We start from the raw sequence: 56,128 nt of genomic DNA, 5'->3' as shown, positions 1-56,128 counted from the left end.
GAGGGCGAGCGCGACCCGGGTGCGCTGACCGCCGGAGAGCCCGCGGATGCGGGACTTCGGGTCCAGGTCGCCCTGTTCCACGATCCGGGCGGCGCGGGCGGCGTCCCAGCGGGCCGGGTTGAGCTCGGCGCCCATGCGCAGGGTCTCGGCGATGGTCAGCTGGGGGTACAGCGGCTTGTTCTGGGCGAGGTAGGCGACCCGGTCGCGGGCCTCGCCGGGCGCCCCGCCGAGGACGGTGAGCGTGCCGGCGGTGTGGTGCAGCAGGCCGGCGGCTGTCGCGAGGAGGGTGGACTTCCCGGCGCCGTTGGGGCCGACCAGCGCGCTGATGCGGCCGGTGGGCAGCCGGAAGGAGCAGCCGTCGAGGGCGGCGGACCGCCTGCCGTACCGCTTGCCCAGGCCGGACGCCTCCAGGGCGACGGCCGGGGTGGTGCTGGTGGAACTCACTGGTCCCCCTTCGGGAAGTGCTCATCGAGTACGGCGGTGAAGAACGCGTCGACGTCCTCGCGGCCGAGGCCCGCGGACCGGGCGCGCTTCGCCCAGTCGTCGAGTTCGGTGCGCAGGGGTGTGTCGGCCGTGTGGGTGCCGAGCGTCCTGCGGACGAAGGTGCCGAGGCCGCGGCGGGCCTCGACCAGGCCCTCGCGCTCAAGTTCGCGGTATGCCTTGAGCACGGTGTTCGGGTTGATGGCGGTGGCCTCCACGACCTCGCGGGCGGTGGGGAGCCTGTCGCCGGGTTCGAGGAGGCCCAGTCGTAGGGCCTGCTTGGTCTGCTGGACGATCTGCACGTAGGTGGCGACGCCGGAGCGCCGGTCGATGCGGTACTCGACCACGCGGACAACCACCCTTTCACTAATTGAGTAGTGAAAGGGTGGTGGAAGGTGATCGGGAAAGTCAAGCGTGGTTTTTTTATGGCCGGGTGAACCGATCGGCGGGGACCGTCCGATGGAGGGTCGTGAGGGAAACGAGAAGCGACGGGGATCTGCTGCGGGCCATCGCTGCGGACGGGGACCGGCGTGCCTTCGAAGAGCTGTACCGGCGGTACGCGCCCTGGCTGCTCGCGCGGCTGCGGGGGCGGTGTGCGGACGCGGCCCTGGTCGACGACGTCGTGCAGGAGACGTTCCTCGCGGTGTGGCGGGGGACCGCGCGTTACCGCGAGGAAGGCGATGTGGCCGGCTGGCTGTGGCGGATCGGCTCGCGCCGGCTGATCGACGCGCTGCGCGGTGAAGGGGCGCGGGGGCGGCTCAGGCAGGCCCTGTCCCGTCTGCGGCACCGGGACGAGGCGTCCGCGGAGGAACGCGTGCTCGCGGGGGTGGAGCACGGGGACCTCGCGGGTGCCCTCATCCGGCTGTCGCCGGAGCTGCGGGCGGTCCTCCAGGCCACGGTCATCGACGGCCTGACCACCCGCGAGGCCGCCGTCCTGCTGGGCATCCCACCCGGCACGGTCAAGACCCGCGCGATGCGGGCCCGCAAGCAGCTGAGGGAGGCACTGACGTGAGCACGCAGGAACGACCGGGGGCCGCCGCGTGGCGCCTGGGTCGGCGGATTGTTGCTGGGGCCGAAGTGCGGTGTCTGGGGCGGCGGACGGTGTCTGGGGCCGGAGTGCGGAGTTCGGGACAGCGGACGGTGTCTGGGGCCGGAGCGCTGGTTCCGGGACTGCGGACGGTGCCGCGGGGCGCTGCGCGGGATCTGGGGCGGCAGAGGATGCCTGAGGTCGCTGCGCGGGTCCTGGTACCGGGGTCGGTGCCTGGGACAGGAGTGCGGGTCCCCAGAACGCAGACGGTCCCGCGGGCCGCCGCGCGGGGTCTGGAGCGGCGGACGGTGTGTGGGGCCGAAACGCAGGGCCCGGGACCGCAGGCGATGACCAGGGCCGGAGTGCAAGGACCCGTGCAGGTGCGAGTCAAGGAGGTGGCGGCATGAGTTGGCATGTGGCCGAAGGTGATCTGCGGGCTTATGCCCAGGGCGAGTTGGCCGCCCCTCTGCTCTGGTCCGCCGACACCCACCTGGCGGCCTGCGCCGAGTGCCGGGGGCTGCTCGCCGACGTGAGCGACCCGGTCGCGCTGGACGCCGGGTGGGAGCGGCTGGACGCCGAGCTGGACGCGCCCCGGCCGGGATGGCTCGAGTCGCTGCTGACCCGGGCCGGGATCGCCGACCACACCGCGCGGCTGCTCGCGGCCACGCCGGTGCTCAGGCGCTCCTGGCTGGCGGCCGTCGTGTTCCTGCTGCTGACGACCGTCGGCGCGGTGCGCACGACCGAGTCTCCGACCCTGTTCCTCGCCCTCGCCCCGCTGCTGCCGCTGGCCGGCGTGGCCCTGTCCTACGGCCCGGTGCTCGACCCGACCTACGAGATGACGGTCGTCGCGCCCACCCACGGCTTCCGGCTGCTGATGATCCGCACGCTCGCCGTGCTGGTCGCGGGCCTCGGCCTCAACGGGCTCGCCACCCTCGCCCTGCCCGGCTACGGCCTGCGTGCCCTCGCCTGGCTGCTGCCCGCCCTCGCGCTCACCGCGACCGGCCTCGCGCTCACCCCACGGCTCGGCCCGGTGCTCGCGCCGTCCCTGGTGGGCGGCGCCTGGGTCGCCGTACTCCTCGCCGCGCAGGCCGCGCAGCAGACGGCCGCCGATCCGCTCGCGCCCTTCACCGCGGCCGGGCAGGGCGTGGCCGGGACCGTCGCCGCGCTCGCCGCCGGGCTGCTCTTCCTCCTCCGTGACCGCTTCGACCTCTTCAACGGGAGCGCCGAATGACCACCGCCGTCTCCGCCTCCGGGCTCCATCTCCGCTACGGCGGCACCCGCGCCCTCGACGACGTGTCGCTGCGGCTGACACCGGGCGTGACCGGGCTGCTCGGGCCCAACGGGGCCGGAAAGACCACCCTGTTGAGGGTGCTCGCCACCGCCGTGCCCGCCGACCGGGGCTCCTTCACCGTCCTCGGCCACGACCCCGGCACCTCGCGCGGCCGTCAGCAGGTCCGCCGCTCGCTCGGCTATCTGCCGCAGACCCCGGGGTTCCACCCGGACTTCAGCGCCTTCGAGTTCGTCGACTACGTGGCGATCCTCAAGGAACTCACCGACCGCACCGCACGCCACCGCGAGGTGCGGCGCGTGCTGGAGGAGGTCGACCTCGGGGACGTACGCGCGAAGCGCATCAAGAAGCTGTCTGGCGGGATGCGCCAGCGGGTCGCGCTGGCCGCCGCCCTGGTCGGCGACCCCGGCTTCCTCGTCCTCGACGAGCCGACCGTCGGCCTCGACCCCGAACAGCGCATGCGGTTCCGGGAGTTGATTGCCCAGGCCGGAGAGGGCCGGACCGTGCTGCTGTCCACCCACCAGACCGAGGACGTGGCGATGCTCTGCCACCGCGTCCTCGTCATGGCCCGCGGCCGCATCCTCTTCGAGGGCACCCCCGCCGACCTGACCGCCCGCGCCGCCGGCCGGGTGTGGAGCAGCACGGAACGCGCCCCGGACGCGAAGGCGGGCTGGCGCACCGGCACCGGCTCCTTCCGCAACGTAGGCGATCCGCCCGCCGGTGCCGACCTCCTCGAACCCACCCTGGAGGACGGTTACCTGCTCACCCTGGACGACGCGGGCACGGACACGGAGGTGGCGGCCGCATGAGCCTGGCGACCGAGACGGCGGCCGAGTCCGCCGCCGTGCACGAGGACGATCCGCGGCACTCCTGGGCGGCCGTGTTCGCCCTCGCCCGCTTCGAGGCACGCGACCTGCTGCGGTACATCCCGGTGCTGGCGACGCTGCTGCTGTACGTCGGCTACACCGCCTGGACGCTGTTCGACGAGAAGGAGGGCATGGACGCCTTCCCGGCCCTCCAGGACGCCGACCGCGCCACCCAGACCGGGCCCCTGCTGTTCGGGATCGCCCTGTTCGTGTGCGTCAACCGGTGCACGCTGCGCTCCCGCAGGCGCGGTACCGACCGGCAGTTCGACGTGCTGGTCATGGAACCGTGGCGGCGGACGGTCGCGCATGTGCTGTCGGTGGTGCCTTTCGCCGCCGTCACCGCGCTGGTCGTGCTGGGCGAGTTCACCCGGCAGGCCCTCAGGCCGGGCGCGGTGGGCCACGGCTCACTCGCCGAACTGGCCGTCGGCCCCCTGTACGTCCTGCTGTGCGGCGCGTTCGGAGTGCTGCTCGCGCGGCTGGTCCCCTCCAGGTTCGCGGCGCCGGTCGGCGTGGTCGGACTCTTCGTCTTCAGCGTGTTCATCTCCGCGGGCACCGGCGGCGCGGAGTGGTCGCGCTGGCTGTCCCCGATCGTCGGCGAGAACGGCGGCAACACGGTCCTGCCGTCGGACCTCATCGGCCGTCCCGCCGCCTGGCACGCCCTGTATCTGACCGGGCTGATCCTGCTCCTGGCCCTCTGCGCGGTCCTGGCGAGCGGCGGGCGCACGGCGTATCTGAAGGCCGGTGCGGTTGGCGCGCTCGCGCTGACGCTGGCCGGCGCGGTGGGCCAGTCCGGGGACGTGCCGGCGGAGTTGGCCGCCGCCCGCGAACGGGCCACGGTGTCCCCGCAGCGGGACCAGACCTGCGTGAAACAGGGCGGCTCGACGTACTGCGCGTTCCCCGAGTGGACCGGCCGCGCGGGCACCTGGGCGGGGGTCGTGGACCGCGTCCAGGCGCTGGCCGGCGGTACGGCCGCCCGGCAGCCCCTTCTCGTACGGCAGCGGGTCGAGGCCCGTTACGGACTGACCGGAGACGGGGCGATCGATCCGCTCACCGCGCCGGGCCAGGTGACCGTCGGCACGCGCTGGGGCGGCAACCGGGTCCCCGAGTTCGCGGTCGGCGTCGCCTATGTGCTGGTCGCCGGTGACGAGTCGAAGGGCGGTGAGCTGTGCGACGGGCGGGTGGTCACGACGATGTGGCTGGCGCTGGGCGGAGCCTCCCACCCGATGACCGACCTCGCGAACGTCCGCCTCGACGACAGTGTCACCGGGTCGGCGTACGTCCTCGGCCTGACCAGCGGGCTGTCGATGACGGCCGGACAGACCGCTGTCCTGCGGGAGTTGCTGGACCGACCGCGCGGTGAGGTGACGGCTTCCGTGAAGCAGCACTGGACGGAGCTGACCGCGCCCGGGGTCTCGACGGCCCAGGTGGCGCGGGTGCTGGGGACCGAGGTTCCGAAGGGGGCGAAGGACTGTGCGGAGGAGTGACGGGGGTGCCGGGCCGGGGAGCTCGGCGTTGGTCGTGGCCGTGGCGCGGACCGTGCCGTGGCGGGCGGTCGCTGCCGGGGCGGTCGTGGGGCTGCTGGTGGTCGGTCTGCCGCGGCTGCTGTCCGGGACGCTCGACGCGTGGCTCGGTCTCACCCTCCTCCGGGCGGCCGCGCTCGTCTTCGCCCTGGGGCTGACCTTCCTCCTGGACGATCCGGCCCGGGAGCTCACCACCCCCGTCCCCACCCGGCGTTGGGTCCGTACGGGACTGCGGGTCGCGCTGGTGGTGCCGGTCGCCGCGCTGTGGTGGACGGTCGCACTGAGCCTCCTGCCGGCACCTGCCCGCCCTCCGGTCGGCGCCATCACCCTGGAGGCCGCGGCGACGGCCGCCCTCGCCCTGGCCGTCGCGGCGGTCGCGGTCCGCTTCACCGAAGAGCCCCGCCCCGGCCCGTCGGTGGCAGCGGGCCTGCTGACCCTCGCCCTCCTCGCCCCCCACCTGCTCCCGGCCCGCTGGGACCTGTTCGTCCTGGTGGGAGACCCCGGCTGGGCGGCGGCGCACGTGCGGTGGGCCGCGGTGCTGGCGGGCGCGGTGCTGCTGGGCGCGGCCTGCGCAGTGGAGCCGCTGCGCGGCCTCAGATCACGCCGGGCGTCCTGACCGTACGGCGTCGCCGTACCGTCCACCGGGCAGCACCACGGCCCGCCCGCCGGGCCCGCCCAGACCGCGACCCCGCCCACCACGTCCACCCGGGCGGGCCGCCGGGTGCCGGGCACGACCAGCAGGCCCTCACGTCTCCGTGCGGTACATCAGGTCGGTCTCGTACGTCGTGAAGCCGAGCCGTTCGTAGACCGACACCGCCGCCTTGTTGTCGGCGTCGACGTACAGCATCGCCGTCGGCAGGCCCTGGGCGGCGAGGTGGCGCAGGCCGATCGTGGTGAGGGCCTTGCCGAGGCCGCCGCCCTGGGTGCCGGGGCGGACGCCGAGGACGTAGACCTCGCCGAGCCGTTCGGCCGCGTGCACCTTGGTCCAGTGGAAGCCGACCAGTTCGCCGTCGCGGAAGGCCAGGAAGAAGCCCTCGGGGTCGAACCAGGACTGGGCCTTGCGGTCGTCGAGGTCGCGCTGGGTCAGGGAGCCCTGTTCGGGGTGGTGGGCGAAGGCGGCCGCGTTCACCGCGAGCCAGGCGGCGTCGTCCTCGCCGGGGACGAAGGCACGGACCGTCACGTCCGCCGGGAGCACCGGGTCGGGCAGTTCCAGGCCGGTCAGGGGGCGCCGCATCTGTCGTAGCTCACGGAAGAGGGTGAGGCCCAGGACCTGGGCGAGGTGGCGGGCGGCGCTGTGGCCGCCGTGCGCCCACACCCGCAGCCGCTTGCCGGAGGCGGCGAGCAGGGCCGAGCCCAGGGCGCGGCCGTGGCCGTGGCCGCGGTGGGCCGGGTGGACGACCAGCTCCGCGGCCGGGGCCTCCACCGGATCGGTGTCCTCCAGCTGGGCGTAGCCGACCAGTTCGTCACCGACCTGCAGCAGCAGATGGGACACGCCCTCGCGGGCACCGCCCCGCAGCTGCAACCTGCCCTGTTCGGACACCGCCTGCTGGCCGTCGTCGTGCGCGGCCTCGGCGAGGAGCTCGAGGACCGCCTCGGTCTGTTCCGGCGAGAGCGCCGAAAGAGTCTCGATGGAACGGGAGATGCCGGGGCGTGCGATGTCGTCGCTGGTCATGGCTACGAGGGTAAGGGGAGGTCCGGGCAAAGCGGCGGCAAAGAAGCAACCAGGATGTAACCGCGAAACCACTGTCGCGCTACGCGCGTTGACCCTAGGCTGCGCCCGGACGGGGGCACTTCCTCATCCGGAATCACCGGAACCACCGGATTCAGCAGAAGCTCAGGGGGGCGTATGCCAGCCATATCCCAGTCGCACCAGTCGGACGCCGTTCGGCGCAGACGTCGTACGTACCGTCTGGTCGCCGCGGCCGCCGGTCTCGCCACCGTCGGCGCCCTCGCCGCCGCGCTGCCCGCGGGTGCGCACGACAACAAGCACGGCAAGCCGCTGCCGAGCCGCTACCAGGACGTCCAGCTGCTGTCCTTCAACGACCTGCACGGCAACCTGGAGCCGCCGTCCGGCTCCTCCGGCCGGGTCACCGAGTTGCAGGCCGACGGGACCACGAAGACGATCGACGCCGGTGGTGTCGAGTACCTCGCCACCCATCTGCGGGAGGCGCGCAAGGGGAACGCGTACTCCGTCACCGCCGCCGGTGGTGACATGGTCGGCGCGTCTCCGCTGATCTCGGGTCTCTTCCACGACGAGCCCACCATCGAGGCGCTGAACAAGCTCGACCTGGACGTCACGTCCGTCGGCAACCACGAGTTCGACGAGGGTGCCAAGGAACTGGCCCGTCTGCAGAACGGCGGTTGTCACCCCACCGCCGGCTGCTACACCGACAAGGAGTTCGAGGGCGCCGACTTCCCCTACCTCGCGGCCAACGTCCTGGACGAGAAGACCGGCAAGCCGATCCTCAAGCCGTACTGGGTGTGGAAGAAGAAGGACGTCAAGATCGGCTTCATCGGCGTCACCCTGGAGGACACCCCGGGTGTCGTCTCCGCCGAGGGCGTCAAGGGCCTGAAGTTCAAGGACGAGGTCGAGACGATCAACAAGTACGCCAAGGTGCTGCAGAAGCAGGGCGTCAAGTCGATCGTGGCCCTCATCCACGAGGGCGGGCAGCCGGCCTCGGGCTCGTACAACTACAACTGTGACTCCCCGGGCGCCGGCGACGGCATCTCCGGCCCGATCGTCGACATCGCCAAGAACATCTCGCCCTCGGTGGACGCCCTGGTCACCGGCCACACGCACGCCGCGTACGTGTGCACGATCCCCGACCCGTCGGGCAAGCCCCGCATGGTCACCTCGGCCGCCTCCTTCGGCCGGCTCTACACGGACACGACGCTGACGTACGACCGGTTCACCGGCGACATCGCCCGTACGGCCGTGAAGTCGGCGAACCACGTGGTCACCCGGACCGTCGCCAAGGCGCCCGACATGACCCAGCTGATCAGCAAGTGGAACACCCTCGCGGCGCCCGTCGGCGACCGCGCGGTCGGCTACATCTCCGCCGACGTCCCGAACACCGGCACCGAGTCGCCGATGGGTGACCTGATCGCCGACGCGCAACTCGCGTACGGCAAGGAACTCGACCCCGAAACCGACCTCGCGCTGATGAACCCGGGCGGGGTCCGGGCGGGCCTGACCTACGCGGCCAAGGGGGCCGAGGGCGACGGAGTGGTGACGTACGCCGAGGGCTTCACCGTGCAGCCCTTCTCCAACACCGTGAACCTCCAGGACTTCACCGGGACGCAGCTGATCAAGGTGCTCCAGGAGCAGGTGAGCGGGTCGAACGCGGCCTCGCCGAAGATCCTGCAGCCGTCGGCGAACCTCACCTACACGCTGGACCTGACGAAGACCGGCGTGGACCGGATCGTCGTCGGCTCGGTGAAGCTGAACGGCACGGCCGTCGACCCGGCGGCCACCTACCGCGTCGCCACCAACAGCTTCCTCGCGGGCGGCGGCGACGGCTTCACCACGCTGGGCCAGGGCACGGGCGACCTCGTCGGCGGCGACGACCTCGCCGCTCTCGTGGAGTACCTGACGGCCAACTCGTCGGCGAGCAGCCCGATCGCGCCGCCGACCGCGAACCGGATCACGGTCGTCCAGTAGATCGTGAGCTGAGTCGCACGGGCCGGAGCGGGTTGCGGGTGGGGGGTGTTCGCATGATCGGATGGATCGATGCCTTCCCCCCACCCCATACCCACGCATCCCCGCCCGTATGACGTCCCGCACGAAGAACCCCCGGCCCCGCCGACCACCCACCGCCGTACCGGGCGGAGGCGTCGGCGGGGCCGTTTCACGGGCCTGCCGTTCGCGCTGAAGACGGTCGCCTCGCTGCTGGTGCTTGCCGCGTTCCTCACGCTCGCGGACCGCTGGGCGGTCCTGTACGCCGAGCACCGGGCCGCGGACACCCTCAAGGACCGGCTGCGGCTGACCGCGGCGCCCGAGGTGGAGATCGACGGATTCCCCTTCCTGCCGCAACTCGTGGGCAGGCGCCTGGACTCCGTCAAGGTGACCGTCCCGGACGTGGCGGCCGACCGGGTCACGCTGGCCGCGGTGTCGGCGACGGCCCATGACATACGGCTCGACGGCGACGGGCCGACCTCCGTGCGCGGGGCGCGAGTTCCCCGGCTGGACGGTGACGTCCTGCTCTCCTTCGCCGACATGAACCGCGAACTCGGCGCGTCCCAGGTGACGTTCACGGGAGCGGGCCGGGACCGGGTCGCCGTGCGCGGCACTCTTCCGGTCGCCGGACACGATCTGCGGCTGCGGGCCGACGTGCGGGTGGCGCGCGACGGGGAGCGGGGCGTCGACACCCGGATCGGCGGGATGCGCCTGGACATCGGGGAGCTGGCGACCTACCGGCCGGGCACGCGCGCCTCGCAGGGCCTGCATCTGACCCGTGCGTCCGCGGCGGCCGTCGCCCGGGAGACACGTAGGGCGAGGGCCCTGCTGGCGGTCCCGTCCGTCGTGCGCGCGCTGGGCGTGCCCGATGCCACCGTGCGGGAGGCGCAGCGCTCCGACGCCGCGCTGTCCCGGCTGACCGGGCGCCCGGAGTTCGTACGGCAGGCCATGCGTCTGAACCTCCTCGACCTGGCCCTGGCCCACCCCGAGCTCCTGGACCGTCTGGGCCTGGACCCGGCGCTGCTCGACGCCCTCTCCCGGCTCACCCGCCCGGTCCTCGCCGACCGCCTCTCCCTCGGCTTCCGCCTGCCCGAGCCGCCGAGCGGGGAACTGCGCCTGCGGGACGTGCGCGTGGCGAAGGACGGCATCAGGGTGCGCGTCGAGGGTTCCGCACTGGCGGTCGGTCCGTAGATGTCCGCCCTTAAATTCTGTGTCAGCCTTTCGATTCTCAGGGAATGCACAACCAATCTTATTGAGGTCTAAGGCGGAATGGCTTTTTCGGCCGCAGGAATGCCGTAGTGTTTTCCATGTCGAAAGCGAACGACATAAACGAATTCGCCAAGTAAATCAAATTCATTCATAGGCAGAGAAGGATGCAGACATGAGCTTCCACAAGATCGCCCCCGTCAAGAAGGCCGCCAAGCCCGTTCCGGCCCCGAAGAAGAAGACCCCGAAGAAGCACGCGCCGAAGCGCCGCCCCATCGCCCACAAGGGCTGACGGAGCAGGCCGCGAGGCGGGGCCACCGGTCGGCGAGCGAGTCTCGCGCCGGGGGCCCCGCCTCGGCCGTCTCCGCCACCGCGACCGCCGCACACGAAAGGGAGTCGTCATGAGGGAAGTCCGCGAGGCCTTCCGCCGTTTCTGGCCGCTGACCCGCGGCGACCGCAGATGGCTGGCGGCGATCGTCGCGTGCGTGGTGGTCTCCGCGCTCGCCGAGACCGCCGCGATCCTGCTGTTCGCGGAACTCACCGACACCGCCCTGAAGGCCGGTTCGCTCGCCGCCTTCTGGGGCCCGGCCGGCGCCTGGCTCGGGGTTGCCGCGCTCGGCGCGCTCGTCGGCTACTTCGGCAATTCGCTCGCGACCTGGACCGCGGAGAGATTCGTGCTGCGCCTGCGCGCGAAGGTCTTCCGGCACATCCAGGACCTGCCCCCGCACTTCTTCCAGAAGCACCGCCAGGGCGATCTGGTCGAACGCCTCACTGGTGACGTCGAGGCCATCGAGCAGATGGTCGTGTCCGGCGTCGTCGGCACCGTCGCCGCCGCCTTCTCGGCCGTCTTCTACTCGGCCGCCGCCCTGTACCTGCGCTGGGACCTCGCCCTTGCCACCTTCGTCCTCGCGCCCCTGTTCCTGATCGCCGCCCGCCGCTTCTCCGGCCGCATCAAGGAGGCCTCGCAGGACGAGCGGGTCGCGGACGGCGCGATCACCTCCGTGGTGGAGGAGTCACTCGGCAATGTGGTCCTCACGCAGGCCTACAACCGCCGCCGCGACGAGGAGAGACGCCTCGACCGCGAGGCCCGCGCCTGGATGAAAGCCTCCGTGCGCGGGGCCCGGCTGAGTGAGATGTACGAGCAGTTCGTCGAGGTCGTCGAGACGCTGTGTGTGCTGGCCGTGATCGGTCTGGGCGTCTGGGAGATCTCGGCCGGCCGGATGACCCTGGGCCAGCTCCTCGCCTTCGCCGCCTTCATCGGCTACCTGTACCCGCCAATCCGCAACCTCGGCCAACTGGGTCTGACCCTCACGGCCGCCACCGCCGGCGCCCAGCGCCTGAACGAGATCCTGGACGCGCAACCGTCGGTCGGCGACCCGGCCGAACCCGTCCCGGTCTGGCCGGTCCGCGGCTGGGTCGGCTTCCACGGCGTCCACTTCCGCTACCCCACCGCCCGCCGCGACTCCCTCACCGACGTGTCCTTCTCGGCCGCGCCCGGCGAACTGGTGATCATCACGGGCCCGAGCGGCGCCGGCAAGTCCACCCTGTCCAAGCTCCTCACCCGCTTCTACGACCCCTCCGCGGGCGTGATCACCCTGGACGGCGTCCCGCTCACCCACATGGGCCTGGAGTTCCTGCGGGAGCAGGTCGCCCTGCTCCCGCAGGAGACCCTGATCCTCAACGGAACGATCCGCGAGAACATCGGGACGGGCCGGCCGGGCGCGAGCGACGAGGAGGTCGAGCAGGCGGCCCGGTCGGCGGCGGCCCACGACTTCATCTCCTCGCTCCCCGAGGGCTACGACACCCGGATCGCCCCCGGTACGGCGGCACTGTCCGGCGGCCAGCTCAAGCGGATCACCATCGCCCGCGCGATGCTCCGGGCCGCGCCCGTCCTGATCCTCGACGAACCCACCGCCGGCCTCGACTCGGTCGCCGCGCGCCAGGTCGTGCACCCCCTGCGCCGGCTGATGTCCGGCCGTACGACCATCATGATCACCCATGATCTGAGCCTGGCCCCGGACGCGGACCGGATCCTGGTGGTGGACGGCGGACGCCTGGTGGAAGCGGGCACGCACGCCGAACTGGTGGCCCGGCGAGGCGCCTACGCCCGTCTGCTGGGCCCGCTCCCCGAGGACACGATGGTCCTGCGGAAACTGCCGTACGCCACGATGCCCCTGCGCCGCTGACCGCACCCCGGTATCCATCGGCCCTGCCAGGACCCCGTGATCACCCCACCGATCACGAAGCCCCCCGCGGGGCCTTCGCCCGTGGGTCACGACGACCGGTGGGCCCGGCCCTCGACGGCGTCCCGCAGGCCGTCAGAACGGCTCCGCCGCCCCCACTATCCGGGCCGGCAGATACGGCGACCGCACCCTGATCTCCCAGCCCCGCCGCCGGGCGTGGCAGACGAGGGCCAGGATGTCGAGGCTGAGGGCGGCGTCGGGGTCGGTGGGGCGGTCGGCGACGGCGTAGTGGTCGCGGTGGGCCGTGAGAGCGTCCAGGAGGGCCAGGTTGAAGCTCTCCTCGTCGCCCTCGACGAGCTGGGAGAACAGCACCGCGGGCGGCGGCAGGACACCCTGGTCACGGGCCTTCCCGGCGTCCCGCAGCGCCAGGTCCGTGGCGGACTCGGGGTCCTCGCCGCGCAGATAGGCGTGCAGGGCCCGCCGGTAGGAGGCCGGCACCGAACGGTCGGGGCCGACGCGCTCCGGCCCCGCCAGGACCAGCGGCGCCAGATGCTCGCGCCGGCCCGTGATCAGCGCGAGGTGCACCGCCCGGTGCCAGGCCCCCGGCCCGGCGTCCTCGTCCCGGCAGGCGGGGAAGGTCACGGTCCTGCCGTCGATCGTCACCGGCACGTCGGTACCGGGCTCCGCCAGTGTCGTACGGAACAACGCGGCCCCCAGCTCCGCGGCCAGCCGCAGGTTCTCCAGCTGGGCGTCGCTCGCGTCGGGCGTGTGCGAGGCGCGTGTCCGGAAGAGGAGCTCCTGGTAGGTGACGGCGTAGGCCAGCTCGAAAGTGGTGAGCGACTTGCCGGGCATCGGGGTGATGGCGTCCCGGGTGTACCGCTCGAACTGCTCCTCACTGTCCGGGTCCAGCGGACGCGGCTCCAGAAGCCGCCCGAACTCCACCACCCCCGCGGCGAGTTCGGCCACCGCGTCCGGGCGGCGGTCCCGGCCGTAGGGCCCCACCCGCGGCGGCGTGGCCTTGAAGCCGGTGACCAGCGCGTCCGGCAGATAGTCGCTGTCGGCGGCCGGCGGCCAGCCCTCCTCGCGGTACGCCAGTGCCGTCAGGGCGATCGGGAGGAGGGGGAGAAGGCTGCCCGGACGCGCTCCGGGACCGGGGGTGCGGGTCAGCGGCTTCAGCAGTCGTACGACCGCCTCGTCGAACCCCTCCCGGTCACCCGCGGTCAGCGCGCGCAGCGCCCGCAGCCCGATGGCGTACGGCTGGTCGGCGAGGTGCTCGCCGGTCTCCGTCTCCCGTGCCCGGATCCGGTCGAGCGCCGCGTCGAGCGCGGTGAGCTTCTGCTTGCGGGAGGGCGGATAGGTGACGTCGTCGTCTCCGGTGTCGCCGATGACGCAGGCCATGAAGCCGTTGATCAGTTCGGCGTCGGGGTGGCCGGAGCGGCCCTGCTGGGGGGCCTCGCGCGCGAAGTGGAAGGCCTCGCTGTGCCATTGGGCCTTTTCGGCGAGGATCGCCAGGCAGAAGGCGTCCAGCCACTTGGCGGCCGTGACCGGTTCCGGAGTGCCGCCGGGCTCGCGGTCGTAGACCAGGCCCCAGTTCGGGTAGGTGAGGAAGACCTCGAAGTGGTCGCGGGGGAAGTACGCCGCGTACGCCACCGCGCCGGCGGCCGCCTCGGCGGCGTCCTCCAGGACCACCTTCGCCTCGGGGGTGTGCAGATCGGGGGTCTCCACGGAGAGCGCCCCGAGATACTCGACGAACTCCTTGGCGATCAGCCACCACTCCCACGCCGTCACCGGGCCGGCCTTGGACATGGAGTGGACCTGCGAACCGATCCTGTTCGCGAAGTCCTTCCGCACCGCCGAAACGGCCGCCTCGCCGACCCGATGCCTTTCGATACGTACCACTTTCCGCTCCCCCGTCCGACTTCCCGATCTACCGAACCACCCTAGATCGAGGGTCTGACACTGGACCGGAAAGCCGGTGAATCACCAGGTCAGGAGCTGCTCGGCGTCCAGTCGCCCAGCCAGTCGGCGACCTCCTGGCCGGTGGCCTGCGCGTCGGTCAGTTGCGGCCGGTCGCCGCTCGCCGCACCCGAGCCCGCGCCGGTGTTCTTGTACTCCGCGAACCGGTCGTCCTTCCAGGAGAAGCCGCTCATGTCGGTCCACGGCGTGGACTTGACCGCGGCGCTCAACGAGGTGTTGCGGACCGTGGTCTGCGGGTCGAGGCTCGCGTCACCGCCGGCGTGCCAGGGGCGGCCCAGGTAGAAGCTCGCGGAGGAGACGTCCCCGTTCACGGTCGAGTTGGCGACGAGGATGCCCTTGCGGCCGGCGGCGGTGCTGGGCGCGGTGACGTAACCGGCCGAGGTGCCGTTCCAGCGCTTCTTCAGCGTGATGACGGACTTGTCGATCACGGCGGTGGCGCGGCCGAAGATGAAGTCGACGTTGCCGACGACGTAGGAGTTGGTCATGTAGACCCGGCCCAGCTTCTCCTTGGCCGCGGTGTCCACGAGGAGCGTGTCCTGGTCGCCGCTGACGATGACCCCGTCGAGGAACACCTTGTCGGCGGCGGTGCGCAGGGCGACCGCCTGGTTTGCGATGTCCTGGTGACTGGCCTCGTCGAAGTCGTTGGAGATCGTCAGGTTGCGGGCCTGGAAGTCGTCGGCCTCGACGGCGACGGTGGCGCTGCCGCCGGTGCCGTAGGTGCCCGAGCCGTCGGGCTTGGGCGTGCCGGACGCGTTGTTGTAGACGATCACCGTGTCGCTACGGCTGCCGCCCGACCCCTGGATGGTGACGTGCGGCTTGTTGGACGGCACCTTGACCAGCTCACGGTAGGTCCCCGGCTTCACCGAGATCWCCACACGGGAGGGGTTGTTCGCCGGTACGGCGTTCACCGCGGCCTGCACGGTCGAGTACTGCCCGCTGCCGTCCTTGGCGACGGTGAGCGTCGTGGCCGCCGCCGCTTTGGTGGTGGTGGCCGTCGTACCGATGGAACCGCGCGGCCCCGCGCCGGACTTGAGCAGGGCGGGCACGTCGGCGGTCTTGTCGGGCGTGTAGGCGTAGTACGTCTTCGGATCGAAGGCGGTGCCCCCGCTCTCGTTCCGGCCGCTCGTCCCCACGAAGGTGTTGCCCTTCTGGACGATGCTCGCGGTGGCGTCCTTGATGACGGGGTTCTTGAAGCCCTGGAACCAGGAGTTCTCCAGAACCATCCTGGTCGCGCCGCGCGAGTAGTTGCCGTAGGAGGAGTTGATGTCCGTCCCGGCCACGTCCTCCAGGAAGTTGTTGTAGAGGTGCGCGTGGGCGGCGTTGTCCGTGGACGGGTTGCGCTGCTCGGTCTCGCGGATCCAGTTGTGGTGGATGGTGATGTCGGTGACGACGTTCTCCGTCCAGCCGATGCCGAACGCCTTGTTGTCCTGGCTGAGTTTGTTCCAGGAGACCGTCACATAGGTGCTGTCCTTGCGGACGTCGATGAGTCCGTCGGCCATGTGCCGCAGGTCGTTGTGGTCGATCCACACGTGGTGGGCGCCGTCCATCTGGATGGCGTCGAAGTCGTGTTCCTTGTCGTTCCACACGCCCTGGTAGGCGTCCCGGATGGTGAGGTTGCGGATGATCACGTTGTGCACGCCGGAACCGAGGAAGAAGCCACCGCCGACGATCTGCCCGGAGGTCCCGGACCCGACGATGGTCTTGTTGCTCTGGACCTTGATCTCTTTCCCGACCGGGTCCATGGTGATCGTCGCGGCGACGACGATGACGTACGGCTCGCTCGCCGTCGCGTACTTCTCCAGGTCGGCGAGCGTCTTCACGGTGACGATCTGACCGTCCCGGCCGCCGTACGTCCCGTTCTGGCCGAGCGCGTCGACGGAGGCGAAGCCGTCCGCGGTGGCGGTGGCCCAGGCGGGGGCGGCGGTCGTGGTGGCGGCGGAGGCCTGGGGCTGGGCGCCCGGGAGCAGACCGTAGGCCAGCCCTCCGGCGGTCGTCAGGATGAGCGGAACACCGAGGGCGAAGGCGGTTGTCCGGCGTCGGCGATGCAGGGCCATGGGGGGCATCCGTTCCGTGCGGGGGCAGGGACCGCAGAGCAGTCGCCGCCCCCGCACGGAAGGTTGCCGCGTGAACGCGCCTACTTGGCGCAGGACTTCGGGTCGAGGTTTTCCTGCCACTTGTCCTCACGGCCGTCGGGCTGGCCGTTGGGCAGGAGCTTGTCGGAGATGCCGTCGATGTAGTAGCCGTACGAGTAGATCGTCTTCCAACTCGCGTCCCGGCCGCGCCAGGTGTGCGTGGTGACGTCGCCGTCGCCCTTGTTCCACTGGTAGTCCTCGACGTAGAACACCGGGTTCACGCGGACCACCCGCTGGTACGGCGTCCAGGTGGTCGCCACCTGGGTGCACGGCGGTATGGACTTCTCGCTGCGCCGCTCGAAGGACGAGGTCTTCTCCCAGCCCCACTCGTAGCCGGCGCTGCCGCCCAGGGTGCCGGAGAAGATGCTCTTGGCCAGGGAGAGGCTGATGTTGGCGCCGACGCTCTTCTTGGCGAACGTCTTGGTGCTGTATCCGCTGACGAAGGTCACCTTGTCCTCGGTCGTGCCGTGGTTGCCGGTCCACTCGGAGGTGCGCACGGGCTCGCCCTTCACGGACCAGGTCGAGGCCTGCGCGTACCCGCACCAGCCGCGGAACAGCTCCCACGGCCCGGCGGGCACCCACAGCCCGACCACGTCCCGCAGGTACTCGTCCTGTGTCTTGAACTCGCCGGTGTCGACGTTGAGCGCGCCGTAGACGCCGGTCAGGCTGGTCTCCTGGCCGCACAGCCGGTCCAGCATGACGTCGGTGTTCCCGGGGTCCACGCCCCGGACGTTCTGGGCACCGCCGGGACCGGCGGCCTGAGCGGTCCCCGAGCCGGCCAGCAGCCCGGTGACGGCGAGGGCCGCGGACGCGGCGGCGAGGACGCTCTTCTTCAGAGTCGATGTACGGAACAGACGCATGGGGGGTTCTTCACTCCTGAGTGCTGAGGACAGATGCGTGGGGCACCTGTTCGACAACTCAGGAAGCTGGCAGAGAACCCGTGAGTAGGGTCGAGAACGCGTGAGGGTTGACAGGACATCGACAGCTTGGCGTTCACTGTACGGCGGCTGGCGTCTCCGGTGGCGGAATCGGCGCCCCCGGCAGTCGTACGGTCGCGATCGTGCCGCCGTCGCCGGCAGGGCCGAGGGTGACCTCGCCGCCGGCCTGCTGGACCGTGCGGGCCACGATGGAGAGGCCGAGACCGGAGCCGGGCAGGGCGCGGGCGTCCGGGGAGCGCCAGAAGCGGTCGAAGACATAGGGGAGTTCGTCGGCGGGGATGCCGGGGCCGTGGTCGCGGACGGTGAGGACTCCCTCCGTCAGCCGGACCTCGATCGTGCCGCCCTCGGGGCTGAACTTCACGGCGTTGTCGAGGATGTTGACCACGGCGCGTTCCAGCGCGGCGGGTTCGGCCCGGGTGTACCAGGGCTCCAGCGAGGCGTCGATGGTCAGCTCCGGGCCCCGCAGCCGTGCCCTGCGCAGGGCCGACTCGACGGTGTCCTCCAGCGAGACGACCTGTACCCGCTCACCGCGCTGGCCTTCCGAGCGCGACAGCTCCTGCAAGTCGCCTATCAGGGACGCCAGTTCGGTCATCTGCGCCTTCACGGACGCGAGCAGCGCCTTGCGGTCGGCCTCGGGGATCGGGCGGCCGGTCTCCTCGCTGCGGGTGAGGAGTTCGATGTTGGTGCGCAGGGAGGTGAGGGGAGTGCGCAGTTCGTGCCCCGCGTCGGCGATGAGCTGCTGCTGGAGCTCGCGGGAGCTGGCGAGCGAGCTCGTCATCGAGTTGAACGAGCGGGACAGACGGGCGACCTCGTCCTCGGCGTCCTCCTCGACGGGGATGCGGATGTTCAGGTCCTCGGTGCGTGCCACCCGCTCGACGGCCTCGGTGAGCTCGTCGACGGGACGGAGACCGGCCCGTGCCACGAAGAGGCCTGCGGCACCGGCGCCGAGGACTCCGATGCCGGAGACGAGGAGGAGGATGAGGGCGAGTTCGTTGAGGGTGGACTGCGTGGTCTTCAGAGGAACGGCGACGGTGAGTGCGGCCTCGCTGTACAGCTGGGGCCGTGAGCCCGGGCCCTGGCTGACGTACAAGGGTGTCGTCAGCACTCGTACGGGATTGCCGTCCGAGTCGGTGCCGTTGCGAAGGATCCCCCCCTTTCTTGTCGCGTCCTTGACCACGTTCTCGTCGGCACCGGTGGTCCTGACCCTGCCCAGCGAATTCGACGAGACGCAGGCCTTGCCGTCCGCCTGCACCAGCTGGAGGTAGACCTCGGCCCGGGTCCGGACATCGCCATAGGTCACCACCGGCGTCTGAGGGCACTCGGCGAGGGTGGCCACGACTGCCTGCACCTGCTGCGGCTGCGCAGCGTTCTGCAGATCCTCGTCGAGCTGGTCGTACAGCTTCCCCTGCACGATGAACCAGCAGGTCACCGACACCGCCGCCACCGCGAACGCCACCGCCGCCGCCACGAGCAGCGCCAGCCGTGACCGGATGGGCAGGGACCGATAACGCCGTACGACCCTCTTCACTCCGCGCCACCCTGCCGCAGCACATACCCCACGCCACGAACCGTGTGCACGAGCCGCGGCTCACCGCCCGCCTCCGTCTTGCGGCGCAGGTACATCACGTACACGTCCAGCGAGTTGGACGACGGCTCGAAGTCGAAGCCCCACACCGCCTTCAGGATCTGTTCCCTGGTCAGCACCTGGCGCGGGTGCGCCATGAACATCTCGAGCAGGGTGAACTCGGTACGGGTCAGCTCCACCGGCCGCCCCGCACGCGTGACCTCACGGGTCGCGAGATCCATCCGCAGGTCGGCGAAGGTGAGCGCCTCGTCGTCCTCGGCGGACCCCGCACCGGCCGCCGCGGCGTACGAACTGCGCCGCAGCAGCGCACGGACCCGGGCGAACAGCTCGTCCAGCTCGAACGGCTTGACCAGATAGTCGTCGGCGCCCGCGTCGAGCCCGGTGACCCGGTCCCCGACCGTGTCGCGGGCCGTGAGCATCAGGATGGGGGTCGTGTCGCCCGCGCCGCGGATGCGCCGGGCCGCGGTGAGCCCGTCCATGCGGGGCATCTGGATGTCGAGGACGACCAGGTCGGGCCGGTACGCGGTCGCCTTGTCCAACGCGTCCGCGCCGTCCACGGCGACCTCGGTGTCGTAGCCCTCGAAGGCGAGGCTGCGCTGGAGTGCTTCGCGCACCGCCGGCTCGTCGTCGACGATCAGGATGCGCTGGGGGTCACGGTCGCCTTCGGCGGGGCTCATGGCTGGGGATTCCTCGGGTGCGGTGGGACGGCAGGGGGCTGGGACAGTGAACGCTTTCAGCCTCGCATGGTTCCCGGCCGGCGCGTCATGGGCGGGGTTCAGCCGCGTGCGGGGCTGCGGCGGCGGCTGCGGGCGGCGCTCACCCCGCGGCGGGCCACCGCCACGGATGCCACCTCGGGCGCCCGCGTCACCGGCGGGTGCAACTCGTACGCCACGTCGAGGGCCAGGGCGAATGCGGCCGGCCCGGAGCCGGCCACCGGGTGCGAAACCTGCTGGATCATGACGTACTCCTCGCGGTCAGGTGATGTCAGTTGTCGGCGCCGCCGGCCCGCAGCGTGGCCAGGTCGGACTTGACGGTGTTGATCGGGATGGAGAAGCCGAGGCCCGCGCTACCGGCCGTCGAGGAGTCCGAACTGGCGGAGTACATCGCGGAGTTGATGCCGATGATGTTGCCGTTCATGTCGATGAGCGCGCCGCCGGAGTTGCCCGGGTTCAAGGACGCGTCCGTCTGGATCGCCTTGTACGTCGTCGTCGACGAACCGGTGTCGCCGTTGAACTGCCGGCCGCCGAACTCGAACGGCCACTGGCCGTTGCCGCCGCTCTGGCCCTGACCCTGGCCCTGGCTCTGGCCCTCCTCCGTCGCGACGGTCACGTCGCGGTTCAGGGCGGAGACGATGCCGCTGGTGACGGTGCCGGTGAGACCCTCGGGGGAGCCGATCGCCACGACCTGGTCGCCGACCTGGACGCCGGCGGAGTTGCCGAGGGTGGCCACGGTCAGACCGGAGGCGTTCTCCAGCTTGATGAGGGCGAGGTCCTTCTTGCTGTCGGTGCCGACGACCTTCGCGGTGTAGGTCTTGCCGTCGCTGGTGCTCACCTTGACAGAGGTGGCGCCGGAGACGACGTGGTTGTTGGTGATGATCTCACCGTCGCTGGTGATGATCACGCCGGAGCCGGTGGACTCACCGGCGTTCGAGGTGGCGTTGATCTCGACGATGCTCGGGCTGACCGCCTTCGCGACCCCGGAGACCGTGCCCTTGGCGGAGGACGGCACCACATTGGTGCTGGTGCTGCTGCTGGAGGCGACCGTGTCGTTGCCGGTCAGCTCCTGGATGCCATAGGCGGTGCCGCCTCCTATCGCCGCGGCGACGATCGCGACGGCGGCGAGGAGGGCGAGGGGGCCGCGGGTGCGCTTCCTCGGGGCGGGCGCCGCGGGCTCGGCCGGGGGCGCGCTGAGCAGAGCGGTCCCGCCGCCGTTGCCGTCACCGCCGTAGGAACCGGCGCCCTCGGAGGCGAAGGCGGCGGGCTGGTCCTGCCGGCCGCCCGGCCACACGGTCGTCGGCTCGACGACCGGCTGCTGAACCGGCGCCGCGGGCGGCTGGGTCGGCGGGGGCGGCCACTCGGGGTTCACGGGCGAGGAAGCGTGCTGCTGCTGGGCGCCCTGGTAGGGAGTGTCGTACTGCTCGTACTCGCCGTCGCGGCGGAAGCTCTCGGTCATGACACTGAGCTTGTCGCCCCACCATGAGAGCTCCCTGAGTGCTCCCTGAGAAGCCCGGCAGAACCTCGTATGCCCGATATAAAGCCGCCCCTGGCCTCCGGCGCCGCGTCCTCAGGCGCCGTTAAGGGAACTCACTCGCACCCGCAGGACCGCCGCACGACCAGCTTCGACGGGAACACCTTCAGCCGCTCCCGGCGGGAGCCCGCGACCCGGAGTCCGTCGTCCAGCACCAGATCCACCGCGGCCCGGGCCATCGCCGACCGGTCCGACCCCATCGTCGTCATCGGCGGATCCGCGAGCGCGGCTTCCTTGATGTCGTCGAACCCGATGACCCCCAGCTCGCCCGGCACGTCGATGCGCAGCTCGCGCGCGGCCCGCAGCAGACCGATCGCCTGGTCGTCGGTGGAGCAGAAGATCGCCGGGGGTCGATCGGGCCCCGAGAGCACCCCGAGCGCCACCTGATACGCGTCGTAGCGGTTGTACGGCGCCTCGAAGACCCGTCCCTCGGTGGGGAGCCCGGCCTCGTCCATGGCCTGTCGCCAGCCCTCGACGTGATCGGAGACCGGGTCGCCCACGGCGGGAGTGTCGGCGGTACCGCCCATACAGGCGACGTAGGGGTAGCCGTGCCCCAGCAGATGCTCGACGGCGGTCTTCGCGCCGGAGAGGTCGTCGAGGACGACGGCGACGTCGTCGATCGCCTCCGGCCGCTCGTGCAGCAGCACGACCCGGGCGTCCCACGCCTCGATCTCGGCGGCGGCGTTGTCGTTCAGCGCGTGGGAGACCAGGATCAGCCCGGACACCCGCATCCCGAGGAACGCCCGCAGATAGTGGGTCTCACGCTCGCCGATGTAGTCGGAGTTCCCGACGAGCACCATCTTCCCGCGCTCGGAAGCGGCCTGTTCGACCGCGTGCGCCATCTCCGCGAAGAACGGCTGGCGCGCGTCCGGCACGATCAGGCCTATGAGATCCGTACGCCGGGACGCCATCGCCTGGGCGACCCGGTCGGGCCGGTAGCCCAGTTCCTTGATCGCGGCGAGGACACGCTCGCGCGTGGCCGGGGCAACCGGCCGGGGTCCGTTGTTGATGACATAACTGACGACGGCAGTGGACGTCCCTGCCAGCCGCGCGACATCATCCCTGGTTACCTTGGCCACGCGCGGAGTCTACGCGGATGGACCCGCTCTGGGCAGGGCGTGAAGGAGGCACTGTGCCCCCGCAAAGGCCTACCGGGAAGTAGTCGGTGCGGGAGCCATGCCCAGGCGCAGAACCCGCTATGCCTCGGCCGGTACCTCGGAGGCGTCCAGGGCGGCGCTCTCGTCCGCATCCTCCGTGTTTGCCTGGCCGGGAGCACCGGTCACGGCGCCCTTGGCCTTGGCGTCGTCGCTCACGCCGACGCTGCCCTTCTCCGGAGTAACGAATCGATAACCGACGTTCCGGACGGTCCCGATCAGCGACTCGTGCTCGGGTCCGAGCTTCGCGCGCAGCCGTCGTACGTGGACATCGACCGTTCGGGTGCCGCCGAAGTAGTCGTAGCCCCAGACCTCCTGCAGCAGCTGCGCCCGCGTGAAGACGCGGCCGGGGTGCTGGGCGAGGTACTTGAGGAGCTCGAACTCCTTGAAGGTGAGGTCGAGGACCCGGCCCTTGAGCTTCGCGGAGTAGGTCGCCTCGTCGACCGACAGGTCGCCGTTGCGGATCTCCATCGGGGAGTCGTCGTTGACGATCTGCTGGCGGCCCATGGCCAGCCGCAGACGCGCCTCGACCTCCGCCGGTCCCGCGGTGTCGAGAAGGACGTCGTCGATGCCCCAGTCGGCGGTGACGGCGGCGAGGCCGCCCTCGGTCACGACGAGGATGAGCGGACAGCCGGGCCCGGTCGAGCGCAGGAGCTGGCACAGGCTGCGGACCTGCGGCAGATCACGGCGTCCGTCGATGAGGATGACGTCGGCGCCTGGGGTGTCGACGAGGGCGGGGCCTTCCGCCGGAGCCACACGCACGTTGTGCAGAAGCAGGCCGAGGGCAGGCAGCACCTCCGTCGATGGCTGGAGGGCATTGGTCAGGAGCAGCAGAGAACTCATATGTCTGGTTCCTCCTCGGTCCCGCGAGGTCATGGCCTTCGTATACAGGGGTATCCGAAAGCACAAAAGGACCCGGGGGCTGCGTTGCCCGAGTCCTCTTCCGACGAGAATAGCCCACATGAGCATTGATCCGGCAGGTCGTGTGGTGCGTTCCACGGGTAGTCCGCACTCTGAGACGCGCAGACATGTACCTATACGGACGTTTCTGCACACCGACGACGGTGTGACGATCGATTCCGTATACGATCCGCCCTCCCTCGTATACGACGCCTCCCGGCCACCTGCGCGTGACCTGGTGTTCGTGATCGCGCACGGCTTCACCGGCGATGTGGATCGTCCTCACGTTCGCCGGGTGGTGAACGTGTTCACGCGGTACGGCGCCGTGGTCACCTTCTCCTTCCGCGGCCACGGAGCCTCCGGCGGGCGCTCGACGGTCGGCGACCGCGAGGTGCTGGATCTGGCCGCCGCGGTGGCCTGGGCACGCGAACTCGGCCACGCGCGCGTGGTGACCGTCGGCTTCTCCATGGGCGGCTCGGTGGCCCTGCGGCACGCGGCGCTGTACCGGCCCGGCGGCGGTCCGGACGGGCCGGCACGTAAAGAACTCGCGGGGCTCACGGGGCGCGAGGGGCACCCGGACGCGTATCCGGACGCGGTGGTCTCGGTGAGTGCGCCCGCCCGCTGGTACTACCGCGGCACGGCCCCCATGCGAAGACTCCACTGGCTGGTGACCCGGCCCGAGGGCCGCCTGGTGAGCCGCTACGGATTCCGTACGAGGATCCATGACCGCGAGTGGGACCCCGTCCCGCTCTCCCCGGTCGAGGCCGTCCCGAAGATCGCCCCCACCCCGCTCCTGATCGTCCACGGCGACCGTGACGGCTACTTCCCCCTCGACCACCCGCGGATGCTGGCGCAGGCCGCCGGCGACCACGGCGAGCTGTGGATCGAGCCCATGGGTCACGCCGAGCACGCGGCCGACGACGAGCTGCTGGGCCGTATCGGGGACTGGGCTGTCACAGCGGGCGGCTAGCGTCTCTGGTCAGCATCGAAAAACCCCTGCCCGGCGGATCGTCGGGCACGGGATCTGCCCACTTCGGGGGAGTCGCATGGGCATGCAGGTGGAAGCCCGCGCCCAGTGCCGCTCCTCGTGGCCGATGGCTGAGGGCGGGGGTGCTGATCGCGTTCACGTCCTGGTTTCGGTGAGCCGCGCGCAGCGGCCGTATCCGATCCGTGTGAGCGTGTCCCTCCGGACGCCGACCCGCCGGACCCGTGAGGCCGGTGGGGGAGGGTGCCCTGCGTCGCCTGGGCGCGGGGCGTGTTGTCCTTCGGCGGGTGGGGCCGGTCTTGGAGCGGTCGTTCCGGTTGATCTGCCCGGTGGCCGTGGCCGGGGTGATGACGGCACGCACGTCGAGGCTGTCCACCACGCTGCGGATGGCCATGGTCCTTCTGGAACCGACCAGGACCGTCCTGGCCTGATGAGTGAGGCCACGCGCGGCGATGCGCCGCCAGGCGCCCTGGTCCCGGTCGCCCTGCCAACCACACTCGAAGTCGGGGCAGACCGCCCATTTCCACCCGGCCACCGTGGGCCGGTCGGGAGCCTTTCGATGCCGTAGGGGGGTGAGGCACTGGGGACAGCGCCGAGAGGTGCCGCGTGCCGGGACTGTGACGACGGCGATACCTGCCTCGGCGGCGAGGTGGCGCAAGCGGTCCACGATCTGTCCGCGCACCTGCTGGGAGAAGCGGGTGTTCATGGTGCGGCCCATGCCGGACGCTTCCATCGAGCGCAGATCCTCGATGTAGATCACGCTCGCTCCGGCAGCCACGGCCTGATCCACGGCCCAACGTGCGGCAGCCCAGGAGAGAGCGCTGTTGAGGTTCGAGCGACGGCTGGACACCTGCCCAATCTCATGGGAATGAGCCTCGAGTTTTGCCGCCAGAGGATGCGTCTCGTCTCCGCACGCCAGCTGTCGGTAGCGATCCGCCTTGGCGTGCAGATGTTCGGACAGGCGGCGCAACCGGTGCTGCTTGGCGAGGACGCCGGCGGCTCGGAACTGAGCTCCGGCTCCGGGGGCCGTGATGCGGCCGTCGTCGCACAGACGAGCCGCGCCCGCGCTGAGGAGAGTGTTGAGGCCCCAGTCCACGCCGAGGGCGATGGTGTGCCCGGAGCGGGCGGCCTTGGGGACCGCGTGAGTGTAGGCGAGATCCACTCGCACTCGGCCCTGGTGGATCCGCAGGGTGGGCAGGTGCAGTACGGCCGAGTCGGGGACGGTGGGCGGCAGAAGGACGGGGCAGGCCACCCAGACCCAGTCCCGGTGCGAGGACGGATCGGGGCGGGTAGGCAGTTGGAGGCGCAGTATTGCGTGTCCGGGCGAATCGGTGCGTTCGATGGTGGCCTGCTGCCCGTCACACGCGGACAGCAGCAGTGTGCGGGCCATTCGGGGTGGGGGCTCCAGTTCGAACACGTTGACCGGCATCCGGTGGTTCTTCCGGGCGAACGTGGTGATCTGCCGGGTGCGGGACTTGACCACATTGGACGGCAGGAGCTGGCCGTCGGCCACGGCCGCACGCATCGCGTCCCACTCTTGCGCGGTGCGCTTGCCCGGATCACCCGGCCAAGTCCTCAGGACAGCGGCGATCAGGTCGGCCCGCCACTTCGCCGAGCGAAGCGTGCGGCCGGACTGTTCCTGAGCCATGCGCACGATGCGGTCGTTGACGCGAACACCGTGCGGCGGCCCGGTGGTCCAGCCCAGACGACGCAGCGCCATCCACGCATTCGATGGGAGGGAACGGCCGCCGGCGTCCTGGCCCGATGCGAGTACGTCCACATCTACGTCGTTCCAATGCTCGGCGAGCAGCGCGGTGGCCATCCCCGACACCAGGTCGGCAGCCCAGCTCACTCGTTCTGTCAGTGCTGCCGGGGCCAGGACCTCCCCGCTCTTCTCAACCACTCCGGTGCGCAACAGGCCAGGGGCACAGGCGGTGCGCGGTGCCTGGGACTTGGCGAGCGGCAGTTTCCGGCCCACAGCCCCTCCCCGTTATTCGTCCGCGGTGCTGTCATCAGATCAACGACGCGAGGTCGCAGAGGTCACGGATTCGATCGACGCACGCATGCGCGACGCCTGTACTGCAGACTGCAGGGACCGCCGGGGCGGGGCGGCGGCTGGTGCATCGCTACCATTCCCGAGGGAAAGCGCGCGCCCGGCGTGCGTCAGCAACGCGGATTGAGGAAGCGGATGCCAAAGGTCACGGTGCGCTACTGGGCGGCCGCGAAGGCCGCGGCCGGGATCGCCGAGGAGCCCTTCGACGCGGGCACGCTCGCCGAGGCGCTGGACGCGGCGCGCGAGCGACACCCCGGTGAACTGGTGCGCGTCCTGCGGCGATGCTCGTTCCTCGTCGACGGTGACCCCGTGGGCACCCGCGGACATGAGACGGTACGGCTGGCCGACGGCGGCACGGTCGAGGTGCTCCCGCCGTTCGCAGGAGGGTGACGATGACGAACCAGCCGTACGAGGACTACGAGCAGTATCCGCAGCAGGGCTGGCCGGCCCAGCAGGGGTATGACGACGACGCCCAGGCAGCCCAGCAGCACACCCAGCAGTGGCAGGGCCAGACCTGGGACACCCAGGTGCACAGACCGGTCCGGTCCGCGCCGGAGACGGCGTATCGGCCGCAGCAGGACTACGAGGCCGAGCCTCAGGGCTACGGCCCCGGGCAGGGGGCTCCGGGGTCCGGCGCGTACGGCTCCGCAGCGGCTCCCGACCCGGCGTACGGGCCCCCACCGACTTCCGGCCCCCCGGCGTACGGCCCCGCGCCGACCTCTCCGGACCCCGCGGGTCGTGGCCATGCCGCGGCGGCTCCCGGTCCCGCCGGGTATGGCCCCGCGCCGACTTCTTCCGACCGTGCCGGTCATGGTCGTCATGCCGCGGCGGCTCCCGGTTCCGCGGCGTACGGTTCCACGCCGACCTCTCCGGACCCTGCGGGTCATGGCCATGCCGCGGCGGCTCCCGGTCCCGCCGTTCACGGGTCGGGCCCGATGGCCCCTGGTCCTGCCGGCCACGGAACCGCACCGACGGCTCCCGGCCACGCCGGTCACGCTCACGCCGCTGCCGCGCACGGGTCCGCGTCCGACCCCTCCGGCTACGGCCCCGCCACCGTCGCCGGCAATCCCCGCGTCACCGACGCCCAGCGGGCCCGTCTCGAAGGCCGCTCCCCGATCATCGAACCCGGCATCCAGCCCGCCGCCCTCACCGCACTGCTCGGCCTGCTGCTCTCCGGAACGGCGGCCGTCGGGTCGTACGCCCTCCTCGTGCCCCTCGTCGTCCTCCAGGCCGTCACCGCGGCCGGCTGGTTCCGGCTGAACGGCATGTGGCCCGCCCGGCAGGGCATCGCGCTGGCGTTCCTCGGGGCGCTGGTGGCGGACGCGGCACTCCTGACGGCCGGCCGGGAGAACGCGCCCGCCGCGATTCTCGGCACCCTCGGCGTCTGGGTCCTGCTCAGCCTGGTGATGCAGCTCCGCTCGCACGCCGACCCCGACGAGCGGATGTACGGCCTGATGGCGACCGTCGCCTCGGCGGCCCTGGCGATCGTGGCGACCGGCCACCTCGCGGCGGACCCCGACGCGGTGACCGTCGGCGCGGCCGCGGTGGCCGTCGCGGTCCTGGCCCGCGCGCTGCCCCTGCCCACCCCGGCCTCGGTGGTCGTCTCCGTGCTCGCCGCGGCGGGCGCGGGTATCGCGGTCGGTGGGATGACGGGGCTCGGCGCGAAGGGCGCGTTCCTCGGCGCGGGCGCCGCGGTGTGCGCGCTGATCGGCCACCGGGTCGCGAGCTACGACTACCCGTCCCGCTTCGTGCACTTCACGGCGGGCGTGGCCCTGCCGCTGGCCGCGGCGGCTCCGGCGGTGTACGTGCTGGGCCGGGCCATCGGCTAAAGCGTGTTGCAGAGGGTCGTGTTCGGGCAGGTCAAGCCGGGGCTTCTGCTGCTGTGATCATGCTGTCAAGGCGAGGTTGTGCATGTGGGCGACCGCCTGGACCGCATGGTGGAGACCGTCACCGCGCTGGCGGCAGTCACGCAGGATCTTGTAGTTCTTCATCCGGGCGAAGGCATGCTCGACGCGGGCACGGACCCGACGATGCTCGGCGTTGTCTTCCTCCTCACCCGCGAGGAGTGGCCGGCCGGGCCGTTTTCGGTGCGGGACGACCAGGCCTGTGTTGATGTAGGCGCCGTCGCCCAGCACCGTGACCCCGTCGCAGTGCCGGGCAAGACCGGAGTTCCGCCAGACCTGGGCATCGGCCCGGTTGCCCGGGGCCGGCCGGGCGGTGGCCACGACCAGCCTGGTGTCGGCATCGATGATGACCTGCACATTTGCCGAGAACCGGTAGTTGCGGCTCGAGGCACCGATCTTCCGGTCGCGGACCGGGACAAGCGTGCCGTCCACGATCCACAGCCGATCCGAAGTGTCGGCGGGCCGGGAAATCGGCTCAAGGGCGAGGAGGGGCCGCAGCCGCTGGATGACCCGGCACACCGTCGCCGGCGAGACGGCGAACAGCGGCGCGAGCTGTCGCATGGTCAGGTTGGTGCGGTAGTAGACCGCCACCAGCAGCACCCGATCTGCCAACGGCAGACACCACGGCCGCCCGCCGCCAGGACCGTTGCCGCCCCGCTCCCGCACCACCCGTAACAAGCCTTCGAACTGCCGCATCCGCAGGCCCGTGAACGTCTCGACCCACAACGGATCAGCCCTCAACACCCCAGCCATACAAGGGAAATGCCCTGATCACGGCCCTTTGGAACACGCTTTAGGGCCTGTTGCGAAAGTGGCCTCGTCGCCCGGAGGGCGGCCGCGCGGCGTTCGGTGCGTGCTCTCGGCGTGCCGCCCGGAGGCCCTCGTACTGGGCGTACTCGGGCTTTCGGGCGGTGCGGCGAGAGTGCGTGCCGGGCGTCGCGCGGCAGAGGCCACTTTCGCAACAGGCCCTAGGTCGCCGGAGGCGTCTCCGTCCACAGGCAGAAGGGGTGCCCGGACGGGTCGAACAGGACCCGGACGTCGTCCTGCGGCTGGTACTCGGCGAGCCGCGCCCCTTCCGCCACCGCTCGCGCGGTCTCGGCCGCCAAGGCGTCCGGGCCGCCGTCGACCTCGATGTCCAGGTGCAGCATCATCTGCTGCTCGCCCGGCTTGCGGGTGGGCCAGACGGGCGGGACGTATTCGGGTTCGGTCTGGAAGGCCAGGGACGTGCCCGCGGTGCCGGGCGGCGGCCCGGTGAGGACCCAGTCCGGTTCCTCGGCGCGCACCACGTACCCGAGGAGGCGCTGGTAGAAGGCGGCGAGTTCGTGGGCGTCATGCGCGTCGAGGACGACTGTGGACAGCGACAGTCTCGCGGAAGAAGACATGCGGGCCTTCCTACTGCCGCCGCTTCTTCCCGTCCAGCTCGTCCCACCACTCGTCGGACTTCGGGTCGCCGGAGGGGTCGTCCCACCAGCGGTCGTCGGGCCCGCGCCGGTTCGCGGCCACCGCGGCGAGCGGCGGGATCACCATCGCCACCACGCACATTCCCACGGCCACCGGTACCGACCAGAGCCGCACGACTCCCCATGCCAGGACGAACAGCCCGATGCACGTGCCCATCATGGCGAAATAGACATGCCGTCGTCGCGCCAACATACGTCCAGGGTAGGCCCGGAGAGGCCGGAGGGCCGTCCCCCTGGGGGACGGCCCTCCGGTGTCGGTCAGGTGCCTCAGACCGCGATCGCGACCTCGGCCAGCCCGCCCTGCTGGGCGACGACCGTGCGGTCGGCGGTGGCGCCGGGGACCAGGGCGCGGACGGTCCAGGTGCCCTCGGCCGCGTAGAAGCGGAACTGGCCCGTCGCGGAGGTCGGCACCTCCGCCGTGAACTCGCCGGTCGAGTCCAGGAGGCGGACGTAACCCACCACAGGCTCGCCGTCACGCGTCACCTGACCTTGGATCGTGGTCTCACCGGGCTTGATCGTCGAGGCGTCCGGGCCGCCGGCCTTCGCTCCACACATGTCTTTCTCCAAAGAGGGGTCTGACCGGAAGGAAGGCCGGTCGGGTTGGACGGGTGTCTTACTTGTTGGCGCCGAGCTCGATCGGAACGCCGACCAGGGAGCCGTACTCGGTCCAGGAGCCGTCGTAGTTCTTGACGTTCTCGACACCCAGCAGCTCGTGCAGCACGAACCAGGTCAGGGCCGAGCGCTCACCGATGCGGCAGTACGCGATGGTGTCCTTGGCGAGGTCGACCTGCTCCTCGGCGTAGAGCTCCTTGAGCTCCTCGTCCGACTTGAAGGTGCCGTCGTCGTTGGCGTTCTTCGACCACGGGATGTTGCGCGCGGACGGGACGTGGCCCGGACGCTGCGACTGCTCCTGCGGCAGGTGGGCCGGGGCGAGGAGCTTGCCGGAGAACTCGTCGGGGGAACGGACGTCGACCAGGTTCTGCGAACCGATGGCCGCCACCACGTCGTCGCGGAAGGCGCGGATGGACTTGTTCTGCGGCTTGGCCGTGTAGGTCGTCTCGGTCCGCTCCGGGACCTCCTCGACCAGCTCGCGGGCGTCCAGCTCCCACTTCTTGCGGCCGCCGTCGAGAAGCTTGACGTTGTCGTGGCCGTACAGCTTGAAGTACCAGTAGGCGTAGGACGCGAACCAGTTGTTGTTGCCGCCGTAGAGGATCACCAGGGTGTCGTTGGCGATGCCCTTCGCCGACAGGAGCTTCTCGAAGCCCTCCTGGTCGACGAAGTCGCGGCGGACCGGGTCCTGCAGGTCCTTGGTCCAGTCGATGCGGATCGCGTTGCGGATGTGGTTCTTCTCGTAGGCGGACGTGTCCTCGTCCACCTCCACGATCGCGATGTTCGGGTTGTCGAGGTTGGCCTCGACCCAGTCTGCATCGACCAGGACGTCGCTGCGGCTCATGCTCTTTCTCCTCCGGGGCAGTTGCGGCGGGGCGTGCGGAAGGGTGTGCGGGACGCACGGATGCCCTGGGACGCCAGGGCAAGGGGATGCGGAGGTCGATGCCGTCCGCTCAGAAGGGGCGACAGAGCATGGCGGCGACGCGGCACAGGTCTACTGCCCGCCGCTTCGTGAGATCCGCCTGTCGCTTCATAAGGCTCGATCGTAGGGACGGACATACCGGCATGTCACCGGTGTGTCGCATGCTGAGATGCGATCGTCCGGAATGTGGGACCAGAAAGCCGCCCGGGCCGTGGTCCCACGGTTCCCGGGCGGATGCGGTCGTCATCACATCTACGGTACGGACATCACCGTCTCGCCTGTCGGACGCGCGGCGTCCGGCTTGTCGTGTCCGGCCCGACGCTCGTCCTACCCGGCGAGCTTGACGTCCGAACCCTTCACCGCGATCTCCACACCGTCCGCACCCGCTTCGACCCTGTCGAGCTTGATACCGCCCGGCAGGCCCTCGATCTTCTGGTCGAAGTCGGCGATCGAACGGACGTCGGAGTCGGCGAGGGTGACGTTGCCGAAGCTCGGGATCGAGTCGGCGTGCACCCGCACAGTGTTCCCGTCCACGACGCTGACGGTGCTGAGCACGGAGACGGGCTGCTCCAGGGCGCTGACCTTGATGTCGACCTTGATCTTGCCGTTGCCGCCGTCGGAGAGGCCGACGACCTTGGCGGTGATGCCCAGCGGGAGCTGGGTCTCCTGCGACTTGGCCGCCTTCAGCAGCTGGTCGTAGGCGATCGTCGCCGTGCCGGCGGCCGTGGAGGCGGTGGCGGAGCTGTAGTCGCCGGAGAACGCGACGCCCTTCATGGCGGCGTTCAGGTCGTCGATGCGGACCGTGCCGCCGCTGGTCCCGGTGTCCGCGTCGTAGTCCTTCATCCCGACCTCGACGTCGTCGAGCTCACCGCCGGCCACCTGGGTCAGGAACGGGAACCCCTTGATGTCCACGCTCGGTGTCGTGGTCAGCCCCTCCTGCGTCTTCAGCCGGTCCGCCACCTCGCCCTCCGCGAAGTGGACCGCCAGACGATCGGCGGCGACGAACAGCCCGCCGAGAATCACGACGATGATCAGAAGTATTCGCAGGGCGCGCATGCGGTGGGTCCCCCCGGGGTGGCGGTCTTGTCGACGGACGGGTGGCCGTCGAGCGTGAGACTAACCCCGCCGGGTAAGGCGCCCGGCACATTGTCGATCACCTGTGACAGGGCGCCCGCGGTCCGGCTCGGTGTCCGCTCAGTAGACGAGCGCCTGCGTCCCGTCCGCGAGCGCCTCCTGGACGAACACCTGCGCCCCCGCGATGCGTACGCCCTCGATGACGTCCTTCTCCGAGATGTCCCGGCGGGCCGCGCACTGCGTGCACAGGGTGAGCCGCCCGCCCGCGAGGATCGAGTCCAGCAGGTCGGGCAGCGGGGCCGCGTGCGGCAGCTCGAACTCGGCGGCCCGCCCCGGCAGCGCGAACCACGCCGACTCCCCGGTCAGCCACAGCGAGACGTCCACCCCACTGGCCACGGCCACCGCCGCCACGGTGAACGCCTGCGAACAGCGCTCGGGGGCATCGGCCCCGGCGGTCACCTTGATCACGAGCTTCTTCGCCATGTCCAAATCGTAACCAGGGCGGCTGCAACTCCGGCCGCTGACCATGAGTCACCTGTGCGCGTGCATATGGCATGCGCGCTTCAGGGTCGGTAGGTGAGGGATGTCTTGCAAGTGCCCGAAGTAGCAGAAGAAACAGGGGAAGCGGTCCGTGCCGAGGGTCAGCCGGTAGAGCCGGCTGCCCCGGCCACGGAGCCCCCCTCGGCCGAGAACCGGTCGCCGCGCCGTCGTGGCCGGACCACGACACTGATCGCCGGCGCCGCCGTACTCGGTGTCGTCGCCGGTGCCTGCGCGGGATACCTGATCCAGGCCGACCGGGAGCCGACTCCGCTGCCGCCGCTGTCCCAGCCGGTGCTGCCGCAGGCGAAAGGGGACGGCCCCGAGCCGCTGTCGGCCGCGCAGGACCGCCGGGTGAAGACCGAGGGCGATCTGCGGAAGCTGCTGCTGAAGAAGCCGGCGGGGGCACGGAACGCCGAGTGGACGGCTGGGGACGGCTGGCTGGACATCGCCGAGTACGCGAACGACTTCACCGATCCGGCCGAGAAGTTCACCGACCTCGTCGGCGACGAGTTCCGCAGGGCGGCCGTCGTCGGCTGGAAGGTCGGCAGTTCGTACAGCGTGGAGATCCGGCTCGTCCAGTTCCGGCAGGAGGACTCCATGGCGGCTGTGGATTCCAGCCTCAACCACCAGGGCTGGGCCGAGGAGGAGAGCGGTACCGACAGCTGGGCGATCCCGGGCACCGGGGACGGCATGGCGTATGTGCACGCCCGGCCGGACACCGAGCCGGGGTATCTGCCGCAGTACTCGGCCGAGGCGCACGCGTGGCGCGGGGACGTCTCGATGGAGATCTGGGTGTACGGGTCCAAGCGGATCGCCAAGAAGACGATCATGGACCTGGCCGAGCGGCAGATGGAGCGGCTGTGACGGAACACGAGACACAGGAGACGGAACCGGCGACGGAACCGGCGACCGAACCGTCCACTGAACAGGTCGCACAGGTCGCACAGGTCCGCGGACCCGCGCGCCGGCGCCGCATCGCGGCCGTCGCCGGTTCGGTTCTGCTGGTCGCGGCGCTGGTGGCCGGGGTGGGCGGCACGGCAGTGACCGTGCGCGACGCCGACCGGGACGCGGGAGCTCCGACCTGGAAGTTCCCCAGCGCCACGGTCGAGGCGAAGAAGGCGGTGGCCCAGCGCGGGCTCGCCGGCATGCTCGTGCCGTACGGCACTGATGGCTGGGTCCGGGGTCCCGACCTGGCGGAGTTCGGCTCCGACGCGCAACTCAGCGGCGCCCAGGCCACGGCGCTGCGGAAGGAGGCGCTCAGAGGTCTGCCCCGAAGCCAGCGCAAGCAGTTGGAGCGGCAGATCGACCGGCAGCGCCTCTCGGGCATGGCGATGCGCAGCTACTTCAGCGGGGAGTCCTACGCCTCCTCCCAGAACAGCGGCATCTACTCGGTGAGCGTCGTGCTCGCCCAGATGGCGAACAGGACGGCGGTCCGCAACAGTTCCGAGGCACAGAACGAGTTCCTCGCGTCCCTGGACCTCTTCAAGGAGGGCCCGAAGATCAAGGGCCACGACGACGCCCGGTGCTTCCGGCTGTCCGGGAGTACCGACGAGGACCTCGACATGATGCTCTGCTCTGCCTACGTGGGGGACGTTCTGGTCTCCGTCACGGCGTACGGCGCCCGGCCACTCGACACCAAGGGGGTCGCGATGCTCCTGCGTACCCAGCTCGACCGCATCGCCGAGCCGGGGGAGGCGGTATGACCGAGTCACAGCAGGTCGTCGTACCGCCCCTGCCCGACGTACCGCCGCAACCCGTACCGGTCGAGGTGAGGAAGGACCGCCGGGTCCTGCGAGCCGTCCTGCGCTGGACCGCCGCCGCGGTCGTTCTCGCCACGGCCGGGACGGCGACGGCGTACGGGATCTCAGGGATGGAGCGCACGGACGTACCGGGGCTGGCCACCCGTTCCGACGGGCGCTGGGACTTCCCCCGGCTCACCAAGCCGCCGTTGCCGTCCGGCAGTCCCGGTCCCTTCGCCGCGGGCAACGCGGCCGAGGCCCACTACGCCGATCTGCGTGCCCTCCTCCTGCCCGCGCCCGAGGGGGCGAAGGAGGACAAGGCGTTGCGCGGCTCGGAAGGCTGGCTGGCGACGAAGGACTTCCTGGCGGAGTACGAGCTGAAGGAAGAACGGGAGGAGCTCGGGCAGAAGCTCGTCGACAGCGGCCTGCGCCACATCGCGGCCCGCGGCTGGATCACCCCCGACGGCACCCGGACCCGGGTCTACCTGCTCCAGTTCGGTACGGCGAACGTCGTCGAGGCCAAGCTGCAGAGTGACGTCCAGGCGTACACCAGCCCGACCTACCGGGTGCGCGGTGCCGCCGAGGCCGTCTACGACGAGGCCTTCCCGGAGCCGGCAGCCGTCGCGGGAATCTCCCGCACAGCCTTCACCGAGCCGAAGCCGTACGGTGCTGAGCAGGTTCGGCAGGGCTACCTCTCGGCGGGGGACGTCTTCGCGGTGATCCTCCAGTCCCGCAAGGGCGCCGCGAACCCCGTCCCCTTCCAGCAGACCGTGACCCTCCAGGCCCAGCTCCTCGGCTGAGGAGGCCGCCACGGTCCCCCGGGCCCCGGCCGCGTAAGCTGGGGTCCGGCCCGTGTACATGCACCGCACCACGCTCATCCGAGGAGCACCCCGTGGAGATCTTCTTCGAAGCCCTGCTGGTCCTGGTCTGCGTCGGCGTTCTCGCCTTCGCCGGGCTGACCGTGAAGAAGCTGTACCAGGGCCAGCGCTGACCCCCCTCTAGGAACCGCCACTCATGATCGAGATCCCGTCCGACCTCCACAAGGACCTCGTCCCGCTCGCCTTCCTGCTCGGCAACTGGGCGGGCGCGGGCGTGCACGACTTCCCGGGTTCGGAGAAGTGCAACTTCGGCCAGGAGGTGACCTTCGGCCATGACGGCCGGGACTTCCTGGAGTACGCGTCCCACACCTGGGTGCTGGACAACGACGGCAACAAGGTCCGCCCGCTGGAGTCCGAGCACGGCTTCTGGCGCATCGACGCCGACCGCAAGGTCGAGGTGACGATGGTCCGCGACGACGGCGTCGTCGAGATCTGGTACGGCGAGATGGCCGCCCAGAAGCCGCAGATCGACCTGGTGACCGATGCCGTCGCGCGTACGGCCGCCTCGGGGCCGTACAACGGCGGCAAGCGCCTGTACGGCTACGTCAAGAGCGACCTGATGTGGGTCGGCGAGAAGCAGACCCCCGAGGTCGAGCTGCGCCCCTACATGTCGGCTCACCTGAAGAAGGTCGTCACCCCGGAGGAGGTCGAGCGCTGGGCCAAGGCCCTGCCCGACGACCTTCCGGACGACGGGATCGCCTTCTTCAAGTAAGCCTTCCGCCGAGTGGTCATAGACTTTCCGGTGTGGTGAGCACCGATTGGAAGAGCGACCTCAGGCAGCGCGGCTACCGGCTGACCCCGCAGCGCCAGCTTGTCCTCGAAGCTGTGGACACCCTGGAGCACGCGACCCCCGACGACATCCTCACGGAAGTGAAGAAGACGGCGTCGGGGGTCAACATTTCCACGGTCTACCGGACCCTGGAGCTGCTGGAGGAGCTCGGTCTGGTCAGCCACGCCCATCTCGGGCACGGGGCGCCGACGTATCACCTCGCCGACCGCCACCACCACATCCACCTGGTCTGCCGCGACTGCCAGAACGTCATCGAGGCGGACATCAAGGTGGCCGCCGACTTCACCGCGAAGCTCCGGCAGGAGTTCGGCTTCGAGACGGACATGAAGCACTTCGCGATCTTCGGCCGTTGCAAGGACTGTTCTCTCAAGGCTTCAACTACCGAGTCGTAGGCTTAGTCATATGAAGAGCCCTCTGCTGTCCCTGCCCGGTGCCGTCCCCGCCGAGGGTGTGGACGAAGGTGTCGCGGCGCACTACGGCGACCTGTTCCGCGAGCAGCGCGCCCTCGCCGAAGGCACCGGATTCGTCGATCTCTCGCACCGCGGGGTCGTGTCCGTCACCGGCGAAGACCGCCTCAGCTGGCTGCACCTGCTGCTCACCCAGCACGTCAGCGACCTCCCGACGGGCGAGGCCACCGAGGCGCTCATCCTCTCCGCGCACGGACACATCGAGCACGCCCTGTACCTCGTCGACGACGGCACGACCGTCTGGGCGCACGTCGAACCCGGCACCCAGGAGGCGCTGATCGCCTACCTGGAGTCGATGAAGTTCTTCAACCGGGTCGAGGTCGCCGACCGCACGGACGAGTTCGCCGTCGTCCACCTTCCCGCCGGTTCCATCGCCGAGGTGCCGGAGGGTGTGGTCGTACGCGAGACGCCGTACGGCCGCGACCTGTTCCTGCCGCGCGCCGACCTGGAGTCGTACGCCGAGAAGTCCGGTCCCGCGGTCGGCCTGCTCGCCTACGAGGCGCTGCGGGTCGAGCACCACCGCCCGCGCCTCGGTTTCGAGACCGACCACCGCACCATCCCGCACGAGCTGGGCTGGATCGGTACGGCCGTGCATCTGCAGAAGGGCTGCTACCGCGGGCAGGAGACCGTCGCCCGGGTGCAGAACCTCGGCAAGCCCCCGCGGCGCCTGGTCTTCCTGCACCTGGACGGCAGCGAGGTGCACCTGCCGCCCGCCGGGACCGACATCCGGCTCGCGGACGAGGGGCCCGACGGCCGCAAGATCGGTTTCGTGACCACGTCCGTACGGCATCACGAGCTCGGCCCGGTCGCGCTCGCCCTGGTCAAGCGGAACGTCCCCCTGGACGCGCGCCTCCTCGCCGACACGACGGCCGCGGCCCAGGAAGTCGTCGTGGAGCCGTAGGACCGCTGCGAAGGGTCACATTTCCAGCAGGACCGTGAACGGGCCGTCGTTCGTCAGGGACACCCGCATCCGCGCACCGAAGCGGCCGGTGGCCACCGTCGCTCCCAGGGCGCGCAGCTGTGCGACGACCTCGTCGACGAGCGGCTCGGCGATGTCGCCGGGGGCGGCGGCGTTCCAGGTGGGGCGGCGGCCCTTGCGGGCGTCGCCGTATAGGGTGAACTGGCTGATCACGAGCAGCGGGGCGTCGATGTCGCTGCACGACTTCTCGTCGTGCAGCATGCGCACCGACCAGAGTTTGCGGGCGAGTTGGGCCGCCTTCTCCTTGGTGTCCTCGTGGGTGACCCCGACGAGGACGCACAGTCCCTCGCCGCTGATCTCCCCGACCGTCTCACCGTCGACGACGACGCTCGCGCCGTCCACCCTTTGCACCACTGCACGCATGTGCCCATCATGCCGGTCGCGCGGGAAGTACCCGTGTTCGGGTTTATTTTTGATCCTTAACCCCCCATCTGGGGCCGTTCGGGGGCACTCGGTCACATAGCGGCCACTTGGGGTGGCACGATGCTTCCACACGCCGGTCGAGGGGACGGTAGAGGCGCATGAGCACACCGAGTACCGGGCAGCAGGGGCTCGTCCGCGTTGCCCACAGGGCGGAGCCGGAGACACCCCGGCCGCCCGCGCAGCGTACGGACAGCCACCTGCTGCCCCCAGAGCCGATCGAACATGATCTCGCCACGCTGAGTCTGCCCGAACTGCGCACACTGCGCCGGGACGCCCAGCGGGACGAGGCCGACCTCAGTTATGTCCGACGGCTGCTGCAGGGCCGTATCGACATCCTCCGCGCGGAACTGCTGCGCCGGTCCCCGACAGGCGCGGGCTCGCTGCTCGAACGCCTCCCCGAGGCCTCGGTGGTCGACCGGCTCCCGGAGATCCTCACCGACGCCCCGGCCCGCCACCGGTCCTCGGCCCGCCATGTCACGCTGGGCACCCCGCACAGCGAGGAGTACCGGCTGCTGGCTGCCGAGACCCTCGCCGAGGTCGAACTGTCGGACCTCTCCGCGCGGACCGACCTGGAACTGAGCACCGCGATGGGCCGGCTCGTGCGGTACGAGCAGCAGGTGTCCGGGCGACGCCAGCGGTTGCAGCGGACGGCGGACGAGTGCAGCGGGGAGATCGCGCGCCGGTACCGGGAGGGCGAGGCGCGGGTGGCGGATCTGCTGACCTAGGGGACTTCGCGGCGGGCCCGGGTTGAATGACCCAGGGAAGGCCGCGGCGGACTGGGCAGGGAAATCGACGCGACACCTCATCCCCGCCCGCCTACCGTGGCCCCATGAGCGCCCCAGTCGACATAGACGTCCGTCCGGTCACCGAGGCCGAGTATCCCGAGTGGCTGCGTGCCGTGCATGCCGGGTTTCTGCGGGAGCCGGTCGTGTCGGAGGCTGAACTGGAGGCCCGCGAGCGCCAGTTCGAGCCGGGGCGGCTGCTCGGTGCCTTCGACGGGGACCGTTGCGTGGCCACCTTCCGGTCGTTCGCGCAGGAGGTGACGGCCGTCGGTGGCGAGTCCGTGGCCGCCGACGCGATCAGCGCCGTCACCGTGACCGCCACCCACCGCCGGCGCGGGCTCCTGACCCGCATGATGAGCCGGGACCTCGCCGCCGCGAAGGAGCGCGGAGACGTCCTGGCGACGCTGATCGCCGCCGAGTACCCGATCTACGGCCGCTACGGCTTCGGCCCCGCCACCTCGGCCGCCGAGTGGACGATCGACGTCCCGCGCGCCGGCCTCGACCTCCGTGGCCCCGATCTGGACGGCGGCCGTATCGACCTGGTGGAACCCGGCGACGTACGCAAGCTCGGTCCGGAACTGCACGACCGGATGCGCCGTGCCACGCCGGGGGCGATCAGCCGGGACGACTGGTTGTGGCAGCTCACGACGGGGGCCGTACGCACCGACCCGAAGTGGACCGAGCCGTTCTTCGCCGTGTACCGGGCGGCGGACGGCACGGTCGAGGGGCTGATGGCGTACGAGGTGGACGACAAGTGGGCCGACACCATGCAGCCGTTGAACACGGCGAGCGTGCGGAGTCTGATCGCCTCGACCCCGGCCGCCGAGCGTGCCCTGTGGCACTACCTGTGCTCGATCGACTGGGTCATGCGGATCAAGAGCGGCTGGCGGGCCCCCGACGACCTGCTCCCGCACCTCCTGCCCAACCCCCGGGCGGCCGGGATCACCACGCAGTCGGACTGGCTGTGGGTGCGGATCCTGGATGTCGTACGAGCCCTGGAGGCGCGGACGTACGAGGGTGAGGGCGCGCTGGTGCTGGAGGTCGTGGACGGGTCCGGGATGGCAGGCGGCCGGTACCTTCTGGAGGCATCGCCCGCCGGGGCCGGCTGTACGGCGACGACTCGGAGCGCCGATCTCACGCTGGACGTACGGGAGTTGGCGACGCTGTGGCTCGGTGACGAGTCGGTGGAGCGGCTCGTGGCGCTCGGGCGAGTGCGGGAAGAACAAGCGGGCGCCGGCCGGGGGGCCGACGCCCTGCTGCGTACATCCAGGCGTCCTTGGTGCCCGGACATGTTCTGACGTTCCCTTCTGGCGGGGACGGGTGGGCGGTTGCTTCGCATCCGTAGCGAGCTGTTCAGTTGTGGCTGTGCGGTCGTGCCCGTGTTCTGTTGTGACTGTTCTGTTGTGGCTGTGCGGTGTGTGCAACTGTCGCTGCTGTTCAGTTGTCAGTGTTCAGTTGTGACTGTGCAGACCGACCGGGCTCCCGGCTCCCCTCCGGAAGGGAGCCCGATCAGCCGGATCCTGGGCCCGGCGGGCGGGCGTCATCCGGACTGGGCGAGCAGCATCACGAGGATGACCGCTCCGATGCCACCGATCGCGAGGTTCTTGGACTTGACGCCGATGGTCAGCGCGACGAACGCCACGATGCCCATCGCACCCCACTTCCACTGCACGAGTGCTTCGAAGCCGACGGCGAGGGCGGCGATGGCGACTGCGATGAACGGCATGACGGGTCCCCCCTTCGGGACGGTGGCCCCTGTCGACCGCCGAGTTGGCCAACCCTGTGAAGCTTTGACCATGTTTCTCAAGATTGCTCAAGTTGGCGACCAACTTCACTGTACTTATCTCCGCTTGGATGCGGCTCATAACCACCTTCCAGTGAACTGCCCAAAGATGGCGGGAAGTTGTAGTGTTTGGTCGTGGACCCGAAACACGCCTCCGTCAATGGACGGAAGAGGTCACAGCGGCCACACACGTCACCTCGCGAGGTGGCCGACGAGCTCCGCGCCCGGATCCGGTCCGGCACGCTGCGGGCAGGTCAGCGCATGCCCACACAGGCGCGGCTGGCAGAGGAGTTCGGCGTCGAGCGCGGGGTCGTACGGCAGGCGCTGTACCTGCTGCAGACGGAACGCCTGCTCACCAACGTCTCCAAGGGAAGCCCGGCGACCGTCGCCCCCGACCTGGGGCTCAGCGCGGCGCTCACCGGCCCGGGAGCGGCCCCGCAGCCCACGATGGTCGCCCTCGGCCCCCGGATCGCCACCGCCTTCGAGGCCCCGCACGTCGAGGTGGACGCGCTGTGCCTGACGTCGGTGTCCCTCAACCTCGCCTTCGGCGAGGGGCTGCGCCAGATCCACGCCGGACGGCTGAATCCGGCCAAGATCGACGTACGCGTGCTGCTGCCGGGCCGGGACATCGACCTCGCCTTCCCGGTGTCCGTCGAGGACCGTGGCGACGACGACCCGGTCCACGAGCGCTGGCTGGCCCAGCGCAACGCGCAGGGGCAGGTCCTGCGGCACAACCTCCTGGCCCTGCGTGCCACGCACGGCATCGACGTCCACGTCTCCTTCCGTGCCCTGCCCTTCACGCCACCGGTGAAGCTGTACCTTCTCAACGGCATGGAGGCGCTGTTCGCGTACTACACGCTGACGCGCCGCAAGGAGGAGATCGACCACGAGCACCTGGAGCTCTACGACTCCGAGGGCACCCAGTCGATGCTGTTCGCCTTCGAACAGGGCGCCGGCCTGCGGGACACGGCCTTCGTGGAGCAGTCCCATCTGTGGTTCAACGCACTGTGGGAGACGATCAGTTCGGAGCTGGCGCTCACGGGCTGACGTCTCCCACAGTGGCGGAGCAGGGCGCGTTCGGATCATAGGGCGGGCCCCGCGACCAGCAGAGCGAGAACCACGGCCCCGGTCGAACTGATCGCGGGGTTCTTGGCCTTGATGCCGATGGTGAGCAGCAGCATCCCGATGATGCCGCTGGCGCCGTACTTCCACTGCAGGGTCTGCTCGACGCCGACGACGAAGACGGCGGAGAGGAGGGCGAGGGCCGGCATGTTGGTTCCCCCTTCGGACTTGCGGGCGGTGAGGCGGGCGGTGAGGCGGGCGAGGAGGTAAAACTTCCGCCAACTCATCCAAGTTGGCAACCAACTCTGACTATGTTGTCCCCACTTGGTTGGGGTTGATAAACAACTTTCAGACAACTCCCCTTAGATGGATCGGAGTTGTAACGTTTGGTCGTGACTCAGGAGAACGTGGCAGTGAACGGCAGCAGAAGGCTCTCGCCCCAGGAAATCGCCGACACCCTGCGGGAACGCATCCGCGGGGGCGACCTCAGGGCCGGCGACCGCCTCCCCACGCAGGCCGAACTCGCGGAGGAGTTCGGCGTGGAACGGGGCGCGGTCCGCCAGGCGCTGCGCGCACTGCAACAGGACGGGTTGCTCAGCAATGTGAGCAAGGGGAGTCCGCCGCGGATCGCGGAGCGGGTGCCCGGGCTGTCGGGGGAGCCGCAGCCGACCATGGTCGGCCTCGCCCCCCGCCTCACGGAGGCCTTCTCCGGTCCGCACGTCCGCATCGACGCGGCGTGCCTGACCTCGGAGACCCTGATGGTGGCCCTGAGCGAGCCGGTCCGCCTCATCCATGAGGGCCGGATACGCCCCGAGTCCATCGACGTCCGCATCCTGCTGCCGTCCCGGGACATCAACCTGGCCTTCCCGGTGCCGGTCGAGGCCCCTGAAGACGACAACCCGGTCCACCAGCGCTGGCTGGAGATGCGCAACGCCCAGGGTCACGTCCTGCGCCACAACCTCCGTTCCCTGCGCTCCTCCCACGGGATCGACGTCAAGGTCAGATTCCGCGCGCTGCCGTTCACCCCACCGGTGAAGCTGTACCTGCTCAACGAGTCGGAGGCGTTGATCGCCTACTACATGGTCGCGCGCCGGGAGGAGGCCACGGATGCCGGGATTCTCGACATGTACGACGTCCTCGGCACGGAGTCGCTGCTCTTCTCCTTCGCGAAGAACACCGGCGAGCGGGACGCGGCGTTCGTCGTCCAATCGCAGAAGTGGTTCGACGCCCTCTGGGAAACCATCACGACGGACCTGACACTCTCCTAGTGACTCCTGAGACGACGCACACTGAACCGGTGACAGCAGAGACAGCACGACTCGCATCACTGGTCGCCTCCGCTCGGTACGTGCTCTGGGACATGGACGGGCCGATGTGCCAGTTGTTCGCGGGGTATCCGGCGCATGAGATAGCCGGGCAACTGGTCGCCATGATCGACGGGTTGGGCATGGGCGCCCTCCTGACCGCGCAGGAACGATCCGGCGACGATCCCCACGTAGCGCTGCGTGGCGTCCATGAACGGCACCGCGGCAGCGATCTGGTTCTCGCGCTGGAGGAGTGGCTCACCCGGCGCGAACTGGAGGCCGTCTCGAAGGCGATGCCCACCCCGCATGCCGACCCGCTGATCAGGACGTGGTCGTCGCTCGGTGTCAAGTTCGCGATCACCACGAACAACGCCGCCCTCGCGGCAGCGGCATACGTCGAGAGCCGCGGACTGGCGGACTGCTTCCCTCACGTCTACGGCCGCACGGCGAACCTCGATCTGATGAAACCGGACCCGCATTGCCTGGAAGAGGCCATCAAGGCCATGGGCGCCGTTCCGTCCGCCACGCTGATGATCGGCGACACGGCGACGGACCTCCAGGCCGCCCAACGGGCCGGAGTGTCGTTTCTTGGCTACGCGCGTAATGCGGGCAAGGAGCAAGTCCTCAGGGATGCGGGTGCCGAGGTCGTGGTGGGCTCGTTGGAGCAGGTGCTGGACGTCCTGCGCAGCCCTTCCTGAGCTGTCGGGCGCACCCTCATCCGCGCGTAACCGGTCCGCCATGCCGTCCACCTCCCGTCCACTTTGATGAGACTGATCAATTGGCGGTCCAATTGGACTGGTTGCCTTGGGTTTGGTTGTGCCCTGACCGCTTGATCGACTAACCCGCTTGTAAATATTGGGCTGTTGACTGGGCCAAGTTGACTGCCTGTGGACTGAAAGCGGTTTGAGTGGCCGGTGAGGGAGGTACGGTCGCGGTGTGAGCGAAGAACGCGGCAAGGGGGCCACCATCCTGGCGACGCTGCGGTCGCGTATCTCCGGCGGCGAGTACCGGCCGGGTTACCACCTGCCCGCGCAGCGCGCTCTCGCCGAAGAGTTCGAGGTCTCGCGCGACACGATCCAGCGCGTCCTGGAGGAGCTGAAGACCGAGGGCTGGATCGAGTCCCGTCGGGGCAGTGGCTCGAAGGTTCGGGTGACGCTCCCCATCCACGTGACGACGCAGCCGAAGGCGTCTCCCGGTCGTATAGCGCTCGGACCCTTCGTCGCCCGTGTGTTCGCCCAGCCGGTTGTGGAGCTGGATGTCTTCACGTTCACGTCGGAGAGCCTTGACACCCAGGTGCGGGTGCAGGCCGATGCCATCCGCAATGGCCAGATCGCCGCCCCCGAGCGCATCGAGCTCCGGATACTGCTCCCTTCCGAGTCGATCGAGCTGCCCTATCCGCGGGCCAGAGGGGTGAAGGGCGCGGCCGGCGACGATGTGGAGGAATTGGACCGCATTCTGCAGGCCCGAACGCGGGAGCTCATTCGGCGCCATACCTCCTCGTTGCGTGATGCTCTGCGCAACCTCAAGACGGACAAGCTGGTACCCGACGTGGATGTGACAGTCCGTGAGGTGCCGCTCGTGCCCACGCACAAGCTGTATCTGCGGCGCGGTGTCGAAGGACTGCTCGGTCCGTACAAGATCGTGGAGCGCAGGATCCTGATGGACGACGACTCCGTGATCGATGCCTGGGATGTCCTGGGGCTGGGCTCGACCTTGATACGGCACGTCAAGGACGACGGTGACCCCAACGCGACCGGATCGGTGTTCATGCAGAGCTGGCAGGACTGGTTCGACTCGTGCTGGCACCGCTATGAACCGTCTTGACCGAGGTGGCTGTTCGTTACATTTCTCGAACGGTATGAAGCCCAGGAGTGAATCCTGTTTCGTCTGGGTAGCAAGTCCCGAATAAGCCCCGTCGGGGTCGCTTGGGCACTACAGTGTGGTCCCTCTCGTGCTGCGCATGAAAATCGGAGGCGCTGCATAGTTGCTCAGGAGTGCCCGTGGGTGTTCCATCCGGGCCTGCCACCGCGTTTGCGGGGCAGGCGGCCCGCGAGGCGCTCGGTGAGTTGGTCTCCCACGCCAGGTCCGCGGGGAGACTCACCCGCGGTCACCACAACCTGAACTACATTGTTCCGCCACCGCCCTCGCTTGATCAGCTGACGGATCACAAGTTCATCATGGTGCGTGAGCGCCAGCGCTCCGCGTTGCCGGTGGTGATCCGGACCTGGCAGGACGAAGCGGAGATCCTCAAGGCGATCGGCGGCGTTCTCCCCCATGTGCCGCGGTGCCTGTTGAAGTACGGCGACATCGCGGTCATGAGTTACGTGGACGGCGTCCCCCTGTCGAGCGTCTGCCCCAACGGCAAGCCGGTGGACCAGCATCTGGTCCGGGCTCTCGCCGAACTGCTGGCGGACATGACACAGGTCGGCAGGAAAGAGCTACCCCCCCTGCCACAGTCCTGGCCCCGGTCCAGCCGGGACAGCCGGGCCTTTCTGCGCACGCTGGCCCTGGCCACGGAGACGCAGGTCCGTCAGCGCAACTGGGACAGGTTCGGCGGTCTGTTCGCGATGCTCGGCATCCCCGAGGATGCCATGGTGCGGTTCGCTGAGCGCGTGCCCGCGATGATCAGTCGTCCTTTCAGCCTTCTCCACACGGACCTGCACCGCGACAACGTCATCGTGTCGTACGAGGCCGGTCCCCCATTGATCTGCGTGGACTGGGAGCTGTCGAGCTACGGCGACCCACTGCACGATCTGGCCACCCATCTGGTGCGCATGGGCTACCCCACGGAGCAGTGGGACGAGGCGGTCGACGCGTGGCGCTCGGCGATGGCGGTGCGGCGCCCCAAGGCCGTCAACGGCCTGGAGCGCGACCTGCGGCACTACGTCGCTTTCGAACACGCCCAGTCGGTCTATCCGGACGTGATGCGCGCGGCGACGTCCTTGGGGGAATCGTTTGACCAGAAGGACTTGGAGGCAGCGACCGAGGCGGTGTTCTGGGCGCTGCAAGCAGCCGAGGAGCCGCTCCGGCTGAAGAACGTCCCGGACGAGAAGGCCATCGAGCGCATTCTCTTCCGCTGGAACGTGTCCCACGGCAAGCGGCACAGCCGCGACCGAGCAGTGTCGTCGATCTCCTGGGTGCGTGACGAGAGGGTCCCGGTACGACCGAGGTTCCCTGAGGCGGCAGTGCAGGAAGCTCTCTTCGAGGAGGGGGCGGCCTCGGCCGACCGGGTTTTCAAGGGGACGGCCCACCTCAGTACGGCTGTGCGGGTGGATGGGGTGCCGTTTCCCGTGATGGTGCGGCGCAAGGTGGGAGCTGGAGAATCCCGGGAGCGCCGGTTCCTGAATGAGCACGCGGTGCTACGGGCGATCGAGGATTCGGGCGTGGCCGTGCGCGCGCCGCGCGTGCTGGCCCTGGGGACCAGCGAACTGGGTGACCAGTTCACCATCCATTCCTTCGAAGGACCGGAGGGGGAGCTCCGGTCTCCCGACCACCCTGAAGGTGGCCTCCTGCCGCATGAGGCGGACGATCTGGTGAACCAGCTCCATGCCCTCACACAGGTCGACTGCGCGAAGCTGACGAAGGACTCCGACAGGCCGGCCGCGGTGTTCCACGAGCAACTGTGCAAGGAACTGATCCGGATGGTGTCGGACCTGCCGAAGGAGACCCTTCAACTGGCGGGTCAACTCGGGCTGCCCACCACTGGTTTCCGTCTTGAGCAGATCCTCCGCCGACACAAGGTGACTTCTCGACGTGACGTGCTTCTGCACGGAGACCTCAATCCGTGGAACATGATCCGTCGCGAGGACGGCACGGGCCTGACCCTGATCGACTGGGAGATGGCGATGGTGGGTGACCCCCTCTACGACCTCGTTCGCCACATGCACCTGACGCCGACCCTCCCCGAGATCCGAGCACGGATGTTCGACCGCTGGTCACAGCTGTTGTCGGAGGACTGCACAAGGGGCTGGCGTCTCGACTGGCACGTGTACCGCTGGATCGAGACCGTTCGCTCCGCCTATGTGGACCTGGACCGGCTGGTGACCCGGGACAGCCTCGAAGCCCCCAATGTCAGCCGGGCGGTGGACACCTATGCCATGACCCTGACCGCGGCGACCGCGACGCTGGGCATCAGGGCGAAGTTGTCGACCAATCCCTACCTGGCGCTCGCTCTGCCGCATGTGGGGAGCGAGAAGGCGTCGGCAGGCGTGTGTTCAGGGGCGACTCCACGCTGATCGACTGGGCTGCGCAGGCGTGTCGTGCCGAAGGCGCCCGCCTCGCTCAGGGCGTCCTGACTCCTGGCCCCAGTGCGTAGGCTCACGGCCATGAATGACCTCGGCCTGCGCCAGCGCAAGAAGCAGCGGATGTACGAGACCCTGTCGGAGATCGCCATCCGGCTGTTTCTCGAGAAGGGCTTCGACGCCGTCTCCGTGGCCGAGATCGCCGCCGCCGCCGAGGTCTCCAAGCCCACCCTCTTCCGGTACTTCCCGGCCAAGGAGGACCTCGTCCTTCACCGGATCGCCGATCACGAGGACGAGGCGGCGCGGGTCGTGGCCGAGTCCGACGAGCCGCCCCTTGCCGCCCTGCGGCGGCATTTCCTCGAAGGGCTGGAGCGGGACGATCCCGTCACGGGGCTCAATGATCACCCCGCTGTTCTCGCCTTTCATTCGCTGCTCTACGGCACCCCCGCCCTCGTCGCCCGAGCCCACGGGCACCTGGAGCGGCAGGAGGCCGCGCTCGCCGAGGTGCTCGGAGGGGATCTCGACGCGCGGTTGGCCGCCGGGCAGATCATCGCCGTGCGGCGGATTCTCGCCCTGGAGAACTGGCGGCGGATCGCCAAGGGGGAGACGGTCGAGGACGTGCGCGGGGACGCCGTGGCCGCGGCCGAGCGGGCCTTCGGGGTGCTGGCGGACGGGCTGCCGTGGCTCAGCTGAGTAAGACCGGGTAAATAAATTAACCGAGTCTCATTTTCTCGCGTACGCTCGTCCCCATGACGTCAGCCGGCCCCTCTCCGCATCCCGCCCTGAAAGAGGCCCTCCACCGCGAGCGCATCCACCACGACCGTTGCCGCACCGCCCTCGCCGCCATGATCGATGGCGCTCAGGAGCAGGTCGTCGTCGGCGAGGACGTGTCCGCCTCCGGGGCCGACGCCGAAGTCCTCGGGTATCAGTTGCGCAGTCAGGCCAAGGAGATGCGGGAGCTGCCCGAAGGGCCTCTGTTCTTCGGGCAGCTGGATTTCGATCACGGCGACCATGCCGGGCAGGCGTATCACCTGGGCCGGCTGCGGATCACCGAGCATCCCGCCGCCCCGCCCCTCGTCGTCGACTGGCGCGCGCCCGTCTCCCGCGCCTTCTATCAGGCGAGCGCCCGCGACCCGCAGGGTGTCGCCGTGCGGCGGCGGTTCGGGTGGGCGCCGGGGAGCAAGGGGGAGTCCGCCGATCTCACCGGGCTGGAGGACGAGCACCTCCGGGACGGCGGGCCGCCGCAGGTCAGCGACATCGTCACCCGCGAGATCGAACGGCCCCGGGTCGGGCCCATGCGGGACATCGCGGCCACCATCCAGCCCGAGCAGGACGATCTCGTACGAGGGGACCTCGCCGTTTCCGTGTGTGTGCAGGGCGCCCCGGGAACCGGCAAGACCGCCGTCGGGCTGCACCGGGCCGCCTATCTCCTCTACACCCACCCGCAGCGGATGCGGCGCGGCGGGCTCCTCGTCCTCGGGCCCAACCGGACCTTCCTCTCCTACATCGCGCAGGTGCTGCCCGCGCTCGGCGAGACCGGCGTACGGCAGTCCACGCTCCAGGACGAGATCGCCCGCCACCCGGTCACCGCCACCGACGCCCACCCCACCGCGGTCCTCAAGCACGACCCCCGGATGGCGGAGGTGCTGCGCCGGGCGCTGTACGCACGTGTGTCGACCGCGCAGGTCGACTCCCTGGAGATCAAGGACGGTTCGTACCAGTGGCGGGTCGGGGCCGGTGAACTCGCGCGGATCGTGGCGGACGTACGGGAGGAGGAACCGCCGTACTCGACCGGGCGGGAGCGGGTGCGCAGCCGGGTGGTACGAAGTGTGCAGTTGCAGGCCGAGCGGCGGGCCGGGCCGCAGAGCGGTGCCTGGGTGCAGCGGGTCTCGCGGTCCCGGGTGCTCGGGGCGTTCCTCGACACCGTGTGGCCCAAGGCGCGGCCCGAGGAGGTCCTGGCCGAACTGCTCGGAGACCGAGAGGAGTTGGCGGCCGCCGCCGACGGGATCCTCGACTCCGAGGAGCAGAAGAACCTGCTGTGGAGCAAGCCGCCGCGGTCGTGGAAGTCGGCGCGCTGGTCGGCGGCCGATCTGGTGCTGCTCGACGAGGTCGCCGGGCTCGTGGAGCATCCTGAGGGCTACGGCCATCTCGTCGTGGACGAGGCGCAGGACCTGTCTCCCATGGAGTGCCGGGCGATCGCCCGCCGGGCCCGTTTCGGGTCGATCACCGTGCTCGGTGACCTGGCACAGGGGACCACGCCCTGGGCGGCCCGCTCGTGGCACACCGTCCTGCGCCATCTCGGCAAACCGGACGCGGCCGTCGTACCGCTGACCATCGGCTTCCGTGTCCCGCAGGCCGTCGTCCAGCTCGCCAACCGGCTCCTCGCCCAGCTGGATGTGGCCGTGCCGGAGGGGCGGTCCCTGCGCGGGGACGGGGAGTTGAGGATGCGTCCCGCCTCCCCGGACGCCGTGCCGGGCGCGGTCGTGGACGCCGTACGGGAATCGCTCGCGCACGAGGGGTCCGTGGGGGTCGTCACCGCCGACGCCGATGTGGAACGCGTACGGCAGGCCCTCGACGCGGCCGGGATCGCCACCGCCGGACCGGACGAGCTCGGTGCGCGGGTGAGCGTCGTACCGGCCGGGGTGGTCAAGGGACTTGAGTACGACCATGTCGTGGCCGTCGAGCCGGCCGCGATCGCGGAGGCGGAGGAGCGCGGGCTGCACCGGCTGTATGTCGTGCTGACCCGGGCGGTGTCGCGGCTGGTGGTGGTGCACGGGCGGCCGCTGCCGTTCTAGCTCGGTGGCGGCAGCCCATGCGTGGCCCGTCCAGTGGCGGTGGGGTCAGACGTGTTCGAGGAGGGGGATCAACTGCTCCTCCTCGTACGCCAGATGGGCCTCCAGCTCCGCCGTCAGGCGGTCGACCTCCGTGCGGACGGTGTCGAGGTCGGTGCCGGAGAGCGCCTCGCGCAACTGTTCGACCAGGGCCGCGATGTGCTCGTGCTCGGTGCGCAGGCGGTCGATGGCCGGAGCCGCCTCCGGGTGGCGGCCGGCCAGGAACGGGAACATCGCCACGTCCTCGCCGGTGTGGTGGTTGTGCAGCCCCTGGCAGAACGTCAGGCAGTTGACGCGGAGTTGGGCGCCGAGGGTACCGGCACCGGAGGCCAACTCCTTCCGGATCAAGGTGAGTTCGCGGCGGAAGGCGTCGTGGACGAGCCTGATGGCCTCGCCCAGGGAGGAGGCGTTGATGTTCGGCGGGCCCGGGCGGGCGATCTCGTGCAGGGCGACCACCGGAAGGAGACGGTCGGTCTTCTCCTGGTACGTGGCCCAGCCGCGGTCCGACTCCACGGCCCGCGCGAAGGCCCGGTCCCGCTCCTCGCCCGCCAGGACGACCGCTTTCGCCTCGTAAGTGAACACCCCGCTCTCAACGGTGACTTGGGGGTGCGCGACGAGGTTGCGGTACCAGTCGGGGTGGCGGGGCGAGCCGCCCGCCGAGGCGATCACGAGGATGCGGTCGCCGCCGTCGGGCAGGTAGCCGACGGGGGTGGTGTGCGGGGTGCCGGTGCGGGCGCCGGTGGTGGTGAGGAGGATCAGTCGGCCGCCCTCGAAGGGGCCGCCGACCCGGCCGTGGTGGGCGCGGAACTCGTCGATGATCCGCTGGTTGAAGTCCTGGATGGGGTTGGTCACTCTCTCTGCTTTCTCTGGTCTCCGGTCATGTCCTGGACGACTCAGAGAAAGCGGAGGGCCTCTCGCCCTCCCCGGCCTCACTCAGAGGCCGGGCACCCAACTCGCTCACGGCACAAGGCCGACCCGGCAGTCATGCACGCACGGTAACGTCCGGGGCATGACCGAGACCACCGAGTTTGCGGACATTCCCACGACCACCCTGGCCGATCTGCTCGGTCGGGACCAGGTCATGGACAGCGGGATCCGGCCACTGTGGGGGCCGGTGCCGAGGGTGGCGGGGCCGGCATTCACCGTACGGTGCCCTCCCGGCGACAACCTCATGCTGCACGCCGCGATCCACCGGGCGCCGGCCGGCTCGGTCATCGTGGTCGAGTCGGGGGACCTCGACTACGCCCTGGCCGGCGGGAACGTGTGCGCGGTCGCGCAGCGGCGGGGGATCGCAGGGTTCGTCGCCGACGGGCTGATCCGCGACCTCGCCGAGGTGCGGGAGGCCGGTTTCCCGGTGTTCGCCCGAGGGGTCATCCCGATCCCGGGCGCGAAGAAGGCCGTGGCGCCGCTGGGCGGGCGGGTGCGGTGCGGCGGGGTGCGGGTCGAGGCCGGGGACGTGGTGGTCGCCGACGAGGAGGGGGTCGTGGCGGTCCCCGCCGCGCGCCGGTCCGACGTCCTCGCCGCCGCCCGCGCCAAGCTGGCGAAGGAGGCGGCCGAGACGCTCGACGCGTGGGAGGCGGCGCATCGGGCGCGTATCGACGAGATCCTCGCGGAGGCCGGGTTCGAGGAGTGACGGTGGGGGCTGGAGGTTGAGGGTGCTTCTCTTCCTGGATGTCGACGGGACACTGCTGCCCTTCGGGGCGGCGGGGCCGTATCCGCTGTACGAGCCGGCCTTTCCGCCGGCCGGGGCCGTCACCGACCATCCGCTGCTGACCCGTGTCGATCCCGCGCTCGGCGCGCGTCTGACGTCGCTGGGCTGTGAGCTGGTGTGGGCCACGACCTGGGGGGACGACGCCAACACCGGTCTGGCGCCCTGGCTCGGACTGCCCCGGCTGCCGCTCGTGGACTGGCCGGACTCGGACGACGACGAGATGGCCCACCTGCACTGGAAGACCCGCCCGCTCGTTTCCTGGGCGGCCGGGCGACCGTTCGTCTGGGTCGACGACGAGATCACCGACGCCGACCGGGCCTGGGTGGCCTCCCATCATCCCGAACGGGCTCTTCTGCACCGAGTGGATCACCAGGTGGGGCTCACCGAAGGGGACTTCGTGGTGCTGGAGGAGTGGCTGACGAGAAGAGGGCGGTGACCGGACGATATCGAGTGGTCGGCCGGGCCCCGTTCCCCCTACGTTCGCTCGCATGGCTGACGAAGGCTTCACGCATCCACGGCTCGCTGCGATCCATGACGCGCTCGAACCCGATCGCGGCGACCTCGACGCGTATGTCCGGATGGTGGAGGAGTTCGGGGCGCGGCGGGCGCTGGACATCGGCTGCGGGACGGGGGTGTTCGCGCTGTTGCTGGCCGGGCGGGGGATCGATGTGGTCGGGGTCGACCCCGCCCTCGCCTCGCTCGACGTGGCCCGGGGGAAGCCGGGGAGTGAGCGGGTCCGCTGGATCCACGGGGACGCGTCCGGACTTCCGCCGCTGCGCGTCGACTTGGCGACCATGACCGCCAACGTCGCCCAGCAGATCGTGGAGGCGGATGCCTGGCGGGAGACGCTGCGGGGTGCGTACAGGGCGCTACGGCCCGGTGGGCGGCTGGTGTTCGAGACGCGGGACCCTGCGTGGCGGGCCTGGGAGGAGTGGAACCGGGAGGCGTCCTACGCCGTGACGGACGTGCCCGGTGTCGGGGTGGTGGAGAGCTGGGTCGACGTCATCGGGGTGGACGGGCAGTTGGTGTCGTTCCGGTGGAGCTATCTGTTCGCCTCGGACGGGCGGACACTGACCTCCGACTCGACCTTGCGCTTCCGGGAGCGGGGGGAGGTCGAGGCGGAGCTCGTCGCGCGGGGGTTCGTGGTGGAGGACGTACGGGATGCGCCGGACCGGCCGGGCAAGGAGCTGGTCTTCGTGGCGCGGCGCCCCTGAACAGGCCTACCGCTGAAGTCGCGTCGGCAGGGGCACCCAGCGGTGGGCGGCGTGGCGGTCGACCGCGTCCCGCCCGTCGCTGATCCGCAGACCCGCCGCGGCGCAGCAGTAGGCGAGGACGTCGGCGCCGTAGGGGAACGCGTGCTTGCGCTGCCAGAAACGGAAGGTCCAGTAGGCGTCCGGGTCCGAGTCGTGCGGCCCGATGTGGATCTCGTCGCCGGCGACGATCTCGCCGTCACGGGCCAGGGTGCCGAACGTGCCGCCCTTCGGGTTGAAGTACACCCCGTAGGCGGTGGTGCCCGCCGATATCGCCCGCAGTACGGCGTCATCGCTCGGCATGTACCCGTCCTGTGTGATCACACAGCCGCCGGGGGCACCGTCGACGCCCCTGACGCCCACGTAACGCAGGGACTCGTCGTAGTCCATCGGGTCGAAAGGTGCGTTGTCGGGATCGGCCCTCGGGCACTGCGCGGGATCGGCACCGAGCCGCCGTATCAGCTCGTCCTCGTCAAGGCCCTGTACGAAGCAGACACCGAGGCCCTCGGTCCACATCGGCTCCGTACCGAAGGCCGCGATGAGCGCGTCCGCGGCCTGCTGGGCGGCGACCTCCTCCCGGGGCAACTCCACCGCGCCCGGCAGGTGTCGGACGAGCGGAGCGAGCGGCGTGGTCAGCAGCAGCCGCCCCGGCGACCAGGCTTCCGCCTGCGGTGTCCACACGTCCGCCCCGGCGTCGATCAGCGCGCGCACGGTGGCCTCGTCCATGCTGTGCACGGCGTACCAGAGCGGGGTGTGCTCCTCGTCGTCGCGTACGTCGACGTCCGCGACGTGGGGCAGGAGCGCGGCCACCGCCTGTGCCGAGCCCTGTTCCGCCGTGAGGTGCAACGGGGTGGTGCCACGCCATCCCACCCGGGCGTCGGGCGGGGCGCCTGCCTCCAACCGGGCCCTGACCAGGGCGGCGTCGCCCCAGTCGCCGTAGCCGATGCGTTGCCAGTCGGCCTGCGGTACGTAGCGCTGCCGGGCCTCCTCCGCACGCCGTAGCGCCTCGCGTTGGCGTCGGTTGAGGGGTGGCGCCAGGAAGGTCGGCGGTCCGCTGATCGACAGCGTCGTGAACGAACTCGGCAGCCCCTCCTGTTCCGCCGGCTCGAGGCCGGGCCAGACCTCGACCGCCCGGCGTGCGGCGGCATGGAGCGCGTCCACGTCCACCGGAGTACGCGTCTCGGGCACGCCTTCGTCCGGCCACTCGACGACCAACTGCGTCTGCCCGGGCGGGGGGAGCTCCGCCAGATACAGGTCGACGTCCGTCTTGAACAGGGATCTGTGGGAGTGGTGCAGGCCCGGATCCAACGGGATCAGCCCGATCGCCTGCTCGGTCGCCGCCTCCTGCGTCCGTCCCTGCGGTCCGGTGAAGGAGATGCCCCGCATCACGGTGCCGTCCAGCGAGGTCATCCGCCGTCCGTCGGAGAGCAGCAGCCCCACCCGCAGCCCGGACTGCCGGCGCTCGTCCCCGCCCTGCCGACGGGTCCTGCGGTACACCGCCAGATGCAGGGTGACCGACCGCGGCCACACGGACCACCCCGTCACCAGGACCCGCGTCTCGGCCCCCACGCCGACCACTTCCAGCTGCGGCGACAGCGCTGGCGCGAACCGGTCGACGGGCGGCGCATACCGTCCGTCGTCCTCTCCCGGTGGTTGTAACCGGGCCAACACGGCCTGCTCGGCGGCCGGTTCCTCAGCAAGCACCAGATCGTCAAAGAACCCCATGCGCCGAGCGTCGCACACGGCACTGACAATGCCCCGGGGCGAGGAATCGACCGACGTGGAGGGCTCGGGGCGGGCTCGGCGTCCAGCTCAGGGACGCCGACGCCCTACCACCGCGACCACCGTGCCCCGGGCCTTCACCGCATCCGTCACCGGGGTCGCCCGACCGATGCGGCTCCGCGTCAGGACAGGGCGAGGAGGCAGAACTCGTGGCCCTCGGGGTCGGACAGGCACGTCCAGGGGACGTTGCCCTGGCCGAGGTCGAGGTCGGTGGCGCCGAGGGCACGCAGCCGGGCCACCTCCGCCGCCTGGTCGTCACCGGGGTAGGGCAGCAGATCGAGGTGGACGCGGTCCGGCACGCTCTTCACGTCGGGCGTGCGCAGGAACTCGAGATACGGGCCGACCCCCTCGGCGGAGCGCAACACCGCCTGATCGTCGGTCACTTCGTGCAGGCTCCAGTCCGTCGCCGTGCCCCAGAAGCTAGCCATGGCCCGCGGGTCCGCGCAGTCGACCACCACCGCGGCGATCGGCCCGGTGTCCCGGTAGACCTCGCGAGGCTCCAGCACGCAGAACTCGTTGCCCTCCGGGTCCGCGAGGACCACCCAGGGCACCTCGCCCTGGCCCACGTCGACGGGCGTCGCGCCAAGAGCCTCCAGGCGCGCCACCAGCTCCGCCTGATGGGCCGCGGAGGTGGTGGCGAGATCGAGGTGCAGACGGTTCTTCGTGGCCGTCTTGGCTTCCGGGACGGGAACGACGTCGATGCCGACACCGACCGGGTCCGGCCATACGAGACCGCCCGGGGGGCCGACGTAGGTGGTCACACCGGGGCTGTAGGCATGCCAGCCGAGCGCCTCCGCCCAGAACCGGCCGACCGCCGGCCCGTCAAGAGCCTTGATGTTCACCTGAACAGGTCGCAGGGGCATACCGGTGATCCTATGCACCCGTTTCGCAGCGCAAGCGTCATCACGCTCGCTACTGGTGTTGACGGGCGAGGGCGACGAACCCGAGTAACAAAGGGCGTGAACGCATCGCAGGCGAGGCCGGGTTGGCCGTCCGGCCGCGCGTTCTCCCGGCGGGCGGCGGCGCCGCGGAGACGGAGGGCGGCGGCGCCGCGGAGACGGTGGGTCGGCTGCCCCGGAATTCGCCGCGTGATCACGGCTCCGAGCGTCACTTCGGCCACGGCAGCACGGTGAGCTCCGGCCATTCCTCCCGCCAGCGCGCCGCCTTGGCCTCATAGACCTCCCGCGGGGCAAGGACCGGGTTGGGCCGGACCACCAGGTTGAACACGTCGGAGAGCCCGTGGGGCGCATAGACGCGCCACCCACCGTCAGGATCCAGCCGTACCCCCAGACAGCAAGTCGTCGCGGCGAACGAGTCGATCGCCGCCTCGGTGGACTCGTGAGGAGGGCAGGGCACGCCGAATTTCTGCTCGTACCAGAG

The 56,128-nt window shown here is 70.4% G+C and carries 56 protein-coding genes (2 of these 56 only partly in view); 29 read left to right on the top strand and 27 right to left on the bottom strand.

Features of this window, described 5'->3' with window-relative positions:
• Both BFN33_RS39565 and BFN33_RS39560 read right to left on the bottom strand, forming a co-directional pair.
• Positions 1 to 444 carry the 5' portion of an ABC transporter ATP-binding protein gene (locus BFN33_RS39565; protein ID WP_069765044.1) on the bottom strand. 471 nt of this gene lie to the left of the window's left edge, so the window shows 444 of its 915 coding nt (coding positions 1–444); its start codon is at positions 442 to 444; its stop codon lies beyond the left edge, outside the window.
• Positions 441 to 827: a GntR family transcriptional regulator gene (locus BFN33_RS39560; protein ID WP_069765043.1), complete on the bottom strand. Its 387-nt coding sequence runs from the start codon at positions 825 to 827 to the stop codon at positions 441 to 443. Before BFN33_RS39560 ends, BFN33_RS39565 begins: the two co-directional genes overlap by 4 nt.
• Before the next feature lie 122 nt (positions 828 to 949).
• On the opposite strand from BFN33_RS39560, the gene BFN33_RS39555 reads away from it, so the two are divergent.
• The 5 genes from BFN33_RS39555 to BFN33_RS39535 all read left to right on the top strand — a co-directional run bounded on the left by BFN33_RS39555 (position 950) and on the right by BFN33_RS39535 (position 5,797).
• On the top strand, positions 950 to 1,492 hold the full coding sequence (locus BFN33_RS39555; RefSeq protein WP_069765042.1) for an RNA polymerase sigma factor: 543 nt from the start codon (positions 950 to 952) through the stop codon (positions 1,490 to 1,492).
• Positions 1,493 to 1,910: 418 nt separating this feature from the next.
• Positions 1,911 to 2,738, top strand: coding sequence for a hypothetical protein (locus BFN33_RS39550; protein WP_069765041.1), 828 nt, complete (start codon positions 1,911 to 1,913; stop codon positions 2,736 to 2,738).
• Positions 2,735 to 3,604, top strand: coding sequence for an ABC transporter ATP-binding protein (locus BFN33_RS39545; protein ID WP_069765040.1), 870 nt, complete (start codon positions 2,735 to 2,737; stop codon positions 3,602 to 3,604). Before BFN33_RS39550 ends, BFN33_RS39545 begins: the two co-directional genes overlap by 4 nt.
• Positions 3,601 to 5,145, top strand: a complete 1,545-nt coding sequence (locus BFN33_RS39540) for an ABC transporter (protein ID WP_069765039.1) — start codon at positions 3,601 to 3,603, stop codon at positions 5,143 to 5,145. The genes BFN33_RS39545 and BFN33_RS39540 overlap by 4 nt, the downstream gene beginning before the upstream one ends.
• Positions 5,132 to 5,797: an ABC transporter gene (locus tag BFN33_RS39535; RefSeq protein WP_069765038.1), complete on the top strand. Its 666-nt coding sequence runs from the start codon at positions 5,132 to 5,134 to the stop codon at positions 5,795 to 5,797. The genes BFN33_RS39540 and BFN33_RS39535 overlap by 14 nt, the downstream gene beginning before the upstream one ends.
• A 129-nt stretch (positions 5,798 to 5,926) precedes the next feature.
• On the opposite strand, the gene mshD is transcribed toward BFN33_RS39535, so the two are convergent.
• Positions 5,927 to 6,853, bottom strand: a complete 927-nt coding sequence (gene mshD, locus BFN33_RS39530) for a mycothiol synthase (RefSeq protein ID WP_069765037.1) — start codon at positions 6,851 to 6,853, stop codon at positions 5,927 to 5,929.
• A gap of 174 nt (positions 6,854 to 7,027) precedes the next feature.
• Here mshD and BFN33_RS39525 point away from each other — a divergent pair, with 174 nt between their 5' ends.
• From BFN33_RS39525 to BFN33_RS39515, 3 genes are all read left to right on the top strand, one after another.
• Positions 7,028 to 8,842, top strand: coding sequence for a bifunctional UDP-sugar hydrolase/5'-nucleotidase (locus tag BFN33_RS39525; protein ID WP_069765036.1), 1,815 nt, complete (start codon positions 7,028 to 7,030; stop codon positions 8,840 to 8,842).
• A 69-nt stretch (positions 8,843 to 8,911) separates the two neighbouring features.
• A complete protein-coding gene (locus BFN33_RS39520; RefSeq protein WP_069765035.1) occupies positions 8,912 to 10,048 on the top strand; it encodes a DUF2993 domain-containing protein in 1,137 nt (378 codons plus the stop codon).
• 416 nt (positions 10,049 to 10,464) lie between these two features.
• On the top strand, positions 10,465 to 12,249 hold the full coding sequence (locus tag BFN33_RS39515) for an ABC transporter ATP-binding protein (RefSeq protein ID WP_069765034.1): 1,785 nt from the start codon (positions 10,465 to 10,467) through the stop codon (positions 12,247 to 12,249).
• A gap of 132 nt (positions 12,250 to 12,381) precedes the next feature.
• Here the strand turns inward: BFN33_RS39515 and BFN33_RS39510 are convergent, their stop codons facing one another.
• From BFN33_RS39510 to BFN33_RS39470, 9 genes are all read right to left on the bottom strand, one after another.
• The gene (locus BFN33_RS39510; RefSeq protein ID WP_069765033.1) at positions 12,382 to 14,145 is read right to left on the bottom strand and encodes an immunity 49 family protein; all 1,764 of its coding nucleotides are present in this window, start codon (positions 14,143 to 14,145) and stop codon (positions 12,382 to 12,384) included.
• An 89-nt stretch (positions 14,146 to 14,234) separates the two neighbouring features.
• Positions 14,235 to 16,277: a pectinesterase family protein gene (locus tag BFN33_RS39505; protein WP_069765032.1), complete on the bottom strand. Its 2,043-nt coding sequence runs from the start codon at positions 16,275 to 16,277 to the stop codon at positions 14,235 to 14,237.
• 80 nt (positions 16,278 to 16,357) lie between these two features.
• Positions 16,358 to 17,215 carry a hypothetical protein gene (locus BFN33_RS39500; protein ID WP_069765031.1) on the bottom strand — a complete coding sequence of 286 codons (858 nt, stop codon included), beginning with the start codon at positions 17,213 to 17,215 and terminating at the stop codon, positions 16,358 to 16,360.
• A gap of 133 nt (positions 17,216 to 17,348) precedes the next feature.
• The gene (locus BFN33_RS39495; RefSeq protein WP_069765030.1) at positions 17,349 to 18,821 is read right to left on the bottom strand and encodes a HAMP domain-containing sensor histidine kinase; all 1,473 of its coding nucleotides are present in this window, start codon (positions 18,819 to 18,821) and stop codon (positions 17,349 to 17,351) included.
• Positions 18,818 to 19,555, bottom strand: coding sequence for a response regulator transcription factor (locus BFN33_RS39490; protein WP_062051921.1), 738 nt, complete (start codon positions 19,553 to 19,555; stop codon positions 18,818 to 18,820). The genes BFN33_RS39495 and BFN33_RS39490 overlap by 4 nt, the downstream gene beginning before the upstream one ends.
• A gap of 98 nt (positions 19,556 to 19,653) precedes the next feature.
• Complete coding sequence (locus BFN33_RS39485; protein WP_069765029.1) at positions 19,654 to 19,836, bottom strand: hypothetical protein; 183 nt, start codon at positions 19,834 to 19,836, stop codon at positions 19,654 to 19,656.
• Positions 19,837 to 19,862: 26 nt separating this feature from the next.
• A complete protein-coding gene (locus tag BFN33_RS39480) occupies positions 19,863 to 21,050 on the bottom strand; it encodes a S1C family serine protease (protein WP_069765028.1) in 1,188 nt (395 codons plus the stop codon).
• A gap of 131 nt (positions 21,051 to 21,181) precedes the next feature.
• Entirely contained in the window at positions 21,182 to 22,204 is a 1,023-nt protein-coding gene (locus BFN33_RS39475; RefSeq protein ID WP_069765027.1) for a LacI family DNA-binding transcriptional regulator, read from the bottom strand.
• Between the two features lie 117 nt (positions 22,205 to 22,321).
• Entirely contained in the window at positions 22,322 to 23,122 is an 801-nt protein-coding gene (locus tag BFN33_RS39470; protein WP_069765026.1) for a response regulator transcription factor, read from the bottom strand.
• A 118-nt stretch (positions 23,123 to 23,240) separates the two neighbouring features.
• On the opposite strand from BFN33_RS39470, the gene BFN33_RS39465 reads away from it, so the two are divergent.
• Positions 23,241 to 24,149 (top strand): alpha/beta hydrolase, encoded by a 909-nt coding sequence (locus tag BFN33_RS39465; RefSeq protein WP_079141260.1) that lies wholly within the window; start codon positions 23,241 to 23,243, stop codon positions 24,147 to 24,149.
• Here the strand turns inward: BFN33_RS39465 and BFN33_RS39460 are convergent.
• A complete protein-coding gene (locus BFN33_RS39460; protein ID WP_069765025.1) occupies positions 24,133 to 26,142 on the bottom strand; it encodes a zinc ribbon domain-containing protein in 2,010 nt (669 codons plus the stop codon). The genes BFN33_RS39465 and BFN33_RS39460 overlap by 17 nt on opposite strands.
• Before the next feature lie 210 nt (positions 26,143 to 26,352).
• Between BFN33_RS39460 and BFN33_RS39455 the strand changes: the two genes are divergently transcribed.
• Entirely contained in the window at positions 26,353 to 26,607 is a 255-nt protein-coding gene (locus BFN33_RS39455) for a MoaD/ThiS family protein (protein ID WP_069765024.1), read from the top strand.
• A gap of 2 nt (positions 26,608 to 26,609) precedes the next feature.
• On the top strand, positions 26,610 to 28,046 hold the full coding sequence (locus BFN33_RS39450; RefSeq protein ID WP_069765023.1) for a hypothetical protein: 1,437 nt from the start codon (positions 26,610 to 26,612) through the stop codon (positions 28,044 to 28,046).
• A gap of 57 nt (positions 28,047 to 28,103) precedes the next feature.
• Here the strand turns inward: BFN33_RS39450 and BFN33_RS39445 are convergent, their stop codons facing one another.
• The 7 genes from BFN33_RS39445 to BFN33_RS39415 form a co-directional block, all read right to left on the bottom strand.
• The gene (locus BFN33_RS39445; RefSeq protein ID WP_069765022.1) at positions 28,104 to 28,874 is read right to left on the bottom strand and encodes an IS5/IS1182 family transposase; all 771 of its coding nucleotides are present in this window, start codon (positions 28,872 to 28,874) and stop codon (positions 28,104 to 28,106) included.
• A gap of 215 nt (positions 28,875 to 29,089) precedes the next feature.
• Positions 29,090 to 29,503 (bottom strand): VOC family protein, encoded by a 414-nt coding sequence (locus BFN33_RS39440; protein WP_069765021.1) that lies wholly within the window; start codon positions 29,501 to 29,503, stop codon positions 29,090 to 29,092.
• A gap of 10 nt (positions 29,504 to 29,513) precedes the next feature.
• Positions 29,514 to 29,774 carry a DUF3099 domain-containing protein gene (locus BFN33_RS39435; RefSeq protein ID WP_069765020.1) on the bottom strand — a complete coding sequence of 87 codons (261 nt, stop codon included), beginning with the start codon at positions 29,772 to 29,774 and terminating at the stop codon, positions 29,514 to 29,516.
• Between the two features lie 74 nt (positions 29,775 to 29,848).
• The gene (locus BFN33_RS39430) at positions 29,849 to 30,136 is read right to left on the bottom strand and encodes a DUF1416 domain-containing protein (RefSeq protein ID WP_020122955.1); all 288 of its coding nucleotides are present in this window, start codon (positions 30,134 to 30,136) and stop codon (positions 29,849 to 29,851) included.
• A gap of 58 nt (positions 30,137 to 30,194) precedes the next feature.
• On the bottom strand, positions 30,195 to 31,034 hold the full coding sequence (locus tag BFN33_RS39425) for a sulfurtransferase (protein WP_069765019.1): 840 nt from the start codon (positions 31,032 to 31,034) through the stop codon (positions 30,195 to 30,197).
• Between the two features lie 405 nt (positions 31,035 to 31,439).
• Complete coding sequence (locus BFN33_RS39420; protein ID WP_069765018.1) at positions 31,440 to 32,168, bottom strand: DUF2993 domain-containing protein; 729 nt, start codon at positions 32,166 to 32,168, stop codon at positions 31,440 to 31,442.
• A gap of 138 nt (positions 32,169 to 32,306) precedes the next feature.
• Positions 32,307 to 32,669 carry a DsrE family protein gene (locus BFN33_RS39415; protein WP_069765017.1) on the bottom strand — a complete coding sequence of 121 codons (363 nt, stop codon included), beginning with the start codon at positions 32,667 to 32,669 and terminating at the stop codon, positions 32,307 to 32,309.
• A gap of 111 nt (positions 32,670 to 32,780) precedes the next feature.
• Between BFN33_RS39415 and BFN33_RS39410 the strand changes: the two genes are divergently transcribed.
• The 6 genes from BFN33_RS39410 (at position 32,781) to BFN33_RS39385 (ending at position 37,501) form a co-directional block, all read left to right on the top strand.
• Complete coding sequence (locus tag BFN33_RS39410; RefSeq protein ID WP_256122989.1) at positions 32,781 to 33,590, top strand: hypothetical protein; 810 nt, start codon at positions 32,781 to 32,783, stop codon at positions 33,588 to 33,590.
• Positions 33,587 to 34,429 carry a hypothetical protein gene (locus BFN33_RS39405; RefSeq protein ID WP_069765016.1) on the top strand — a complete coding sequence of 281 codons (843 nt, stop codon included), beginning with the start codon at positions 33,587 to 33,589 and terminating at the stop codon, positions 34,427 to 34,429. Before BFN33_RS39410 ends, BFN33_RS39405 begins: the two co-directional genes overlap by 4 nt.
• Complete coding sequence (locus BFN33_RS39400; protein ID WP_069765015.1) at positions 34,426 to 35,265, top strand: hypothetical protein; 840 nt, start codon at positions 34,426 to 34,428, stop codon at positions 35,263 to 35,265. Before BFN33_RS39405 ends, BFN33_RS39400 begins: the two co-directional genes overlap by 4 nt.
• A gap of 214 nt (positions 35,266 to 35,479) precedes the next feature.
• Entirely contained in the window at positions 35,480 to 36,055 is a 576-nt protein-coding gene (locus BFN33_RS39395; RefSeq protein ID WP_069765014.1) for an FABP family protein, read from the top strand.
• A gap of 32 nt (positions 36,056 to 36,087) precedes the next feature.
• Positions 36,088 to 36,525: a Fur family transcriptional regulator gene (locus BFN33_RS39390; protein ID WP_057608747.1), complete on the top strand. Its 438-nt coding sequence runs from the start codon at positions 36,088 to 36,090 to the stop codon at positions 36,523 to 36,525.
• Between the two features lie 10 nt (positions 36,526 to 36,535).
• Positions 36,536 to 37,501, top strand: a complete 966-nt coding sequence (locus tag BFN33_RS39385) for a folate-binding protein YgfZ (protein ID WP_069765013.1) — start codon at positions 36,536 to 36,538, stop codon at positions 37,499 to 37,501.
• A 15-nt stretch (positions 37,502 to 37,516) separates the two neighbouring features.
• Here the strand turns inward: BFN33_RS39385 and dtd are convergent, their stop codons facing one another.
• The gene (gene dtd / locus BFN33_RS39380; RefSeq protein WP_069765012.1) at positions 37,517 to 37,942 is read right to left on the bottom strand and encodes a D-aminoacyl-tRNA deacylase; all 426 of its coding nucleotides are present in this window, start codon (positions 37,940 to 37,942) and stop codon (positions 37,517 to 37,519) included.
• A 158-nt stretch (positions 37,943 to 38,100) separates the two neighbouring features.
• Here dtd and BFN33_RS39375 point away from each other — a divergent pair, with 158 nt between their 5' ends.
• Complete coding sequence (locus tag BFN33_RS39375) at positions 38,101 to 38,727, top strand: aerial mycelium formation protein (RefSeq protein ID WP_069765011.1); 627 nt, start codon at positions 38,101 to 38,103, stop codon at positions 38,725 to 38,727.
• Between the two features lie 104 nt (positions 38,728 to 38,831).
• Entirely contained in the window at positions 38,832 to 40,082 is a 1,251-nt protein-coding gene (locus BFN33_RS39370; RefSeq protein WP_069765010.1) for a GNAT family N-acetyltransferase, read from the top strand.
• A gap of 242 nt (positions 40,083 to 40,324) precedes the next feature.
• On the opposite strand, the gene BFN33_RS39365 is transcribed toward BFN33_RS39370, so the two are convergent.
• Entirely contained in the window at positions 40,325 to 40,510 is a 186-nt protein-coding gene (locus BFN33_RS39365) for a hypothetical protein (RefSeq protein WP_069765009.1), read from the bottom strand.
• Between the two features lie 186 nt (positions 40,511 to 40,696).
• Between BFN33_RS39365 and BFN33_RS39360 the strand changes: the two genes are divergently transcribed.
• Positions 40,697 to 41,614: a GntR family transcriptional regulator gene (locus BFN33_RS39360; RefSeq protein ID WP_079141259.1), complete on the top strand. Its 918-nt coding sequence runs from the start codon at positions 40,697 to 40,699 to the stop codon at positions 41,612 to 41,614.
• 35 nt (positions 41,615 to 41,649) lie between these two features.
• Here BFN33_RS39360 and BFN33_RS39355 read toward each other — a convergent pair whose 3' ends face one another.
• Positions 41,650 to 41,838, bottom strand: a complete 189-nt coding sequence (locus BFN33_RS39355) for a hypothetical protein (RefSeq protein ID WP_053851924.1) — start codon at positions 41,836 to 41,838, stop codon at positions 41,650 to 41,652.
• A gap of 177 nt (positions 41,839 to 42,015) precedes the next feature.
• On the opposite strand from BFN33_RS39355, the gene BFN33_RS39350 reads away from it, so the two are divergent.
• From BFN33_RS39350 to BFN33_RS39325, 6 genes are all read left to right on the top strand, one after another.
• Positions 42,016 to 42,897 (top strand): FadR/GntR family transcriptional regulator, encoded by an 882-nt coding sequence (locus BFN33_RS39350; protein ID WP_069765007.1) that lies wholly within the window; start codon positions 42,016 to 42,018, stop codon positions 42,895 to 42,897.
• Positions 42,846 to 43,631 (top strand): HAD family hydrolase, encoded by a 786-nt coding sequence (locus BFN33_RS39345; RefSeq protein WP_079141258.1) that lies wholly within the window; start codon positions 42,846 to 42,848, stop codon positions 43,629 to 43,631. The genes BFN33_RS39350 and BFN33_RS39345 overlap by 52 nt, the downstream gene beginning before the upstream one ends.
• 238 nt (positions 43,632 to 43,869) lie before the next feature.
• Positions 43,870 to 44,757 carry a winged helix-turn-helix domain-containing protein gene (locus BFN33_RS39340; protein WP_069765005.1) on the top strand — a complete coding sequence of 296 codons (888 nt, stop codon included), beginning with the start codon at positions 43,870 to 43,872 and terminating at the stop codon, positions 44,755 to 44,757.
• Between the two features lie 176 nt (positions 44,758 to 44,933).
• On the top strand, positions 44,934 to 47,168 hold the full coding sequence (locus tag BFN33_RS39335) for an aminoglycoside phosphotransferase family protein (protein ID WP_069765004.1): 2,235 nt from the start codon (positions 44,934 to 44,936) through the stop codon (positions 47,166 to 47,168).
• 90 nt (positions 47,169 to 47,258) lie between these two features.
• Positions 47,259 to 47,867, top strand: coding sequence for a TetR family transcriptional regulator (locus BFN33_RS39330; protein WP_069765003.1), 609 nt, complete (start codon positions 47,259 to 47,261; stop codon positions 47,865 to 47,867).
• Positions 47,868 to 47,923: 56 nt separating this feature from the next.
• Complete coding sequence (locus BFN33_RS39325; RefSeq protein WP_069765002.1) at positions 47,924 to 49,969, top strand: AAA family ATPase; 2,046 nt, start codon at positions 47,924 to 47,926, stop codon at positions 49,967 to 49,969.
• Between the two features lie 45 nt (positions 49,970 to 50,014).
• Here the strand turns inward: BFN33_RS39325 and BFN33_RS39320 are convergent, their stop codons facing one another.
• Complete coding sequence (locus tag BFN33_RS39320; protein ID WP_069765001.1) at positions 50,015 to 50,857, bottom strand: nitroreductase/quinone reductase family protein; 843 nt, start codon at positions 50,855 to 50,857, stop codon at positions 50,015 to 50,017.
• Positions 50,858 to 51,014: 157 nt separating this feature from the next.
• Between BFN33_RS39320 and BFN33_RS39315 the strand changes: the two genes are divergently transcribed.
• The 3 genes from BFN33_RS39315 to BFN33_RS39305 are packed head-to-tail and all read left to right on the top strand — an operon-like array spanning position 51,015 to position 52,930.
• On the top strand, positions 51,015 to 51,638 hold the full coding sequence (locus BFN33_RS39315) for an RraA family protein (RefSeq protein ID WP_069765000.1): 624 nt from the start codon (positions 51,015 to 51,017) through the stop codon (positions 51,636 to 51,638).
• 22 nt (positions 51,639 to 51,660) lie between these two features.
• Complete coding sequence (locus BFN33_RS39310; protein ID WP_069764999.1) at positions 51,661 to 52,152, top strand: HAD domain-containing protein; 492 nt, start codon at positions 51,661 to 51,663, stop codon at positions 52,150 to 52,152.
• A 52-nt stretch (positions 52,153 to 52,204) separates the two neighbouring features.
• Positions 52,205 to 52,930 carry a bifunctional 2-polyprenyl-6-hydroxyphenol methylase/3-demethylubiquinol 3-O-methyltransferase UbiG gene (locus BFN33_RS39305; protein ID WP_069764998.1) on the top strand — a complete coding sequence of 242 codons (726 nt, stop codon included), beginning with the start codon at positions 52,205 to 52,207 and terminating at the stop codon, positions 52,928 to 52,930.
• A gap of 6 nt (positions 52,931 to 52,936) precedes the next feature.
• Here the strand turns inward: BFN33_RS39305 and BFN33_RS39300 are convergent, their stop codons facing one another.
• From BFN33_RS39300 to BFN33_RS39290, 3 genes are all read right to left on the bottom strand, one after another.
• A complete protein-coding gene (locus BFN33_RS39300) occupies positions 52,937 to 54,691 on the bottom strand; it encodes an ankyrin repeat domain-containing protein (protein ID WP_069764997.1) in 1,755 nt (584 codons plus the stop codon).
• Positions 54,692 to 54,870: 179 nt separating this feature from the next.
• Complete coding sequence (locus BFN33_RS39295) at positions 54,871 to 55,611, bottom strand: VOC family protein (protein ID WP_069764996.1); 741 nt, start codon at positions 55,609 to 55,611, stop codon at positions 54,871 to 54,873.
• Positions 55,612 to 55,855: 244 nt separating this feature from the next.
• On the bottom strand, positions 55,856 to 56,128 hold the 3' end of the coding sequence (locus BFN33_RS39290) for a nucleotidyltransferase family protein (RefSeq protein ID WP_069764995.1). 324 nt of this gene lie beyond the right edge of the window; 273 of the gene's 597 nt are visible here — the last part of the coding sequence; its start codon lies beyond the right edge, outside the window; its stop codon occupies positions 55,856 to 55,858.

The organism is Streptomyces sp. LUP47B (assembly GCF_001746295.1).
Lineage (GTDB): Bacteria > Actinomycetota > Actinomycetes > Streptomycetales > Streptomycetaceae > Streptomyces.
This window is presented reverse-complemented; position numbering and strand designations above follow the sequence as displayed.

Bases quoted from the DNA above. Each gene is read 5' to 3' on its own strand.
- BFN33_RS39440 (WP_069765021.1), bottom strand. From the start codon at position 29,503: ATGTCTTCTTCCGCGAGACTGTCGCTGTCCACAGTCGTCCTCGACGCG.
- BFN33_RS39490 (WP_062051921.1), bottom strand. From the start codon at position 19,555: ATGAGCCCCGCCGAAGGCGACCGTGACCCCCAGCGCATCCTGATCGTC.
- BFN33_RS39425 (WP_069765019.1), bottom strand. From the start codon at position 31,034: ATGAGCCGCAGCGACGTCCTGGTCGATGCAGACTGGGTCGAGGCCAAC.
- BFN33_RS39375 (WP_069765011.1), top strand. From the start codon at position 38,101: ATGAGCACACCGAGTACCGGGCAGCAGGGGCTCGTCCGCGTTGCCCAC.
- BFN33_RS39525 (WP_069765036.1), top strand. From the start codon at position 7,028: ATGCCAGCCATATCCCAGTCGCACCAGTCGGACGCCGTTCGGCGCAGA.
- BFN33_RS39445 (WP_069765022.1), bottom strand. From the start codon at position 28,874: ATGGCTGGGGTGTTGAGGGCTGATCCGTTGTGGGTCGAGACGTTCACG.
- dtd (WP_069765012.1), bottom strand. From the start codon at position 37,942: ATGCGTGCAGTGGTGCAAAGGGTGGACGGCGCGAGCGTCGTCGTCGAC.
- BFN33_RS39325 (WP_069765002.1), top strand. From the start codon at position 47,924: ATGACGTCAGCCGGCCCCTCTCCGCATCCCGCCCTGAAAGAGGCCCTC.
- BFN33_RS39455 (WP_069765024.1), top strand. From the start codon at position 26,353: ATGCCAAAGGTCACGGTGCGCTACTGGGCGGCCGCGAAGGCCGCGGCC.
- BFN33_RS39415 (WP_069765017.1), bottom strand. From the start codon at position 32,669: ATGGCGAAGAAGCTCGTGATCAAGGTGACCGCCGGGGCCGATGCCCCC.
- BFN33_RS39450 (WP_069765023.1), top strand. From the start codon at position 26,610: ATGACGAACCAGCCGTACGAGGACTACGAGCAGTATCCGCAGCAGGGC.
- BFN33_RS39515 (WP_069765034.1), top strand. From the start codon at position 10,465: ATGAGGGAAGTCCGCGAGGCCTTCCGCCGTTTCTGGCCGCTGACCCGC.
- BFN33_RS39400 (WP_069765015.1), top strand. From the start codon at position 34,426: ATGACCGAGTCACAGCAGGTCGTCGTACCGCCCCTGCCCGACGTACCG.
- BFN33_RS39355 (WP_053851924.1), bottom strand. From the start codon at position 41,838: ATGCCGGCCCTCGCCCTCCTCTCCGCCGTCTTCGTCGTCGGCGTCGAG.
- BFN33_RS39540 (WP_069765039.1), top strand. From the start codon at position 3,601: ATGAGCCTGGCGACCGAGACGGCGGCCGAGTCCGCCGCCGTGCACGAG.
- BFN33_RS39395 (WP_069765014.1), top strand. From the start codon at position 35,480: ATGATCGAGATCCCGTCCGACCTCCACAAGGACCTCGTCCCGCTCGCC.
- BFN33_RS39465 (WP_079141260.1), top strand. From the start codon at position 23,241: ATGAGCATTGATCCGGCAGGTCGTGTGGTGCGTTCCACGGGTAGTCCG.
- BFN33_RS39330 (WP_069765003.1), top strand. From the start codon at position 47,259: ATGAATGACCTCGGCCTGCGCCAGCGCAAGAAGCAGCGGATGTACGAG.
- BFN33_RS39500 (WP_069765031.1), bottom strand. From the start codon at position 17,215: ATGCGTCTGTTCCGTACATCGACTCTGAAGAAGAGCGTCCTCGCCGCC.
- BFN33_RS39485 (WP_069765029.1), bottom strand. From the start codon at position 19,836: ATGATCCAGCAGGTTTCGCACCCGGTGGCCGGCTCCGGGCCGGCCGCA.
- BFN33_RS39305 (WP_069764998.1), top strand. From the start codon at position 52,205: ATGGCTGACGAAGGCTTCACGCATCCACGGCTCGCTGCGATCCATGAC.
- BFN33_RS39315 (WP_069765000.1), top strand. From the start codon at position 51,015: ATGACCGAGACCACCGAGTTTGCGGACATTCCCACGACCACCCTGGCC.
- BFN33_RS39365 (WP_069765009.1), bottom strand. From the start codon at position 40,510: ATGCCGTTCATCGCAGTCGCCATCGCCGCCCTCGCCGTCGGCTTCGAA.
- mshD (WP_069765037.1), bottom strand. From the start codon at position 6,853: ATGACCAGCGACGACATCGCACGCCCCGGCATCTCCCGTTCCATCGAG.
- BFN33_RS39435 (WP_069765020.1), bottom strand. From the start codon at position 29,774: ATGTTGGCGCGACGACGGCATGTCTATTTCGCCATGATGGGCACGTGC.
- BFN33_RS39295 (WP_069764996.1), bottom strand. From the start codon at position 55,611: ATGCCCCTGCGACCTGTTCAGGTGAACATCAAGGCTCTTGACGGGCCG.
- BFN33_RS39545 (WP_069765040.1), top strand. From the start codon at position 2,735: ATGACCACCGCCGTCTCCGCCTCCGGGCTCCATCTCCGCTACGGCGGC.
- BFN33_RS39385 (WP_069765013.1), top strand. From the start codon at position 36,536: ATGAAGAGCCCTCTGCTGTCCCTGCCCGGTGCCGTCCCCGCCGAGGGT.
- BFN33_RS39480 (WP_069765028.1), bottom strand. From the start codon at position 21,050: ATGACCGAGAGCTTCCGCCGCGACGGCGAGTACGAGCAGTACGACACT.
- BFN33_RS39420 (WP_069765018.1), bottom strand. From the start codon at position 32,168: ATGCGCGCCCTGCGAATACTTCTGATCATCGTCGTGATTCTCGGCGGG.
- BFN33_RS39520 (WP_069765035.1), top strand. From the start codon at position 8,912: ATGCCTTCCCCCCACCCCATACCCACGCATCCCCGCCCGTATGACGTC.
- BFN33_RS39370 (WP_069765010.1), top strand. From the start codon at position 38,832: ATGAGCGCCCCAGTCGACATAGACGTCCGTCCGGTCACCGAGGCCGAG.
- BFN33_RS39300 (WP_069764997.1), bottom strand. From the start codon at position 54,691: ATGGGGTTCTTTGACGATCTGGTGCTTGCTGAGGAACCGGCCGCCGAG.
- BFN33_RS39550 (WP_069765041.1), top strand. From the start codon at position 1,911: ATGAGTTGGCATGTGGCCGAAGGTGATCTGCGGGCTTATGCCCAGGGC.
- BFN33_RS39430 (WP_020122955.1), bottom strand. From the start codon at position 30,136: ATGTGTGGAGCGAAGGCCGGCGGCCCGGACGCCTCGACGATCAAGCCC.
- BFN33_RS39470 (WP_069765026.1), bottom strand. From the start codon at position 23,122: ATGAGTTCTCTGCTGCTCCTGACCAATGCCCTCCAGCCATCGACGGAG.